Below are 57671 nucleotides of genomic sequence, written 5' to 3'. Positions count from 1 at the left end.
GCGGTGCGGGCGGTGGTGCGGTGCATGCGGTGCTGCGGGCGGGCGGTGGTGCGGGCGGTGGTGCGGTGCTGCGGGCGGGTGGTGGTGCGGTGCTGCGGGCGGGTGGTGGTGCGGGCGGGTGGTGGTGCGGGCGGGTGGTGGTGCGGGCGGTGGGGGCTGGAGGCAGGAGGTGGTGGGGGGAGGCGGGAAATGTCGGGTTCCAGGGCTCCACGGTGTGTCGCGAGTGTCCGGATGCCGCCACGGACGCCCACACGTCTGACCGGAGCGCCGGATAACCGATCTTGTGGCGTCAGTGGGTGGTGGGGGCTGTTGAGGCGCGTTTGATGAGGTGGACGTCGAGGGTTACGGCGTCGGCGGGGTGTTCGTCTTGTTCGATGGTGGCGAGTAGGCGGCGTACGGCGATGGCGGCTTTTTGGGGGATGTCTTGCGCGATGGTGGTGAGTTTCGGGGTGACGTATTCGCTCAGGTCGAGGTTGTCGAAGCCGAGGACGGAGACATCGTCCGGTACGTCGTACCCGCTGTCGGTGAGGCCCTCCATCAGGCCGATCGCCAGGATGTCCGCGGTGGCGAAGACCGCCGTGGCGTCGGGGTGATCGGTCAGCAGGTGCTGACCTAGCTCGCGACCCGTTGCGTGGGTGGTGGTCTCGACCGTGGCGAGCCGTTCGGTCCAGGTCAGTCCGACCTCGGCGAATGCGGCCCGGAATCCGTCGTACCGCTGGTGGACGACGCCGACGCTGCTGAACGACGGGCCTGCGAAGACGATCTCGCGATGCCCGAGGTCGAGCAGGTGACGTGCGGCGAGCAGTGCGCCGGTGTAGTCGTCGGACCGGACGCCGGTGGTCAGCGGGTTCGTCGAGTAGCTGTCGATCGCGAGCAGCGACACGTTGCCGACGGCGCTGGCGGTGAGCCGGTCGAGGTCCTCGTCGAGGAACCCGAGCAGGACCGCGCCGTCGAGACTCCAGGACTTCAACGCCTCGCCGACCTCGCTCGGCTCGGCGATGCCGCGCAGCAGCAGGTGGTACCCGCTCTTGCGCAGTTCACGTTCGATCTGGCCGAGGATCGCCACGTTGTGCGGGCTGATCATCAGGCTGTCCTCGTCGGCGGCCGGCACCAGCAGGCCGATCATCCGGGACGTCTTGGCCGCGAGACTGCGGGCCGACGCGCTCGGCACGTAGCCGCGCTCGGTGACGATCCGCTGGATCCGCTCGATCGTGTCCGGCGAGACCCGGGCGCGCTTGCCGTTCACGACGTTCGAGACCGTCATGATGCTGACCCCGGCCTCGTCCGCGATGTCCTTCAGCGTCACCCTCACTGCCCCGCCCCTTCCGGCCCGACCTCTTGACAGTTTGCTCCGGAGAACTCTACCTTCCAGCAAGGTGGAGCGCTAAACCTATCATAAACGAAGGGGTTCCGGATGGGGCAGTGGTGGCGGGACGCGGTGATCTACCAGATCTATCCGCGCAGCTTCGCGGACGGCGACGGTGACGGCACCGGCGATCTGGCCGGTGTCCGCTCGCGGCTGCCGTACCTGCGACGGCTCGGCGTCGACGCGCTCTGGTTCACGCCCTGGTACCTGTCGCCGCTGGCCGACGGCGGGTACGACGTGGCCGACTACCGCGTGATCGATCCGGCGTTCGGGACGCTCGCGGAGGCCGAGGCGCTGATCGCGGAGGCCGCCGCCCTGGGCCTCCGCACGATCATCGACGTCGTCCCCAACCATGTGTCCAGCGAGCACGCCTGGTTCAAGGCCGCGCTGGCCGCCGGGCCGGGCTCACCCCAGCGCGAACGGTTCTGGTTCCGCCCAGGCGACGAGCGACCGACGGACTGGGTATCCAGCTTCGGCGGCGAGACGTGGACGCGGACCAAGAACCCGGACGGTACGCCGGGGGAGTGGTACCTGCACCTGTTCACCCCCGAGCAGCCGGACCTGAACTGGAACCATCCCGACGTACGCCGGGAGCACGAGGAGATCCTGCGGTTCTGGTTCGACCGTGGTGTCGCCGGGATCCGCATCGACAGCGCGACCATGCCGGTCAAGGATCCGTCGCTGCCCGAGCTCGACAACGCCGACCAGCATCCGTACGTCGATCGCGACGAGCTGCACGACATCTACCGGGGCTGGCGAACCGTTGCCGACTCCTACGATCCGCCGCGGATGCTCGTCGGCGAGATCTGGCTCGCGGACACCGAACGTTTCGCGCGGTACCTGCGGTCGGACGAGCTGCACACCGCGTTCAACTTCGACCTGATGGGCCGGGCGTGGGACGCGCGGGAGTTCCGGGAGTCGATCCGTACGACGCTTGCGGCCCATGCGCCCGTGGACGCGCCGGCGACGTGGGTGCTGTCGAACCACGACGTGACCCGGCCGATCACGCGGTACGGCCGCGAGGACTCGTCGTTCTCGTTCGCCACCAAGCGATTCGGCGTACCCACCGATCCCGAGCTCGGCCGCCGGCGTGCGCGAGCAGCCGCGCTGCTGACCGGGGCGTTGCCTGGGTCGCTGTACATCTATCAGGGCGACGAGCTGGGGCTGCCCGAGGTCGAGAACCTTCCGCTCGCCGCGCTGCAGGACCCGATCTTCCATCGCTCCGGAGGTCTCGACCCCGGGCGCGACGGCTGCCGGGTTCCGTTGCCGTGGACAACGACTGGCTCGACCTTCGGGTTCAGCGCGCGCGGGTTCGGCCCGTGGTTGCCACAGCCGGACGACTGGGGACGGTACGCCGTCGACGCCCAGGAGCACGATCCGGCGTCGATGCTCGCCCTCTACCGCTCGATGCTCGCAGTGCGCCGCGAGCTCGATGATGCCTTCGCGTGGCACGACCTCGATACCGATGACGTACTCGCGTTCCAGCGCGCAGACGTGCTCTGCCTCGTGAACTTCGGACCTGATCCGGTGCGGCTCCCGCCGTACCGAGAGCTGCTCTTGAGCAGCGATGACCTGAACGACGACCTGCTGACGACCGACACCGCCGTCTGGCTCCGGCTCGTAGACAACCGGCTCACGGACAACTGAGGAGAACGGCCATGAAATCCTTCATCGCCGCGGCGCTGGTGGCCGCTGTCGGTCTGACCGCGTGCTCGAGCACAGACGCCGGGAAGGGGGACGCCTCGACCGGCCCGGTGACGGTCAAGGTGGCTCGGGATCCCGGTCTGGACAAGGGCGCGCTCGCCGCGTTCGACGAGCGGGTCGCCCAGTTCGAGAAGGCGAACCCGGGGATCGACATCGTGCCGCAGGAGTACAACTGGACGGCCACCACGTTCACCGCGCAACTCGCCGGCGGCACGCTGCCGGACGTGTTCACGGTGCCGTTCACCGACGGACGAGGGCTGATCGAGCGTAAGCAGATCGCCGACATCAGCGGCCTGGTCGGCGGGCTGCCGTACGCGGGCCGGTTCAACGCGAACGTCGCGAAGGCGGGGCAGGCGGAGGACGGGAAGATGTGGGCGGTGCCGATCGCGGCGTACGGCCAGGCGCTGCACTACAACCGGACGCTGTTCAAGCAGGCCGGCCTCGATCCGGACAAGCCGCCGACGACGTGGGACGAGGTCCGCGCGGACGCGAAGCAGATCGCGCAGAGGACCGGTAAGGCCGGGTACGCCGAGCTCACGACGGACAACACCGGCGGCTGGATCCTCACCACCCTCGACTACGCGTTCGGTGGACGGACCGAGAAGGTCGATGGCGACAAAGCGACAGCCGAGTTGGATACGCCGGAGCTGACCGCCGTACTGCAGCTCCTGAAGGACATGCGGTGGACCGACAACAGCATGGGGTCGAACTTCCTCTACGACTGGAACGGGATCAACCAGGCCTTCGCCTCCGGGCAGATCGGCATGTACGTGTCCGGCGGCGGCAACTACGGATCGCTGGTCACGCAGAACGCACTGAAGCCCGCCGACTACGGCGTCACCGTCCTGCCGCTGATGCAGACGGCTGAGGCCGGCGTCCTCGGTGGCGGCACGCTGGCCACGGTCAGCGCGAAGTCGAACGAGGCGGTGAAGGCCGCGGCAGTCAAATGGATCGACTTCTTCTACCTGAAGAAGTTGACCGACAAGGACGCCGCCGTACTCGACGCGAAGACGACGGCCGCCTCGAAGCAGCCGGTCGGTGCGCCGCAGTTGCCGGTGTTCGATCGGGCGACGTACGACGAGTCGCTGCAGTGGGTCGCGTCGTACGTGAACGTGCCGCAGCAGCAGCTGAAGCCGTACACGGACAAGATGTTCGAGCAGCCGTTGGTGACCGAGCCGGCGCGGTCGACGCAGGAGGTCTACAAGCTCCTCGATCCGGTCGTGCAGGCGGTACTGACCAAGAAGGACGCGGATATCGCGGACCTGTTGAAGAAGGCCGACGCCGAGGCCCAGGCACTCCTGGACCGGAACTGAGCGTGCGGATCCGTGGTGGGGGCTTGAGCACCCTCGTATTCCTCATCCCGCTCCTGCTGGTGTTCGGCGTGTTCTCCTGGATCCCGATCGGCCGCGCCGTCGTGATGAGCTTCCAGGAAACCAACCTGGTCACGCCGTCCACGTTCGTCGGACTGCAGAATTTCCGGGACGTCCTCGCCGATCCACTGCTCTGGACCGCGGTCAGGAACACGCTGTACTTCGCTTTCCTGGCACTCCTCTTCGGGTATCCGGTCCCGCTCCTCGCCGCCGTCCTGATGAGCGAAGTACGCCGCCTCAAAGGCCTCTACAGCGCACTGGCCTACCTGCCCGTCGTGATCCCGCCGGTGGTCGCCGTACTGCTCTGGAAGTTCTTCTACGACGCCGGACCGACCGGGGTCTTCAACACGATCCTGGGGTACGTCGGGATCGGCCCGGTCTCGTGGTTGCAGGACTCGACCACCGTGATGCCGTCGTTGGTGCTCGAGGCAACGTGGGCCGCGGCCGGCGGGACCGTGATCATCTATCTCGCCGCGCTCACCGGTGTCTCGACCGATCTCTACGAGGCGGCCGAGATCGACCGCGCGTCGATCTGGCGGAAAGTGTGGCACGTGACGATGCCGCAGCTGCGCGGGGTGCTGCTGATCACGTTCATCCTGCAGATCGTCGGGACCGCGCAGGTGTTCCTCGAGCCGTTCCTGTTCACCGGGGGAGGGCCGGCGAACTCGACGACGACGTTGCTGCTCCTCGTCTACAGCTACGCCTTCGCGAACAGTCTGGGCGGCGAGTACGGGATGGCGACCGCGTTGAGCATCATGCTGGCCGTCGTCCTCGGGCTGTTCTCGGCGCTGTACTTCCGGCTGACGCGCGGTTGGAGCAAGTCGTGAGCCGGGGCATCCTGTCGCCCGCGGACTGGCGCCGCCCGCGGGTCCGGTGGACGACGCTCGGGTTGCACGGCGTACTGCTCGGTCTGCTGTTCCTGGTGGGGCTCGGGCCGATGGTGTGGCTGGCGAAGGCGGCGATCACGCCGACCCAGGACACGCTGCGGTCGCCGCTGGCGCTGTGGCCGCACGGAGTGGACTGGTCGAACCTGGCGACTGCGTGGACGCGTGTGGAGGTGGACAAGTACTTCCTGAATACCGTCGTACTCGCGGCCGGATCGTGGTTCATGCAATTGCTGGTGGCAACGACCGCCGGATATGCGTTGTCCGTACTGCGGCCGCGGTACGGGAAGGCGATCACCGCCGTCGTACTCGCGACGTTGTTCGTGCCGTCCGTAGTGCTGCTCGTCCCGCTGTACCTGACGATCGTCGATCCGCCGTTGCTGAAGGCATCGTTGATCAACTCGTTCTGGGCGGTCTGGTTGCCGGCCGGCGCGAACGCGTTCAACATCCTGCTGGTGCAGCGGTTCTTCGACAACCTGCCGCGGGAGGTGTTCGAGGCGGCGCGGGTCGACGGCGCCGGGCCGTTCCGGCTGTTCTGGTCGGTGGTGCTCCCGATGTCGCGGCCGATCCTCGGCGTGGTCTCGGTGTTCGCGGTCATCGGCGCGTGGAAGGACTTCCTCTGGCCGATGCTCGTCCTCCCGGACCCGAAGCTGCAGCCGCTCTCGGTGCGGCTGCCCGCGTTGCAGAAGTTCGTCGAGCTCGACGTGTTCCTCGCCGCGCTCGCGATCTCCACGGTCATTCCCGTGCTGCTGTTCGGAGTGTTCCAGCGTTTCTTCCTCAAGACCGGCGCCCTGAACGGCGCCGTCAAAGGCTGACTCGATCGAAGGGACCCGCCCCATGTCCAGATCCAGGCTCGCGCTCACCGCGATCCTCGCCGTACTCCTCGCCGTACTCACAAATGCCCACGCCTCCGCGGCAACCAGCTACGAAGCCGAGGCCGCCGCGTTGTCCGGCGGCGCCGTCGCCGAGACCGAACACCCGGGTTACTCCGGAACGGCGTACGTCGGCGGATATACCGACGGCAACAAGGGGAACGCGGCAACGACCTTCACCGTGACCTCCGCAACCGCCGGCACCGGCACCGCGTCTCTGCGCTACGCCAACGGCACCGGCGTCACGATGACGCTCTCGCTGTACGTCGGCGGCAGCAAGCTCCGGCAGATCAATCTGCCTGCCACCTCGAACTGGGACACCTGGGCGACCGCGAGTGAAGACGTCCCGTTGGTTGCTGGAAGCAACACGATCGCCTACAAGTTCGACACCAGCGACTCGGGCAACGTGAACCTGGACAATCTGGTGGTTGGCCAGGCAGTGGGGGAGGCGCCCGCTGGAGCGCTGGAGCGTGGCTTCGTGTCCGGCGGCGCATCGGTCGGTACGTCGATCGCGGGCTTCGCCGGCGGCGGATACGTCACCGGATTCACGGCCGTCGGCAGCCGCGTGATCCGGACCGTCAACGTCGCGACCGCTGGAAACAGCAGCCTGTCCCTTCGCTACCGCAACGACTCCGGCAGCACGAAGACCCTGAGCCTCTACGTGAACGGAATCAAGTCCGGTCAGGTCCCGCTCCCCGCGAACAGTGACTGGACGACAACAGAACAGACAGCGCCTCTACGCGCGGGGCTCAACCTCATCGGCTACCAGTACGACGCGGGCGACAGCGGAAACGTGGCGCTCGACGAGCTCACCGTCGACGGCTCGACCGCCCTCGCGGACCGCGGTGCGACCGTCCCGTACACGGAGTACGAGGCCGAGAACGCCAGCACGAACGGCGTCGTACTCGGACCCGACCGTACCTACCGAACCGTCCCGTCCGAGTCCTCCGGCCGCCGCGCCGTACGACTCGACAACGCCGGCAAGTACGTCGACTTCACCCTCACCAAACCGACGAACTCGCTCGTCGTCCGCTACTCGATCCCCGACAACGCCGCGGGCACGGGCATCACCGCGCCGCTCGGTGTGTACGTCGGCGGCTCCAAGGTCAAGGACGTGACGCTGAGTTCGACGTACAGCTGGGTCTACGGCAACTACCCGTTCCCGAACGATCCGTTACTCGGCGGCGGGCACCACTTCTACGACGAGGTTCGCGCCACGCTGCCGAGCTACCCGGCGGGCACCACCCTGCGGCTGCAGAACGACACGGCAACCGCGATCACCGTCGACCTGATCGACACCGAGGTCGTCGCGCCGGCGTACTCGATGCCGGCGAACTCGATCGACGTCACGTCGTACGGCGCTGTGTCCGGATCTGGTGATGACACAGCGGCGTTCAACTCCGCGATCAGTGCCGCGAAGTCCGCGGGCAAGACGTTGTGGATCCCGGCCGGCACGTTCGACCTGACCGCACGGGTGAACGTCGACAACGTGACGATCCGCGGTGCGGGCATGTGGTACTCGACGGTCCGCGGCAACGCCGGTCGCGGCGGGTTCTTCGCCGTCGGCGGCAACGTCCAGCTCGCCGACTTCACGTTCGCGGGCGACGTCCGGTACCGCGATCCCGACGGCGTGGTCACCACCGACTCGGCGATCGAGGGCAACTTCGGGACCGGATCGCTGATCCACAACGTCTGGATCGAGCACGCGAAGACCGGGATCTGGGCCAACAGCGGCACCGACGGCCTGTACGTCGTCGGCGTACGGATCCGCGACTTGTTCGCCGACGGACTGAACCTCAACACGTTCAGCGGCGACGGGAGCCCGGTACGGAACAGCCGCGTCGACCAGAGCGTGTTCCGCAACACCGGCGACGACGCGATGGCGATGTGGTCGTTCAACAGTTCGGTGGCCAACTGCGCGTTCACCTTCAACACCGCGACGCTGCCCGCGCTCGCGAACACGGCGGCGATCTACGGCGGCGACAGCAACCGCATCGAGGACAACCTGCTGTCGGACACCGTCTACACCGCGTCCGGCGTCACGATCAGCACCTGGCACTCGGCGCAGCCCTTCAGCGGAACCACGGTCGTGCAACGCAACACGATCACGAGAGCCGGCGGCTTCAACACCGACTGGAACAGCAGCCAAGGCGGCCTCTGGGTGTACGCCGAAGCGCGCGAGATCACCGCACCGGTGCTGATCAAGGACGTGGACGTCATCGACAGCACGTACCAGGGCATCCTGATGAGCTGGCAGAAGAACGTCTCCAACATCACGTTCGATCACGTGAAGGTGCAGAACACCGGCACGTACGGCATCGATCTGCAGGTCGCCGGGAGCGGCACCTTCAACTACGTCACCGTTTCCGGGGCCGCGTCCGGCGGTCTGAACAACACGCAGGGATTCACCCTCATTCGAGGCCCGGGGAACTCCGGCTTCTAGGCGGTCGGGTCGGGGCCGAGTGCAACATCCAGGAGGTCGCCCAGTTGCTGGAGCTGGGCGGCCGACAGAGGGTGGAACGACGACTTGACGACGTCGTTCACGGCCTCCTGGCCCTCGGCTCGGAGTTGCTCGCCTTTGGCGGTGAGGCGGTGTTTCACAGCGCGGCCTGGTCCGGGGATCCGCTCGATCAGGCCGCGCTCGGCCATGCGCGTCGCGAGCGAGCCGAAGGACTGGTCGGTCTGGAACGTCAGCATCGCCAGGTCATGCAACGAGGCATCCGGCTGGCGGTGCAGGTGCCGCAGCGTGTCCCACTGCACGAGCGAGAGGCCCAGGGGTGCGAGCGCGCGGCTGAGGGCGCGGTGGTGACGGTACTGCAGGCGCTTGACGGCCAGGGCGACGTCCGCGGGCTGGTGCTTCATGGACCTCAGGTTACATCAGGTTGCTTAGATCAGGAAACTGATCTAAGGTTCCTTATATAGTCGAGCTGATGGAGAGTGATCATGAACAGTCCGATCCTGCTGCTGCACGGCGGAGGCGGCGTGCGCACGATGTCCGGTTTCGCAGACCTGCTCGCTGAGCGCACGCAGTCCCAGGTCCTGCTGCCGACCCACCCCGGCTTCGGCGGCACGCCCAGGAAGGACGGGCTGAAGAGCGTCGCCGACCTCGCCGCGTCGTACGTCGAGATGCTCGACGAGCAGGACCTCACAGACGTGACCGTGATCGGCAACTCGTTCGGTGGCTGGCTCGCTGCGGAGATCGCACTGCAGAAGAGCCCGCGCGTGAGTCGTGTGGTGATCGTCGACGGCGTCGGTATCGAGGTGGATGGCCACCCGCTGACCGACGTCAGCGGACTGTCGCCGGCCGAGATCCGGTCGTTCTCGTTCCACGACCCGAGTAAACTCCCGGCGCCCCCGAGTGCGGGCGGCCCGAGCCCCGACGTACAGGCCCTGATCTCCTACACCGGCCCCACCATGTCCGACCCCACCCTGATCGACCGACTAGGCGACATCGACATCCCGGTGCACGTCATCTGGGGCGAAAGCGACCGAATCGCAGACCCGCAGTACGGCAAGGCCTACGCGGCCGCGATCCCGCAGGCGACCTACACCGTCCTTCCCCGCACCGGCCACCTCCCACAACTCGAAACCCCCGAGGAACTCCTCGCCGCCGTATTGAGGTCGGTGCGGGCCGCTGACATCTCTGGAGGTAGTGCACCCCATCCGGTGGGTGTGAACAGGCAATAACTTGTTCACAGCCACCGCAACGCGGGCTCTCAGTCCTGGACGAAGAAGTCCATGTCCTGCCAGAGGGTGTCTACGTGGGCGATTGCGGTGCGGCTGCGTTGGGGTTCGATGGCGATCAGCGCTGCGGCGAGTCCGTACGCGAGGCTGGTGGCTGCGGTCATCGAGCGGAAGTTGGAGATGCCTTCGGCCGGGACCAGTAGGACGTGGTCGGCGTGATCGGCCGCGGGGGAGTGCCTCGTGTCAGTGATTGCGCAGGTAGTGGCTCCGACCTGGTGGGCGAAGCGTAGGGCGGCGACTGTCTGCTTGTAGTGCTGCCAGAAGCTGAACGCGACCACGCAGTCGTCGCTCGTCAGTCGGGCCAGGGCGTTCGCGAGATGGGCGCCGCCGCGGTCCTCGAGGGTGATGTCGTATCCGCGGCTGGCCGCCATCATCGTCAGGCCCTGTGCGGGCAGCGCGTGCGTGCCGGTCGCCACGACGAGCGTCCGGGGCGCCGCGTGGATCGCCTCGACGACCGCGGCGCCTTCCGTGAAGTCGAACGAGTGCAGACAGGACTGCAGGTTCTCCGCGTCCCGCGCGAAGGCGGTTGCCAGTACGCCGGCGTGCCCGGTCGTGGGTGCGCCGGCGTCGACGTCGTACCGGCGTACGACGTACACCGAGCGGAACTCCGACTGGAACTGGGGCCAGCCGGCGAACCCGAGGGACTGCGCGAACCGGACGACGGTCGCGCCGTTCACCTCGGCGCGCTCGGCCACTTCGGCGGCCGTCGCGTACGACGAGAAGCTGGGTTGGGTGGCGACCACGTGCCGCACCCGTTCGGCCTTCGGTCCGAGGCGGGTGCCGCCGATCCGGCCGTCGAGCCACTCGGCGACGGTATGAGCCTCAGGGTGGACCTCGTCAGTCATCACCCCATTGTGCCGGATGCACGAAATATTGCACCAGGCCTTGCATGCACGATTTCGTGCATCTACTGTCCTGAGTCATCCACTCCCGCCTGGAGGCCTCCGATGACCGTCGAAATCTCAGCTGCCGGCCGGACGCTGCTGGATCGTCTCGAACGACTCCCGCTGTCCCGCCCGCACTTCAAACTGCTCCTGATGGGTGGTCTCGGGATCGCCTTCGACGGGATGGACGGCTCGCTGGTCTCGTACCTGCTGCCGGCCGTCAAACCCCTGTGGCACCTCGCTCCGTGGCAGATCGGCCTGGTCGGCAGCTCGCTGCTGATCGGCATCCTGATCGGCGCGCTGAGCGCGGGGATCACCGGCGATGCGATCGGCCGCCGCAAGGTGATGATGTACGCGCTTGCGCTCTACTGCGGCGCGACGCTGATCGCCGCGTTCGCGCCGTCCTGGGAGCTCTTCTTCGGCGCCCGCATCGTCGCCGGGATCGGGGTCGGCGCGGAGGCGGCGATCATCCCCGCGTTCATCGCCGAGTTCATCCCGGCGCGGTCCCGCGGGCTGATGGTCGGCGCGGTGGCCGGGTTCTTCTCCGCCGGGTACGTCGCCTCCGCGCTGCTCGGTCGCCTGTTCGTTCCGTCGTACGACAACGGCTGGCGGATCGCGCAGGTGCTGACTGCGCTGCCCGTGCTGATGCTGTTGTGGTGGCGGCGCAGCCTGCCGGAATCGCCGCGCTGGCTGATCCAGCGGGGCCGCAACGCCGAGGCCGCCGAGGTGGTCGACGCGCTGGAGGATGCCGTCCGCGCGTCCGGCAAGGAGGTCCCTCCGGTCCCTGCTCCGTCCCATCCGACGACAGTGTCCGTACCGCGCAGCCCCCGGCCCGGTGAGGGATTGGTGCTGATGTGGCGTGACGGCCTGGCTCGTCGTACGGCGGTGTTGTGGCTGCTGTGGATCTCGATCACGTTCGCGTTCTTCGGCTTCTTCACCTGGATCCCGTCGCTGCTCGTCGAACGCCATCTGACCATCTCGAAGAGCCTCACGTACGCGTTGGTGATCACGCTGGCGCAGATCCCGGGCTACTACTCCGGCGCGTACCTGAACGAGAAGCTCGACCGGAAGTGGACGATCGCGTTCTACCTGACGGCCGGTTCGGTCTCGGCGTTCCTGATGGCCAACGCCGACACCAACGGCCAACTGCTCCTCTGCGGCGTCCTGCTCTCGTTCTTCATGAACGGCACGTACGCCGGTCTGTACGCGTACACGCCCGAGGTGTACCCGACCGCGATCCGCGCCACCGGGATGGGCACCGCGTCCGCGGTCGGTCGGCTCGGCGGGATCAGCGCTCCGATCCTGATCGGCGTCCTGTTCACCTCGATCGGATTCCTCGGAGTGTTCTCGATGATCGCGGCCGCGCTGCTGTTCGGGGCGCTGGCGATCCTGACGCTGGGCCTGTCGACCCGCGGGCGACGGCTCGAGGACCTCGACCCGGAGTCGTCGGTCGCGCACTCTTCCGTGGTCCCGCAGCAGGCGACGGCGAGCTGACATGGACACCGTCTTCGTCAACGCAACGGTTCTCGATGTCCGCGGCGGTGGACTGGTCGAGGATCAGGAGGTCGCTGTCCGCGACGGGCGGATCGCCGCGATCGGCCCCGACGTACGGCGATCCGGCCGGGTGATTGACCTGCACGGGCGGACCTTGATGCCCGGGCTGATCGACTCGCACGTCCACGTGACCCAGGGCAGCGAGAGTTTCGCGGAGCTGAAGTCGTGGCCGGCGTCGTACGCGACCATCCGCTCCGCGCACACGCTGAACGACATGCTGCTGCGCGGCTTCACGACCGTGCGGGACCTGGGCGGCGCCGAAGCGGGACTGGCCAGAGCGCTCCGCGAGGGACTGATCGAAGGACCGCGGCTGCTGTACGGCGGCCCGATCCTCGCACCGACCGGTGGCCATGTCCTCACCCGGATCTGCGACGGACCCGTCGAGTTGCGGCGCGCGATCCGGGAACAGATGGCCCAGGGCGCGCACCACGTCAAGCTCACGCTGAGCGGGGGAGTCGTGTCCTCGATGGCCCTTGACGCGTTGGCGTACTCCGAGGAGGAGATCCGCGCTACCGTCGAGGAGGCTGGTTTCGGGCACGGGTACGTCGCGGGGCACGCGTACTCGGCCGCGTCGGTGAATCGTGCGCTGCGGTACGGCGTTCGTACCATCGAGCACGGCAACCTGATCGATCAGGAGAGCGTCGACCTGTTCCTCGAGCGCGACGCGTTCCTCGTGCCGACGCTGGCGACGTTCGATGCCCTGCGACGGAGCGGGGCCGAGCACCTGACCGATGAGGGCAGGGGAAAGCTCGACAACATTCTCGAGCAGGGACTGCAGGCGTTGGAACTCGCCGATCGGGCCGGGGTGGCGATCGGGTACGGCACCGATCTGCACGGGGCGTTGCACGCGCATCAACTCGACGAGTTCACGTTGCGCGCCGAAGTACAGAAACCCGCCGACATTCTGCGATCCGCGACCCTCGTCGGCGCAGAGATCGCCGGGCTCGTCGGCGAGGTCGGTGAGGTCCGCGAAGGTGCGTGGGCCGACCTGCTCGTCGTCGACGGCAATCCGCTCGAGGACATCGCCGTACTGACCGAACCGGAACGACGGCTGCGCCTGATCATGCAGGCCGGCCGGATCATCAAGGAGACTCCCGATGTGTCGTGATCATGACGAAGTCGAACCACTGCCCAGCTCGATCAGCCGGCGGGGTGTGATCGGCGGCGCGATGGCGCTGGTCGGCGTCGGCCTGGCCGCTCTCGAGCTGCCCGCCGAGGCAGCAGGCGCACCGAGGTCGTTGGGGAGCCCACCGGTTTCGGGAGCTGTGGTGGTCGAGAACGGAACTCTCCTCGACCCACTGACCGGGCGGGTCGTCGAGGACGCTGTCGTCGTACTGGATCGCGGGAAGGTAGTGGCTGCAGGCAACCGTTCGCAGACGCGCGAAGCGGTTGCCGCGGTCAACGGTCGCGTGATCGACGCCGAAGGACGCTGGGTGCTGCCCGGTCTCGTCGACGTCCATGTGCACGAGAACGCGGTCGCCGACGCGCACGCTGCGTTGGTCCGTGGCGCGACCACGGTGCGGAGCGGTACGTCGGACTTCTACCAGGACATCGGTCTGCGCGCACTAGGTCCCTGGTCGCCAGGCGCCGTACCGCGGATGAAGGCGACCGGTACGTTCGTCACCCCGAACCTCGGCAACACGATCCTCGGCGACCCGGCGCTGGCGCCCTTGGCCGGTGGTGTGCGGACCGCCGACGAGCTGCGGTACCTGACGTCGGTGAACCTCGATCGCGGTGTCGACTGGATCAAGACCCGGGTCAACGAGCGCGCCGGCGTACCCGAGCAGGACCCGCTGGTGCAGGTGTACGACTACGACCAGGTCCGGGCGATCGTCACCACCGCCCGCAAGCGCGGCGTCGGGGTTATGTGTCACAGCTACAGCGAGCAGGCGATCGACGACGCGGTCCGGGCCGGGATCAAGACGCTCGAGCACGGCGTCTTCGTCGGCGAGCGGACCATGGAACGGATGGCCCGGCAGGGCACGTACTTCACGCCGACGATGTCCGCGATCAACGGCCTGAAGGACTCCCCGAACCCGATCCTCAAGGAGCGCGGCGAGCAGTTCTTCCCGGTCCTGCAGGCCGCCGTACGCCGGGCTTTCGAGCTGGGGGTTCACGTAGTCGCGGGCACGGACTCGTTCGGCCTGAACGTGGCCCCGATCGGCGGCGAGGTCCGCCTCCTGCACGAGGCCGGCCTGAGCGCACTGAACGCGATCCGCGCGGCGACAACCGGCGCAGCCCGACTCCTCGGCCTCGAGCAGACCGTGGGCCGACTCGCCCGCGGCTACGCGGCCGACCTGATCCTGGTGAACGAGAGCCCACTCGAGAACCCTGGCACGCTGGAAACCCCACACCTGGTGATCTCGAACGGCACGGTTGTCAGCGCGTGACGCAGTAGATGCCCCACGCGGTGCTACACGCCGCACATCCGTCGAGCACGCCGCAAATCGGGCCTTTGCACCCCGCCCGGTGGCTGTGAACAGGAAATAACCTGTTCACACCCACCGCAACACGGGCCCTCGGCCGTCCGGCTGCGGGGACTGCGGGGACTGCGGGGCTGCGGGTCAGCGGGTGACGCGGTCGACTCGGCGGCCGGTGCGGTCGAACAGGTGGATTTTGGAGGTGTCGAGGGCGAGGTGAACGCGCGTTCCGCGGGCTAACTCGGTGTCGACCGGGAGTTCTACGACCAGGTCGGCGCGGCGGTGGGTGGCGCCGTGGATCTCAGGTGGAGGCGCGGCCGGCTCGCCCAGCCGGAGGCGGGCGCGGACCCTGCTCAGGAACGACGGCGTCGGCTCGGTCGCGGGGTACGCGTGCGTCGGTGCGACCCGGCCGATCTTGTCCGGGTCGACGACCTCGATCCCGCACTGGACGAACGCGATCGACTGCTGGCCGTGGAACTCGAACGCGCGGATCGTTCCGCTCAGCTGGTTGGGCGCGTCCTCGGTGGTGATCAGGCTGAATGCGCTCGAGCGGGCGCCGACGATCACCTCGGCGCGGTCGTGGTGCCGCAGGATCAGCGACCGGCGGTCGGTGGGGTCGAGCGCGATCGACTGGCTGCCGAGGTCGAGAGCGACCCGGTGGTGCGCGGTGACGCGTACGGTCGCGGCCAGCAGGTTGATCCGCGGCGTACCGAGGAAGCCGGCCACGAACGCGGTAGCGGGATCGTTGTACACCTGCGTCGGCGTACCGACGTCCTCGATCCGGCCGTCGCGCATCACCGCGATCCGGTCGGCCAGCGTCAGCGCCTCGACCTGGTCGTGCGTGACGTAGAGCGTGGTGACGTTCAGATCCCTGGTCATCGCGCCGATCTCCTGGCGGAGCTCGGTGCGCATCGTGGCGTCGAGGTTCGACAGCGGTTCGTCGAGCAGGAACACCTGCGGACGCCGTACCAGCGCCCGGCCGATCGCGACCCGCTGGCGCTGACCGCCTGACAACGTCCGCGGCATCCGGTCGAGCACCGACTCGATGCTCAGGATCTGCGCGAGCCCCGCCGCGGTGGACCCGGCCTGGACGTTGTCCTGCCCGGCGATCTGCAGCGGGAACATGAGGTTCTCCTGCACCGTGCGGTTCGGGTACAGGGCGCCGGTCTGGAAGACCATCGCCACGCCGCGTTCGCGCGGTGCGAGCCGGGTGCCGTTGGTCCGCCCGAACCAGACCTCGCCGGCGGTCACCCGTTCGAGGCCGGCGATCATCCGCAGCAGCGTCGTCTTCCCGCACCCGGACGGCCCGAGCAGCACCATGAACTCGCCGTCGCCGATCTCCAGCGACAACTCGTCCACGGCCAGGTGTTCGCCCTCGAACACCTTGGACACCGCCTCGAGCCGGATCGCCGTCATGTACGCCTTATACGGGAAGTTCCGGTTCACCGGCAAGCACTGGACACCGTGCGAACTGATTGCGGGCCGTACGATCCAAATCTCAACTGTTGCTGCGGGCAATCAATCTACCCGTCGAGCAGCTGGACGGCCTGGGTGATCGACGTGGTGACTGGTGCGCCCGTGGTTTGCAGGGCTTCCAGGGTCATGGCGCCGGTGGTGACGAGGACGCAGCGGGCGCCGGCCGCATGAGCCGCCTCGGCATCGTCGACGACGTCTCCGATCAGTACGACGTCGGCCGGGTCCAGCTGCTGCGCCTGCAGGTGGCGGATCAGGCTGTCGGCCTTCGACCCGCCGCCTACCTCGCCGGGCAGCCCGTCGACCCGGGTGAAGTACTGCGTGAGGCCATAGTGCTCGACCGTGGGCGTGAGCCGCGAGTGGAACCACATCGACAGCAACGACTGAGTCCGTCCGCCGTCCGCACAGGCCCGCAGTACGTCGTGCGCGCCGTCAGCGAGCGCACAGGTGGCCAGGAGCGCGTCGTACCGGTCGTGGTAGAGCTTGTCGACCTGCTCCCACTCCTCCTCGTCGAGCGTGCGCTGCAGGATCTGCTCGTACGAGAGCCGCATTGGCCGCGCGTACGCCGCCTGCCACTCGCCCCAGCTCAGCTGCGCGCGCCCGAACTCCGCGCAAACCTCGTTGACGGCAGCCAGTACGGCGTGATTGTCATTGAGCAGCGTCCCGTTCCAGTCCCACACCACATGTTTCACCCGGCAACTCTAACGATCGGCAGGTAGCGCAGTGACCGAATTCCGGCAGGCGGCCGAGGTCGCGGACGGCTTTCACGCCGAGGTGATCGCACCTCTGGTCGGGGAGGTCGCCTACGCGGCCGGGCTGCTCGGATGGGGCTCGGACGTGCTCGGGTACGACACCGCGCGCTCGACGGACCACGGGTGGGGGCCGCGGCTCGTCGTACTGGTCGACGCGGACGAGGTCGAGCGGGTGCGCAAGGCCGTTGATGACGGGCTGCCGGACGAGTACGCCGGATACCCGGTCCGCTTCGGCTGGGACAGCTACGAGCCGAGGCACCACGTGACGGTCGCGACCGTGGGGGACTGGTTGCGGGGGCAGCTCGGGTTCGACGCGGCGCAGGGGGTCGGGATCGACGACTGGCTGGTCACGCCGCAGCAACAGTTCCTTGGCGTGGTCGCGGGCCGGGTGTACGCCGACGACGGTCGGCTGGCACGCGTGCGTGAAGCCCTGACCTGGTACCCGGACCAGATCTGGCGGTGGACACTCGCCTGCCAGTGGTCCCGGATCGCCCAGGAGGAGGCGTTCGTCCAGCGCACGCATGAGGTGGGTGACGAGCTCGGGTCACGGGTCGTGGCTGCTCGATTGGTGCGGGACCTCATGCGGCTGACGTTGCTGCAGGCACGGACCTATGCGCCGTACAGCAAGTGGCTCGGTACGGCGTTCGCTCGCCTCGGTCACCCGGATGGGCTCGACGTGGCGCTGGCCGGTGCGCTGGCAGCCGAGTCGTACGCCGATCGCGAGCAGGCGCTCGTCACGGCGTACGAGCTGGTCGCCCGTCGCCACAACGCGCTCGGGATCACCGACGAGCTCGACTCGGCGCCGCGCCCGTACTTCGTCCGGCCCGCACAGGTGCTCCAGGCAGACCGCTTCGCCGAGGCGTGTCTCGCGACCGTGTCTGACCCACAGCTGAAGAGCTACGGGCTGATCGGGTCGATCGACCAGTTCGTGGACAACACCGACGTGCTCACCAATCCGTCCGCGTTCCGGAAGCTGATTGCTGTCTATCGTTGACCGATGACCCTCGGCAGGCACGTCATCAGCTCCGTCACGACCACCGAGATCCGCTACGAGTACCTGCGGACGATCGGCCGCAACGCGTTCCTCGGGAGCCACGGGAACGGCGGCAGCACCACGGCGTACGTCGTGGAGACCGACCGCGGCGCGACCGGCTGGGGGCTTCCGTTGTACGACGCGGATCCCGCACTGCTGCTGGGGCGTTCGCTGGCCGAGCTGATCGATCCGGAGCGAGGTGTGATCGACCCAGCGGCGGAGTTCCTCGACTACCCGCTGCACGATCTGGCGGCGCGGATCCTCGACGTGCCGGTGTACGCGATGCTCGGCGGCGCCGGGTCGCCGCGGGTGCGCTGCTACAGCGGCGGCATCTACTTCGACGACCTCGACGGCGGGACGGACGCGATCCGGGCGAATCTCGCGCAGGACCACGCGTTCGGGTTCCGCGACTTCAAACTGAAGATCGGCCGCGGCCACCGGTGGATGGACACCCGCGCCGGACTGCAGCGCGATATGGAGGTGACCCGGCTGGCCCGGGAGCTGTACCCGGACGCCGGGATCCTTGTCGACGGCAACGACGGCTTCACCGTCAACGGTCTTTTCGAGTACCTGGACGGCGTCGCGGACTGCGATCTCTACTGGATCGAGGAACCGTTCGCCGAACGCCGCCCGGACCTCGAGGCCCTGCACGAACACCTGCGCACGCTCCCGACCCAGCCGAAGGTGGCCGACGGCGAATACAACCCGAACGAGGACCACGTCCTGGAGCTCGCCCGCGAAGGACTCGTCGACGTTGCCCTGATGGATGTCACCGGCCACGGCCTCACCGCCTGGCGCCGCACCATGCCCCTCCTGAACGCCGAAGCCTCACCCCACGCCTGGGGCCAACCCCTCAAGACCCTGTACGCCGCCCACCTGGCAGCCGGCCTCGGCAACACCCCCATCATCGAAGGCGTCCCCGGCCCCGGCTACTACACCCTCGACGACGGCCACGTCGCACTCTCCGAAGATCCCGGCTTCGGCCTCGCCCACCCTCGCTGAGCCAGGCCCACTGGCTGACCCGTGCCGCGATCACGCATCGATAGCAGGTTGTGCGGCCGCTCCGACGAGCCGCCCCAAACCGGTTTGGGGCGTCTCTTGGCGTTCGACCGGGGAGGGCCACTGCCCGATTCGGGTAGGTAGGACTCCCCAAACCGGATTGGGGGCGGAATCACGTCACCCTGATCAGCTGCGGCCGGTTTTGGACAGCGTTATCGGCGGGGCGCGCGTGGGCGTAGGTTTGTCGGTCATGGCCATGTTCGACCTTTCCCTCGACAAGCTCCGCGAGTACCGGCCCGAGGTGGCCGCGCCCGCCGACTTGGTCGACTTCTGGCGCCGCTCGATCGAGAAGGCGCGTACCGACGACCTGTCCGCCACGTTCACCCCGATCGACAACAAGCTCGCGGTGATCGACACCTACGACGTCACGTACGCCGGCTTCGGCGGCTCGCCCGTGAAGGGCTGGCTGCACGTTCCGGCCGGCGCGAGCGGCCCGCTACCGACCGTGGTGCAGTACCACGGGTACTCCGGCGGCCGGGGCTTCCCGCACGCGACCACACTCTGGGCCCAGGCCGGTTACGCCCACTTCGTGATGGACACCCGCGGTCAGGGCTACAGCTCCGGCGGCCCCGACGGTACGCCGGACGACACGCCGTACGCCGGCCTGAACCACACGCCCGGCTTCATGACGCTCGGGATCACCGACCCGGAGACGTACTACTACCGCCGCGTGTACATCGACGCTGTGCGGGCTATCGAGGCGGCGCTGACGTCGCCGTTCGTGGACCCGGACAAGGTGATTGTCAGCGGCGCCAGCCAGGGCGGCGGCATCTCGATCGCCGCGGCCGGTCTCGCGCCGATCGCGGGCATCGAGTTGCTGGGCTGCGCTCCCGACGTACCGTTCCTGTGTCACTTCCAGCGGGCGCTGCAGATCACCGACAAGGACCCGTACGGCGAGATCACGCGCTACCTGAAGGGGTTCCGGCAGGACGTCGACGCGGCGCTGAACACGCTCAGCTACTTCGACGGCGTGAACCTCGGCCGGCTGGCCACGGCGCCGGCGCTGTTCTCGGTCGCGCTGATGGACGCGACCTGCCCGCCGTCGACGGTGTTCGCCGCGTTCAACCACTACGGGAGCGACCAGAAGGACATCGAGGTCTACCACTACAACAATCACGAAGGCGGCCAGACGTACCAGCAGCTGGCCCAGCTCGACTGGTTCGCGCGGATCTTCGAGACTGCCAAGGAGACGACGCAGAAATAGTCATCGATCGACCGATGAGTTTTCGGTTGGTACGGCGTTACACGGTCATGGATGTCGGTCAGACTGGACCGACGGTGACCGCGGGAGGCCGCACATGGACTGGAAGCTCGAGCTCGTGATCGTGCCGGTGACGGACGTGGACCGGGCGAAGAAGTTCTACACCGACCAGCTCGGGTTCGCCGAGGACGTCGACCATCGGGTCGGGGACTCGTTCCGGGTCGTCCAGCTCACCCCGCCCGGGTCGGCGTGCTCGATCACGATCGGTACCGGAGTGACCTCGGCGACACCGGGCACCTACCAGGGCACGCACCTGGTGGTGACCGACATCGAGGCGGCGCGGGCCGAGCTGGTCGAGCGTGGCGTGGAGGTCAGCGAACCGTTCCACTTCGGTGCCCAGGGCAAACAGGACGGCCTGCACCCGGAGCGCTCCGACTACGGCACCTTCCTCGGCTTCGAGGACCCGGACGGCAACGGCTGGACCGTCCAGGAGGTAGGACACCGGCCGTGACAGTGCTCATGCCACGACTCCGTCGCGGCGGGTCATGGGGCTGTAACTCCCGGCCTTCCCTCGTCGCTCCGGTCGCTTCGCTCCCTGCGCTCCTCAGTCCAGGCCGGGAGGCCCCGTGACCGGTCTCGAGGAGGCGGCGTTCGCGGGTGATGAGGCCGCGTTCGCCGCTCTGGCCGGGGAGTACCGGCGGGAGTTGCATGTGCACTGCTACCGGATGCTCGGGTCGTACGACGAGGCGGAGGACGCGGTGCAGGACACGTTCCTGCGCGCGTGGCGGGCTCGCGACACGTACGACGGGCGCACGTACTTCCGGGCGTGGCTCTACAAGATCGCGACGAACATCTGCCTCGACGTCGTACGGCGGCCGACCGCGAGGGACCTGGTGTGGTTGCAGCCGTACCCGGACCGTTTGCTCGACGAGATCGCGCCGCCGCACGATCGGCCCGACGTGGTCGCCGTAGACCGGGAGACGATCGAGCTGACGTTCCTGATCGCGCTGCAGTCGTTGCCTGCCCGGCAGCGGGCAACTCTGATCGCCCGCGACGTACTCGGCTGGTCGGCTGCGGAGACTGCCGGGCTGCTGGAGACCAGTGTGGCCGCGGCGAACAGTGCACTCCAGCGGGCCCGGGTGACGATGCAGCAACGCCTCCCGGTACGTCGGACCGACTGGAGCGCGCCGCAGCCGACAGCTGAGGAGCGAGAGGTGCTGGCGCGGTTCATCGACGCGCACCAGCGGTGTGACGCGGCTGCGGCGATCGCGATCGCGGCCGAGGACCTGCGGATCTCGATGCCGCCCGACCGGTTGTCGTTCGACGGCCTCACCGCATGCCTTCCGCTCTTCGAACGTGGGCTCGGACCGAACCGCGACGGCGAGTGGCGGCTCGTGCCGACATCGGCGAACCGGTTGCCCGCGGCAGCGTCGTACCTCAGGCGGCCGGGGGACTCGATCTGGCGGGCGTTCAAACTCGACGTGCTGTGGGTCGACGACGGAAAGATCGTCGAGATCATGACCTTCGGCTACTCCCGCTTCCCCGCCTTCGCACTCCCTGACCGGTTGACCCCCTAGCGGCCGCTACTGTGGGATCCATGCTGGGACTACCTACGGGGATCCAGGCCTGCTTGTTCGACCTGGACGGTGTACTCACCGACACCGCTGCTGTCCACGCCGCCGCGTGGAAAGAAATGTTCGACGAGTTCCTGCGCGACTACGCGACGCAGCACGGGATCGCCTTCCAGGCGTTCGACGCGCGGGCGGAGTACGACGCGTACGTCGACGGCAAGCCGCGGGCCAACGGCGTCCGGGACTTCCTCACCGCGCGCGGCATCACGCTGCCGGAAGGGACCGCCGACGATCCACCGTCCGCGATGACCGTGAACGGCCTCGGCAACCGGAAGAACGAGGCCGTGCAGCGGCGGATCCGGACCGAGGGCGTGCACGTGTTCGAGGGCTCCCGGCGGTACCTGCAGGCCGCCGAGAAGGCAGGTCTCCGGCGGGCCGTGGTGTCGTCGAGCGCGAACACCCGCGAGGTGCTGGACGTCACCGGACTCGCCCAGTACGTCGAGCAGATCGTCGACGGCGTAACGATCCGGACCGAGGGTCTGAAGGGAAAGCCGGCGCCGGACACGTTCCTGGCCGCGGCCAAGGGCTTCGGGCTGGAGCCGTCCGCGGCGGCAGTCTTCGAAGACGCACTCGCCGGCGTGTCCGCCGGCCGTGCGGGCCACTTCGGGCAGGTGATCGGAGTGGACCGCGTCGGCCAGGCGGCCGAACTGAAGTCGCACGGCGCCGACGTGGTGGTCCGCGACCTCGCCGAGCTGTTGCCGACACAGGTGGAGAACCAATGATCGACCGAGGCCACCACCCGATCGAGCCGTGGCGGCTCCGCGAGACACGACTCGCGCTCGACAAGCTGGCCCAGGCGGAGTCCCTGTTCGCGCTGTCGAACGGTCACATCGGCCTGCGCGGCAACCTCGACGAGGGCGAGCCGTACGCGATTCCCGGCACCTACCTGAACTCGTTCTACGAGCAGCGCCCACTGCCGTACGCCGAGGCCGGCTACGGCTACCCGGAGTCCGGGCAGACCCTCGTCGACGTCACCAACGGCAAGCTGATCCGGCTGCTCGTCGACGACTCGCCGTTCGACGTCCGCTACGGCTACCTGTCCAAACACGAACGCTCGTTGGACTTCCGGACCGGCATCCTCGAACGCGACGTGGACTGGACATCACCCGGCGGCAAGCGGATCAAGGTCCGCAGCCGTCGCCTGGTGTCCCTCACCCAGCGCGCGGTGGCCGCGATCGAGTACGTCGTGGAGCCCGTCGACCAACCGGCCCGCTTCGTGATCCAGTCCGAGCTGGTCGCCAACGAGGCGCAGCCGAAGCTGTCGGATGATCCGCGCGTGGCCGCCGTACTCGACAACCCGTTGAAGCCGGTCAGCCACGACGGTGGTGAGCATGGGACCGTCCTCATCCACCGGACCACGCGGAGCCAGCAGTTGATGGCCGCGGCGATGGCGCACGAGGTGGACACCACGGCCCGCTACGCAATGGACCAGGACGTCCGCGAGGACTGGGCGCGGACCACGGTGATCTGCCAGCTGCAGCCGGGCGAGAGCCTGCGCGTGGTGAAGTACCTGACCTACGGCTGGTCCAGCCTGCGGTCGGAGACTGCCATCCGGGACCAGGTCGCGGCCGCGCTTGCGAGTGCCCGCTTCTCCGGCTGGGACGGGTTGACCAAGCAGCAGGTCGAGTTCCTGGACGACTTCTGGGACGGCGCCGACGTCGAGGTGCAGGGGCACCCGGAGCTGCAGCAGGCGGTGCGGTTCGCGCTCTTCCACGTCCTGCAGGCCGGTGCGCGCGCCGAGCGGCGCGCGATCCCGTCGAAGGGGCTGACCGGAGCCGGGTACGACGGGCACACGTTCTGGGACACCGAGGGCTTTGTGCTGCCGGTGCTGACCTACACCATGCCGGATGCGGCCGGTGACGCGCTGCGCTGGCGACATTCGACGCTGCAACTGGCCAAGCAACGGGCCGAGGAGCTGGGGTTCAAAGGCGCCGCTTTCCCGTGGCGGACGATCCGCGGCCAGGAATGCTCCGGCTACTGGCCTGCTGGTACGGCGGCGTTCCACATCAACGCCGACATCGCCGAGGCCGTCATGCGGTACTACCGGGCCACCGGCGACGAGGACTTCCTGGACGAGGTCGGGCTGGAGCTGCTGATCGAGACCGCCCGGCTGTGGATCTCGCTGGGCCACCACGACCGCGAAGGCCGATGGCACCTGCCCGGTGTGACCGGCCCGGACGAGTACAGCGCCGTTGCCGACGACAACGTTTTCACGAACCTGATGGCGGCGCGCAACCTGCGATCCGCGGCCGAGGTCGCGGCGAAGCTGCCGGCGAAGGCGCGGGAGTTCGGTGTCGACAGCGACGAGGAGGCCGCGTGGCGGGACGCGGCCGCTGCCGTCTACGTGCCGTACGACGAGGCGCTCGGCGTACACCCGCAGTCCGAGGGTTTCACCGGGTACGCCGTGTGGGACTTCGAGGGCTACAGGGACAGGTACCCGCTGCTGTTGCACGCGCCGTACTTCCAGCTCTACCGCACCCAGGTCGTGAAACAGGCCGACCTGATGCTGGCAACGTACTGGTGTGGTGATGCCTTCACCGCCGAGGAGAAGGCCCGGAACTTCGACTACTACGAGCGGCTGACAGTGCGGGACTCGTCGTTGTCGGCGTGCGTGCAGGCCGTGATGGCGGCCGAGGTCGGGCATCTGGATCTGGCCTACGACTACGCGTACGAGGCCGCGCTGATCGACATGCGCAACCTGCACCACAACACCGGCGACGGGCTGCACATGGCGTCGCTCGGTGGCGCGTGGAGCGCGCTGGTGGCCGGGTTCGGCGGGTTGCGCGAGCGGGACGGCAGCCTGTCGTTCGATCCGGCGCTGCCGATCGGCCTGGCCGGGCTGAGCTTCGCGATTCGGTGGCGCGGCGTCCGGCTGAAGGTGGAGATCGATCCGGTGTCGGTGAAGTACACGGTGCACGACGGGCCGGACGCGTCGATGACGATCCGGCACGCCGGCGAGGAGCTCACGGTCACTGCGAAGCAGCCGGTGATCCGGACACTGGAGAAGCGCCGGCCGTTGCTGCCCCGGCCGCCACAGCCGCCGGGCCGAGAGCCGCGGCCGGCGATGGCGATCAACGAGGACGGTTAGCGGGTCACTTCTTGTTGCGTGCGGCCAGCGACTCGGCGGTGCCGACGAGCATCACCGACGAGATCACCGCGACGATGAAGCCGAGCACGTTCAGCTCGAAGATGCCGCCGGTGCCGAGGATGCTCGCGATGGTCCCGCCGATCACCGAGCCCGCCAGTCCGAGCAGCAGCGTGGCGAGCAGGCCGAGCTTCTGCTTGCCGGGCGTGAAGAGCCGGGCCAGCGCTCCGATGACGAGTCCGGCGATGATGAAGCCGATCATGGCTGATGTCCTCCGAGGGTCGAACGGTATGACTCCAGTCTGCCGTCGCGACCTGGCCCGCGGCAGTGGAGTTCTCCCTGACCGGACCCGGAGCCGACCCTGGGTGAGCTCAGCCGGTCATTGCACGGTGACGGTGAACAGTTGGCTGTTGGCGAGCAGGTGGGGAGCGCCGCCGAGCCGCCCGATGACGGTGGCCTCGAGCTGCTCGGTCGCGCGCGCGTTGCCCAGCAGCAGCGCCTTGTAGCCGGACCGGCAGGTGGCGCGGGGGCTCAGGATCTCGGCGTACAACTCGATGTCCACCCACCTCGGGTGCTTCTTGAACACCGTCAGGGTGCTCTTCGCGCACCGGACAAGCACCGGACGGGTGTGCTCCGAGCTGACGGTGAGCAGCAGTTGGTCGGCGAGTGCCTTCGCGACGAAGTACTCCGCGCTGGACACGCGGTCCTGGAGGTAGCGGACGCCAGCCCTCTCCTTGGCGTCGTCGCTGAGCGCGCAGACCGCCCACTTCGGCGGCAGATTGATCACTTGACCCAACGGCACGTACGGCGGGATGCCCAGGATCTTCGCGCCGCTGTTGTTGACGGCGATCAGCGCGGCCCGCGACGCCTGGTCCTGCGGGTTGGCGTACGGCGCGGCCACCAGGCGGCTGGTGAAGTTCGAGTCCGGGATGACGACGACCGACAGGCTGCCGGTGTTCTTCAGGAGTAACGACGTACCGCTCGGGTCGGTGCTGAGGGTCAGTTGGACGCCGTCGGTCTCGGCCTCCGTCGCGAGCGGAACGGTCGACCGGGCGCAGTCGGTTGCTGGTTTGAGAGACGTCTGCGTGCGCGGTGCGACCGTCGTCGGCGGCACCGTGGGCGGCGGGCTGGACCCTTCGGCGACAGAACAGCCCGCGACGACCATCGTCGCCAGCATCACAGCACAGGGCATAAGCGCCCGACCACGTACTGTCACCACGACCCCCTGAACTCCGAGCGCCAGGTCCCCACCCGCTCGGCTACAACCCCAGACTCACTCCAAGGATACGTCCACGCCATGCCCTAGCCTCAGATCGTGACCGTTATTCAGCTGTCGAAACGGGATGCCAGGCGGCTGGCTGTGCGGGCGCAGTTGCTGACCAGCGAGCGACCGGCGGACCTGTTCGAGGTCGTCCGCGGGCTGAACGTGGTGCAGCTCGACCAGACGGCGTACGTCGCGCCGAATGCCGACCTGGTGGCGTGGAGCCGGCTCGGTTCGTCGTACGACCCGACCGAGCTGGCCGACGCGCTCGCCTCGCTGGAGCTCCTGGAGCTGCGCGGGTTCGTGCGCCTGCCGGAGACGCTCGCGCTGTTCCGGGCCGAGATGGCGGCGTGGCCGAGCGATGGGGAGCCGCTCGACTGGCAGGAGTACCGGCGGGACTGGGTGCGGGCCAACGAGGGCTGTCGCGTCGACATCCTCGAGCGGTTGCGGCAGGACGGTCCGCTGGTGATGCGCGAGCTGCCGGACACCTGCGTGAAGCCGTGGAGGTCGAGCGGCTGGACCAACAACCGGAACGTGTCGCAGCTGCTCGAGTTCATGATGCAGCGCGGCGAGGTGGCGATCGCGGGCCGCGACGGCCGGGACCGTCTGTGGGACCTCGCGTCCCGGATCTACCCGGACGATCCGGCGGTGCCGGTCGCGAAGGCGGCCCGGATGCGGGACGAGCAGCGGCTGCGCTCGATGGGTCTGCTGCGGGCGAAGGGACCGGCCTGTCCGGGCGAGCCGCTCGACGCCGGCGAGGCGGGGGAGCAGGCCGTCGTGGACGGCGTCCGCGGCCAGTGGCGGATCGATCCGGAGCTGCTCGACCGGCCGTTCAAAGGACGTACGGCGCTCGTGTCGCCGCTGGACCGCTTGGTGTACGACCGGAAGCGGCTGCTGGAGATCTTCGACTTCGACTACCAGCTGGAGATGTACAAACCGGTCGCGAAGCGAAAATGGGGGTACTTCGCACTCCCGATCCTGCACAACGACCGCCTGGTCGGAAAACTCGACGCGATGTCGGACCGCAAGGCCGGCATCTTCCGCGTGCACGCGATCCACGAAGACGAACCCTTCTCCAAAACCCTCACGACCGCCGTCCACCGCGAGCTCCGCGACCTCGCGAACTGGCTCCAACTGGAACTCGTCCTGAGCTCTTGACCGGCGGCTCTGTTCACGTAAACATCCAGGGATGAGATCAACCGCGCGCAGTCTCCTCGCCCTCCTGTTGTGCTTCGTCGCGCTCTGCGCCGCGGTCCCCGGCGCCGCCGCGAGTCCGCCGCGCACGAACGATTTCCGGGGCGTCAACTGGGCCGATCCGCGCGACAACTACGCCGACGACGAGGTTGTCCCGTCGGGACTGAGTACGGCGGACGACTACGCGACGACGTACCGCAAGGCACTCGGGATCGTGGGCGAGTTCCGCAAGGAACTGAAGGCGAACACGATCCGGCTCCCGATCAACCCGTCGAGTGTGGGCACCGACTGGTGGCGCTCGTACCGCGCGGCGATCGACGCGTCGGCGGCCAGTGGCTTCAAGGTGATCCTCAGCTACTGGGAGGCCGACAACGCGAAGGACGGGCGGGTCGACGATCCGGCGGCGTACGCGGCGATGTGGGACACCGTGGTGCAGGCGTACCGGCGGAACCCGCACGTGTACTTCGAGCCGATGAACGAACCGTTCGGGTACACGCTGACCGAGTGGGTGTCGCTGACCTCGTCGTGGATCGCGCGGCACAGCGATGTTCCGCGCGGGCGCATCGTGATCTCCGGGACGGGCTACAACGACAACGTGACCGGGGTCGGTGCGGCGCCGGAGCTGAACGGCACGTTGCTGTCATTGCACTTCTACGGCTTCTGGGCGTCCGACACGAACGAGGCCGCCTGGCTGGCGAACCTGCGGCCGCGGATCGGATCGTACGGCTGGCGGACGATCATCGACGAGGCCGGCTCACCGATGACGATCGGCCTGAACTACGGCAACCACGAGGGAAACGTCTACACGTCGTACCTGGCCGCGCTCACCCAGGTCGCCCGCGAGCAGCGGATGGGCATCGTCTACTGGCCGGGTCTGCGCACCGGCGACTCGTACTCGCTGACGACGCAGGTCGGCCCGAGCGATCTCCAGGTCAACAGCATCAGCGGACGCGAGCAGTTGTGGTGGGGTTGGGGCCTCCTGCGAGACGAGCCGACGAACACTGAGCCGCCCGCCCCGCCGGGTCAGCCCCTGCGCGGAGTCGCCAGCAATCGGTGCGTCGACGTACCGGGATTCTCGACCAGCCCGGGTACGGCGCTCGACTTGTGGGACTGCAACAACGGCGGGAACCAGTCGTGGAACCTCACCGCTGCGAACCAGCTGACGGTCTACGCCGACAAGTGCATGACCGCCGGCGCCTCGGCCGTGACCATCGAGACCTGCACCGGCGCCGTCGACCAGGCATGGCAGCTCAACGCAGACCAGACCGTCAGCTCGACCGCTGGGTGCCTGACGGCCAACGGAACGGGGAACGGCGCGGCTGTTGTCGTTGCTGCTTGCGACGGCTCGTCTGATCAGAAGTGGACCCGCTCCTGATCCGGTGGGTGCGTTCGATGGATTGCCCCCAGGTGGTGCCGGCCAGCATGAGCGCGGCGCCGAGGACGGCGGGGACGGTGAGGTGTTCGTTGCCGAGGATGATGCCGATGGCAACGGCCCAGATGGGCTCGGTGCCGAGCAAGAGGCTGGCTCGGCTGGCGGAGGTGCGTTGGACCGCCCAGGTCTGGGCGAGGAAGGCGAAAACGCTGCAGAACAAGGCGAGATAGACCATCTGCAGCCAGGTGCCGACACCGGCGTGCGTCGGCAGATGCGGTACGGCGGGCACCACGAACAACGCCGTACCGACGAGGGTCTGGACGGTCGTCAACTGCAACGGGCGTAGGCCGACGGAGAGGCGTCCGACGAGGGTGACGTGACCCGCGCGGACGACGGCGGCGGCGAGCATGAGCAGGTCGCCGGTGCCGGGGGAGTGCAGACCGTCGGCGGACATCAGCAGTCCGACGGCGACCATGCAGATCGCGGCCGCGAGGTAGAACCGCGGCGGCAGTCCGCGACGGTCGAGCAGCGGCGTGAGGACGAGCGTGAGGCTGATGATCAGTCCGGCGTTCGCGGCGCTGGTGTGCGTGACGCCGTACGTCTCGAGCACCAGGACCGACGCCTGTGTCAGGCCGAGGATCAAGCCGGCCTGCAACTCTTTCCGGCTGATGCCGCGAACCAACGGGACGAGGGCGAGTGCGGAGATGCCGTAGCGGAGGAAGAGCACGGTCAGCACTGGCGCGCTGCCGGTCGCGGTCTTGGCCGCGAGGTAGCTCGAACCCCAGACGACGGCGACCAGGAGCAGGACGAGATCGGTACGGCGGGATCCGGGCACGGGTTCAACGGTGCGGGGTCGTGACGTTGAAGCCAAGTACCAATGTCTTCAGCGACGCTGTAGGACAGCTAAAGTGTCTGAATGGACGAACGGCAGCTGCGAGTGCTTCGGGAAGTCGGTGAGCTGGGGAGTGTGACCGCCGCCGCGGAGGCGTTGCTCGTGACGCCGTCGGCGATCTCACAGCAGCTGCGGCTGCTGCAGCGGTCGATGCCGGTGCCACTGACCGAACGCGACGGCCGCCGGGTCGTGCTGACCGCGGCCGGGCGAGCGTTGGCCGGGGCGGCTGCTGACGTGGAGTCAGCGCTGGCGCGGGCGCGGCAGGTGATCGACGAGTTTGCCGAGCAGCCGGATGCAGTCGTGTCGGTCGCCGCGTTCCACAGTGCGGCCGCGGCGTTCTTCCCGTCGCTGTTGCGGGCGGGCCACGGGCCGCGGGTCAGCCTGCATGACGAAGACGTGCCGCAGGACGAGTTCCCGCCGTTGACCCGGGAGTACGACGTGGTGCTGGCGCATCGGCTGGATCATGCTGCCGCCTGGCCGCGGACCGTCGCGGTCACGCCGTTGCTGCATGAGCCGTTGGACGTCGCCGTACCTGTTGGTCATCGGCTGGCGGCGAAGCGCTCGCTGTCGCCGCGGGACGTGGCGGTCGAGCCGTGGATCACGGTGCACGACGGGTTTCCGTTGATGGCGACGATCGAGGCGATCGGCGCGGCGGCCAACCATCGGCTCGAACTGGTCCACCGCGTGAACGAGTTCACCGTGGTCGCCGAGTTGGTTGCCGCCGGCGCCGGGTTGGCGCTGATCCCGCGATGGACGGCCCGTTCGCATCCAGGCATCGTGCTCCTGCCGATGCGCGGCGTGCACGCGCGGCGGCACATCGATGCGCTGCACCGACCGGAGCGAACGGCCCGGCGCGCGGTGCGCGCAACCCTCACCAACCTCCAGGCCACGGCGGCGACGATCCGCAAGACGAGCACTTGATGGCCTCGCGCGAGTTCGCTGTCACCCCGCCCGGGGCAGTGGTTGTGGTCCGGAGAGGGAGACGGGCGTTGGTCGTGGTGGTGTCGCGGGGAGCGCGAACCACCGTTCGCCTGAAGGTGACCGGAGTCGGGCGTACGGCGTTCGGCCGCAGGCTCGGCGCGCACCTGCGCACCGGCCCGCTGCAAGCCGGCGGGCGATGCCGGCGCCGATGCCGACAGTGCGGGCGGCGCCGGTGACGAGAGCGCTAGGAGCCCTCCTAGGCCGTGTTGCCGAGCAGGGGTGGTGGGTCGGGGTCGGCCCAGGCGGGGCGGCTGACGACCGGGTGGCCATTGTTCATAGCGACCGTGAGCCGTCCGCGGTGCACGTTGGTGTGGTCGCGTTTGCAGAGGAGGGCGAGGTTCTGCAGGGACGTCGGTCCGCCGTCGGCCCAATGGACGATGTGGTGGGCCTCGGACATGCCGGGCGGTGCGCTGCAGGCGATGCAGCCTTTGTCGCGGGCGTTGAGGGCGTGGCGGATGGCGCGGGTGACGAAGCGGTGTTCGGCGCCTACATCGAGGGGTTCGGAGTTCGAGCCGAGGACCAGGGGGATGATTCCGGCGTCGCAGGCGAGCCGTCGTACGACCGCGGCAGAGAGGGGGTCGCCATGGACCAGGTCGCCGCGACCGGAGGTGTCGGTGGCGCCCTTGAGGTCTTCCAGGTCGATGGTGACGGTGATGTGCGGCTTGATCTCGCCGTGGCTGGGTGCCGCGGATCCGGTGCCGGCCGCGGTGGTGAGAACGGCGGTGAGGGCGTCGGCCTGACGCTTGCTGCGCGGACGCGGGTCGCGTTCGCCGTCGGGGGTCTTGTGCGGTTTGGCGCCGGCGAAGATCAGAGTCTGGAAGAGTTCGGCGTTCTCGTCGGCAAGGTAGCCACCGAAGGTGACGCCGCGATCGGCCGGCTTGATCCACAGTGCCTCGCGGGACGACGCTTCGTCCTCGTCGCCACGAGGTTCCGGGCCGTCGGTGTCGAGCCGTTCGCGCATCTCCTTGCCGAGAGTGCGCAAGTCGGCGGGCGGGAGCAGGCCGGCTGCCTCGACCATTGCCTCCTCGGCGACACGGACGTCCTCGACCGGCACACCGGCCGACGTCGGCACCTTCTCGAGTGCGGAGACGATCGCGTCTGCCTGTCGCAGGTTCATCGTTGTCCGGTCGCTCTCGGAACCGGGCGGTCGACCGGTGCCGAGGGCCGCGTTCACGGCCGGGTACTTGTGCAGGGCACGAGCCAGGCGGAGGTCTCGGCGTACGTCGGCGGCGTCCAGGCGGTAGCGGACCGCGAGTAGTTGCACCGTGTCGCGAGCACCGACCTCCTGGGCATAGCCGTCGGCGTCGAGCCCGGCTGACAGGTGGAGGCAGCGCACCTGGAGGCGCGCGATCTCGGCGTGCGCCTCATCGAGAGCCGACAGCTTCTCGCTGCCGCTCATCGACCAAACGGGTCGCTCGTCCAGGATCGCCATACCCAAGACCCTAGACACCCTCACGGACAGTTTTCGACCCGCAAAGCCCTTATCTACAAGGGATCCCGCTATTGGCAACTTCCTGTCAACTTATCCACAGGCGAACCGCGCATGCTCAGCGCCCTCCTAGCTGCTGGCGTGCACGATGTGGGCGTCTGGGCCGGGGAAGAACAGCGACTCGGTGTCGGTGTCGGTCCAGTGCACGAGGTACGGCGGAGCGCCGTTCGGGTCGTGGACCTCGACGATCTGCCCCTCGCGCCGGTGCGCCGACAGGTGGCTGCTCTCCACGACGACATGGTCTCCTGCTGCAGCTTTCACCACACCCACCTCCTCCACCCCAGCTTGGTACCACCACGCGACGGGCACCACCCCTCACCGGGTTTCGGTCAGTTCGGGAGGGTGACGGTGGCTGTGGTGCCGCCGGTGGTCGAGGGGGTCAGGGTGATGGTGCCGTTGTGGGCGCTGGTGATTTCGCGTGCGATCGACAGGCCTAGGCCGGAGCCGCCGCTGGCGCGGGAGCGGCTGGTGTCCAGGCGGACGAAGCGTTCGAAGACGCGTTGGCGGTCCTGTTCGGGGATTCCGTCGCCGTCGTCCGACACCGTGATGATCGCGGATCCGTTCTGCTCGGCCGTGGACAGGTGGACCGTGGTGTGTGCGGCGCGGGCGGCGTTGTCGACGAGGTTCCGCAGTACCTGACTCAAGCGGGCCGGATCGCCGACGATCCGCACCGGATGTACGTCGCCTGTCACGGTCAGTTCAGGCGCCGAACTCCGCAGCCGCTGGATCTCGGCCGCGACGAGGTCGTCGAGATCCACGTCGATCTGCCGCATCCGGATCCCGGTGTCGTCTGCTTTCGCCAGGAGCAGGAGGTTCTCGACCAGCTGACGCATCCGCTCGGTCTCGGTCCCCATGACCTGATGCAGCTCTTTCCACGCCTGCCCGGTCGTGTCCGCCTCGATGACCTCCAGCGCCGCCGTCAGCGTGGCCAGCGGCGACCGCAGTTCGTGGCTCGCGTCCGCGACGAACGCCCGCTGTGTCGCCTGCCCGGTCTCCAGCCGGTCGAGCATCTCGTTCATCGTGACCGCGAGCCGCGCGATCTCGTCCCGGGTCTGCGGCACCGGCACCCGCTCGGTCAGGTCCCGGGTCCCGATGCGCTGCACCCGGCCGCGGATCCGTTCCACCGGACGCAGCGCTTGCCCGACCATCAGCCATCCGGCAACGCCGACCACGATCAGCAACGCCGGAAATCCGATGGCCACGTACTTCGCCACGGTCGCGACCGTCTGCCGCTGGGTCTCCACGGACGACGCGACCACCACTGTGAACGTGCGACCGCCGTACGCCGCTCCCCGCGCGACGATCAGGTACGAGTGGTCGTCGTCGATCAACGGCATCCCGCCGACCTGGGCCCGGAGCAGCGCGTCAGCGGGTGGACGGAGATCGGTCAGTGGGGTGGTGTCGACCCGGGTCGAGGATGCCGCGACGACCCCGCCGGACGGGTCGAGCACCTGGATCAGCTGGCCCGTGCGCGTGGTCTCGGCGAGGTCCTGGGTGAGTCCCGCCGTACCCTTCGCGCTGACCTGCCGAGCCACGTCGCCGACGCGACCTTCAGCGGCGTCGGAGACCTCGGTGATCAGGGCGCGCTGCAGGAGCAGCAGCAGCGCGGCCGCGCCGATCATCATCGCGACGGCGACCACGATCACCGCCGCTGCGGTCGAGCGGCTCCGCACACTGGCCTGCCGCAGACCGCCGGCGGTCCGGTGCCACCCGTCGACGCGACGTCGTACCACCGTGCTCACATACCTAGTCTCGCTCAGCCGCCTTCGGGGTTGAGTCGGTAGCCCATCCCGCGGATGGTTTCGATGGCATGCCGGGCGAACGGGGTGTCGATCTTCTTCCGCAGGTACCGGACGTAGACCTCGACGACGTTCGGGTCGCCGTCGAAGGCCGGATCCCAGACCCCGGCCAGGATCTCGGCCTTGCTGACGGTGTCCCCGCGGTGCCGCATCAGGAACTCCAGGAGCCCGTACTCGCGGGGCGTGAGGGTGATCTCCCGCCCGTTGCGCTCCACCCGCCGCCGGGCCACGTCGAGCGTCAGGTCGCCGGCCGTCAGCACCACCGGGCGCTCCGGCCCGCCGCGCCGGATCAGCGCCCGCAGCCGGGCGACCAGGACCAGGAAGCTGAACGGCTTGGTCAGGTAGTCGTCCGCGCCGAGATCGAACGCGTCGGTCTGGTCGTACTCGCCGTCCTTCGCGGTCAGCATCAGCACCGGCGTCCAGATCCCGCGCGCCCGGAGCAGCTCGAGCACCCGGTACCCGTTCAGTTTCGGCAGCATGATGTCCAGCACGATCACGTCGTAGCTGTGCTCGGTCGCGGCCCACACCGCGTTCTCGCCGTCGTGGACCAGCTCCACCACGAACCCGGCGTCGGTCAGCCCACGGTGCACCGTGTCGGCCAGCCGCAGTTCGTCCTCGACCATCAGCACTCGCATTCTCACAGTCTCACTGCAAACCGCTGAGAATCCGCTGAGAGGACGCAACTTGACGCCGTGAAGTTGGGGTCCCTACGGTTGTCGAAGCGCTTCGACAATCCCGCCGAGAGAGGCCGTCCACGATGAAGTTCACCGATGGGTACTGGCAGTTGCGGGCGGGGCTCACCCGGTTACGGCCGGCCGAGGTCGAGAGCGTGCAGGCGGGGGACCGGGACCTGACCGTGTTCGCGCCGGTCAAGCGGATCGAGCGGCGCGGTGACACGCTCAACCAGCCGATGTTCACGGTGACGTTCTCCTCGCCCGCCCGCGGTGTGATCGGCGTCCGGATCGCGCACCATCTCGGCGCGTTGCCCGCGCGGCCGTCGTACCGGCTGAACACCGACGACGAGCATCCGGTGAAGGTCGACGTCGGCGCGACCGAGGCGCGGCTGACCTCCGGCGAGCTGAGCGTGGTCCTCGCGCTCGACGGGCCGTGGGACGTGCGTTTCGAGCAGGACGGGAAGCCCCTGACGAACTCGGGGGAGTGCAGCGTCGGCCTGATCACCGATGCCGACGGCAAGCATTACGTGCACGAGCAGCTGGCGCTGGGGGTCGGCGAGACGATCTACGGGCTCGGTGAGCGGTTCGGCGCGTTCGTCAAGAACGGTCAGGTCGTCGACAGCTGGAACGCCGACGGCGGTACGTCGAGCGAGCAGGCGTACAAGAATGTCCCGTTCTTTCTGAGCAGCAAGGGGTACGGCGTACTCGTCGACAGCCCCGCCCGCGTGTCCTTCGAGGTCGGCTCGGAGGTCACGTCCCGCAACCAGTTCAGCGTCGAAGGAGAAGAGCTCGGGTACTACGTCTTCGCCGGTCCGGCGCCCAAGGACGTACTGCGCCGCTACACCGCGCTCACCGGACGACCCGCCCGCGTGCCCGCCTGGTCGATGGGGCTGTGGCTGTCGACCTCGTTCACCACGGACTACACCGAGGAGACCACGAGCGCGTTCGTCGACGGGATGGCGTCGCGGGACCTGCCACTGAGCGTGTTCCATTTCGACTGTTTCTGGATGCGGCAGTTCCACTGGTGCGACTTCGTCTGGGACCCGATCGCGTTCCCCGATCCGGCCGGGATGGTGCGCCGCCTCAAGGATCGCGGTCTGCGGGTCAGCCTGTGGATCAACCCGTACATCGCGCAGCGCTCGGTGCTGTTCGAGGAGGGCCGCCGGCTCGGGTACCTGCTGAAGCGTCCGGACGGATCGGTCTGGCAGTGGGACCTGTGGCAGGCCGGGATGGCGATCGTCGACTTCACCAACCCGGACGCGACCGAGTGGTTCCGTTCGAAGCTGCAGGCCCTGATCGACATCGGCGTCGACTGCTTCAAGACCGACTTCGGCGAACGCATCCCGACCGACGTCGTCTGGTACGACGGCTCCGACCCGGAGCGGATGCACAACTACTACGCGCAGCTCTACAACGCGGCCGTATTCGGGCTGCTGGAGGAGAACCGGGGCGCAGGTGACGTGGTGTTGTTCGCGCGCTCGGCCACCGTCGGCGGGCAGCAGTTCCCGGTGCACTGGGGCGGCGACTGCGAGTCGACGTTCGAGGCGATGGCGGAATCGCTGCGCGGCGGGCTGTCGCTGGCCTCGTCGGGATTCGGCTACTGGAGTCACGACATCGGCGGGTTCGAGGGCACGCCGGATCCCGCGATCTTCAAGCGGTGGGTCGCGTTCGGGCTGCTCTCGTCGCATTCCCGGCTGCACGGCTCGTCGTCGTACCGGGTGCCGTGGGCGTTCGACGAGGAGGCGGTCGACGTACTGCGGAAGTTCACCAAGCTAAAGCTGTCGTTGATGCCGTACCTGGTCGCGGCCGCCGAAGAGGCGCATCGCGACGGGGTGCCGATGATGCGGCCGCAGGTGCTGGAGTTCCCGGACGATCCCGCGGTCGCCTATCTGGACCGCCAGTACCTGCTGGGACCGGATCTGCTCGTCGCGCCGGTGATGAGCTTCGACGGCGAGGTCTCGTTCTACCTGCCACGGGGGCGCTGGACGTCGCTGCTGACCGGTGAGGTGCTGACCGGCCCGGCGTGGGTGCAGCAGACGCACGGGTTCGACTCCCTGCCGCTTTACGTGCGGGAAGGCGCGGTGATCCCGATCGGTGCCGTCGACGACCGGCCCGAGTACGACTGGGCAGACGGCGTGGAACTGCGCTGGTTCGAGCCGTCCGACGGACAGGTCACGACAGTCGCGCTCGGAGATGTCGTGTTCGAGCTGACGCACCGGGCCGGCGAGGTCGAGTCCCGCGTGGTCGAGGGCACCTGCGAGCGCTACACCGTCAAGCTCTCCAGCACCACGTCTGCTGCCGAGAACACGATGTAGAGAGTGTGTGTCAGCTCGACAGGACGTATATGTCCACTGCCCAGTGGCTGGGCTGGATTCCCCGCGTGCGCGGGGGTGCGGTCGCCGCCAGTGGACGTATACGTCCTGTCGAGCTGCACGTTCCCCGCGATCGAGGTGAGGGTGTCCGTGGGCGGCACCTGCAGCGTGCTGACCAGTTCACCGTGGATCGGGTCGTCCAGGCGGAGGTCGATGGTGGCGGGTTCTGTGCCGTGGTTGGCGGCCTGGACCTGGTACGTCGTCGGTTCGAGCAGGATGTCGTCGAAGGCCAACCAGGCTTGGGGTTCCAGCGAGCGGACCGCGTCGCCGCGGTCGCGTGATGCGGTCGTCATCGCGATGGCGCAGTACTCGTCGAAGCTGGTGGCGGCGAGGTGGGTGAGCGTTCGAGGCGGGATCCGCTCGCCCTGCACGTCGAGGGTCGCAGTCAGTCGGAGATCGGTGCTGGACCGGCCGATCATGATGCTGTGCCGCGCGGTCTCGACGCAGCGCCGGTCCCGCGTCACGTCCCAGAAACCGAGATCCGCGGCCGCGACGGTCAGCTCGACCGCCACGGTCTCACCCGGCTCCAGCCCCACTCGCTGGAAGCCGCGCAGCTGGCGCAGCGGTTGCTTGACCCGCGAGCGCTGCTGCCGCGTGTACAGCTGAGCGATCTCCGTCCCCGGTCGATCACCGGTGTTCGCGACGGTGAACGTGACGCGGACCTCGCCGTCCGCCGCCGTGGACGGTGCGCTCAGCTGCAGGTCGCCGTACTCGAAGGTGGTGTAGCTGAGGCCGTGGCCGAAGGGGTAGAGCGGCGTGCCCCGGTAGTACAGGTACGTCGCGTCCGTCGCGATGATGTCGTAGTCGAGCAGACCGGGCAGGTCCGCGGCGGAGTGGTACCAGGTCTGCGTCAGCCGGCCCGCCGGGTCGTGGTCGCCGAAGAGTACGTCGGCCAGCGCGCGACCGTACTCCTGCCCGCCGTGCGCGGACCACAGGATCGCCGGGAGGTGCTGCTGCGCCCAGCTGATCGCGTACGGGTAGCTGCTGCTCAGGACCAGCACGGTCCGCGGGTTCGCAGCGTGCACCTGCCGGATCAGACGGTCCTGCGCGGGCGGCAGGTCCAGGGTCTCCCGGTCCTCGGTCTCGCGACCGTTCACCAGCGGGTGGTTGCCCGCGACAACGATCGTGACGTCGGCACGGGCGGCCAGCTCGGCGGCGGTCGCGGCGCCGTCGACCACCACGTCGAGCTCGAACGCGGTCCCCTCTTCGGCCAACCCGACAGCGCCGACCGGGCCGACCGCGCCGTGCTCGCTGGGTGGGTCGACTAGGAGGTAGTGGCCGGTGTGGAGGTGCTGGACGAGCACGGTGTTCGCCGACTGCACGAGTCTGAAGGTCTGCTTGACCTCCCAGCCGTTCGGGCCGGGCTGGTCCGCGACCAGTTCGCCGTCGTCGGTGACGGTCAGATGCCGGCCGTTCCGCACCGAACGCAACGCCCAGGCGTCACCGCCCCAGTCGAAGAGATCGAACTCGCCGACCTCGGTGCTGGTCCGCAGGACCGCGTCCGCGCCGACGCAGAGGTACGACGACGAGCCCGCGATCCGGAGCGTGATCCGGTCGACGCCCTCGCAGTACTCGACTTGGCCGAGTCGCTCCTTGATGCCGTCCAGCGCAGTGACCTGGTAGGGCAGGGTCCCGGCGTACCAATCCTCCGAGAGCGTGCCGGCGAGCGGGCCGACCACCGCGACGCGCGTCGATGCGTTGAGCGGCAGGACCTGGCCTTCGTGCTTGAGCAGCACGATCGCCTGGCGGGCCGCGTCCTGGGCGAGTCGGCGGTGGGTCGGGCAGTTGACCAGCTCGGGTTCGAGCGCCCGGTACGGGTCGAGTTCGGGCGGGTCGAATTCACCCAGCCGGAACCGGATCGCGAGCGCTCGCCGTACGGCGGTGTCGACATCCGCAGCCGTGATCAGCCCGCGGTCCAGCGCCGCCGTCAACGCCTCGATGGTCGCGGTCGCGTCGACGTCGTCCTGCGTGAAACTGTCCACGCCCGCCTTGAGCGCGGCGGCGTACCCGGTCGGTCCGTCGGGCAGGTACTGCTGCAGGCCGAACAGGTTGGCCGGTGCGTAGGCGTCGCTGACCACGAGTAGTTCGTCGCTCGTCCACGTGCGGAGGAGGTCGTTGATCAGCGGGCTGAGGTGGGCGGGCCGTCCGTTCACCAGGTTGTACGACGGCATCACCGCGACCGCTGCGCCTGCTTCGATCGGCGCGCGGAACGCCGGCAGTTCGTAGTCGTGCAGGACCCGCGGCGGCAGATTGCTCGAGGTCGTGCAGCGGTCGGTCTCGTTGTTGTAGGCAAGGAAATGCTTCAGCGTCGGAGCGGTCTTCAGGTACGTCGGGTCGTCGCCGGCCAGACCGTGTCCGTACGCGGTCGCGATCACCCCGGTCAGCCAGGGATCCTCGGCGTACCCCTCCTCGTTGCGGCCCCAGCGCGGGTCGCGCAACGGGTTCACGACCGGCGCCCAGACGTTCAGGCCGACGCCCGCCGGGTCCTTCCGGTGGAACACGCGAACCTCGTCGCCTACGGCCGCACCGACCGCGCGCACCAGGTCGGGACTCCAGCTCGTGGCCAGGCCGATCGCCTGCGGGAACACGGTGGCCGGACCGTGCCAGGCGACACCGTGCAGCGCCTCGGTGCCGGTGCGGAACGCCTCCACGCCGAGCCGGGCGACGGGCGGCTGGTACTGGTGCAGGAACGCGACCTTCTCGTCCAGGGTGAGCCGGGCGACCAGGTCGTCGATCCGCTCGCCGGTCGGCCCGGCTGGGTCGCGAAACAGGTCGCGAATTGGGTCGCGAATTGGGTCGCGCGATGGGGCGCGGAACGGGGGAGGAGCTGGAGTACTCATCGGCGGTCGACTCCACGGGCTGGGTGCCGAGGTGCTGCGATCAACCGGGCGGAAGGTCATCGAAGCGCTTCGACAATCGGGCGTGAACAGAGGGTTGCATCCCGGGCGCTGACGGTCAAGACCTCGCTGGGAGGCGACCTCGGGTGAGCGGGGTGAGGGCGTGGGCGGTGGCGCCCAGGGGTGTGGCGGTGTGCGGGAAGGTGGACGCGGCGACGGTGCAGCCGCCGGCGTCGGGGGCGATCGTGGCCTCCCGGAGCGCCTTGTCGATCGCCGGGACGAGGTGGTCGGCGAGCAGTGCGTAGGCGCCGCCGAGCAGTACGACCTCGGGATTGAGGATGTTGACCAGCGCCGCGATCCCGTGGCCGAGGTGGGTGCCGGCCTCGGTGAGCACCTTGGTGACGGCGGCGTCCTGTGCGTCGGCGCGCCGGATCAGCGTCTCGAGCTGGTGCTGCGGATCGTCGTCGATGCTGCCGTCGACCTGCTCCAGGATCGCCGGCAGGCTGGCGAGCGCCTCGAGACATCCGCGGCGTCCGCAGCCACACAGCGGTCCGTCCGGGACCAGGCGCAGGTGCCCGATCTCGCCGACGTACCCGAGATGTCCCGCGAGCGGCCGGCCGTCGGCGATGATGCCCGCGCCGACCCCCGTGTCGCCGGTGAGCTGGATGAGGTTCGCCGTACCGGCGTGGGGGCCGTACAGATGCTCGGCCAGCACGCCCAGCGACGCGTCGTTGTCGACCGTCACCGGGATGTCGGGCCGTCCGAGCGCGGCCGCGAGCTCGGCCCGCAGCGGTACGTCGCGCCAGCCGAGTCCGGCGGCGAGTACGACGGCACCGTCGCGATTGACCAGACCGGGTACGCCGACCGTGATGCCGAGGACCTGGCGGCCGGAGGTCTGCACTGTCGTGATCGCGCGGCGGGCCAGCGCGACTACGGCGGCGATGGTCTTCGCCGGGCCGGCGTCGACGCCCGGTCCGGCGCGGTGCCAGCGCAGGATCTGCTCACCGGCCGCGTCGCAGGCGAGCGCGGTCAGGCCGCGCGCGCCGACCTCGAGCCCGATCGTCGCGTACGCCGAACCGTCGAGCACGAGCAGCGTCGCCGGGCGGCCGACGTGGTTCTGGGTCTGCTGCGTCTCGCGGACCAGGCGGCGCTCGAGCAGGTCGCCGACGATGCTCGTCACGGTCGCCTTGTTCAGCCCGGTCCCGGCCGCGATCGCGGCCCGCGAGCACGGGGCCTCCCGGCGCAGGTAGCCCAGCACCGCCGCCAGGTTGGTGGCGCGGATGTCGGTGTGGTCCGCGGTCTGTGTGCTCAAGGTCCATCCCGTCGAAAGCTGTGCCGTCGAGTTTGTTCTGGGTCAGTTCTACACCTTGTCGCGCTGTCGGGTCTGCGTTAATTTGTTTGGCTACTAGCCCAACTAAGTCTAGGGGATGCGACGTGACCGGACCAGTGATCGGCGGCACCAGCCGCCGCACCTTCATCTCCCTGCTCGGCGTCGGCGCGGCGGCGGCCGCGGGTGGGGGGACGCTGACCGGATGTTCGAACGGCGGTTCGGGGTCCAGTACGACGGGCCGCGCCGAGACCGAGGACAAGCTGTCCGGCCTGCTGCCGAAGTACGTCCCGTACGAGTCGGTCAAGCCGGACCTGCCGGGCGAGAACGGCGCCTCGCCCGGCTTCTCGCACTACCCGGCCGAGCTGAAGCGGGCGGTGCCGGACAAGATGGTGCCGAGCGGCAAGGAAGTGTCGGCGATGACGCCGCTGTGGAGCCCGGCCCCGCCCGGACTCGGCAACAACTCGTACTACGACGCGAACAACGAGCGGATCGGCGCGCCGATCAGGTTCAACATCCTGAACGGCAACGACTACGGCGACAAGCTCGGCCCGATCCTTGCGGCCGGCAACGTTCCGGAGCTGCTCTGCATCCCGGGCTGGAACATCTCCAGCCTGACCCGGTTCGGCCAGGCCGCGGACAAGCTGTTCGAGGACCTCACGCCGCACCTGGCCGGCGACAAGGTGTCGGCGTACCCGATGCTGGCCAACCTGCCGACCCGCGCCTGGGCGTACGGCGTCTGGAACTCGCAACTGAAGGCGGTGCCGTTCCCGTCGGACGGGTTCCCGTGGGCGCTGTTCTACCGCAAGGACCTGTTCGACCAGTTCGGGGCGCAGCCGCCGAAGAACGCCGACGAGGTGCTGGCGCTGGGCAAGCAACTGACCGACGCGAAGGCGGGCCGCTGGGCGTTCGGATCGGTCGCCGACGAGATGGCCCGGATGTTCGGCGTACCGGGCGGGTGGATCAAGGACGCCGGCGGAAAGCTGGTGAACAAGATCGAGACGCCGGAGTTCGAGGAGTCGGTGGCGTTCGTCCGCCGGCTGTTCCAGTCGGGGTACGTGCATCCCGAGGTGGTCGCGAACGCCGGCGCGGACGAGAACGCGCTGTTCGAGGGCGGCAAGTTCCTCGTCCGGCAGAACGGGCTGGGCGGCTGGCACGAGGCGCTGCAGCGACAGCAGACCGTCAATCCGAAGTTCGATCCGCAACCGGTGATGCCGTTCGCTCACGACGGCGGTACGCCGATCACGTGGGGCGGCGACCCGGCCGGAATCTTCACCTTCGTGAAGAAGGGGCTCGGCGAGGAGCGGGTGAAGGAGCTGCTCGGCGTCCTGAACTACACGTCGGCGCCGTTCGGGACCGAGGAGTATCAGCTCTACACCTACGGGGTCGAGGGCAAGCACTACACCAAGCAGCCGTCCGGCGCACCGAAGCTCACCGCGCTCGGACAGAAGGAGGTCTCGCAGACGTACGTGTTCCTGGGCGGCCGTCCGACGGCGATCACCGAGAGCGAGTACCCGGGGTATGTCGAGTCGATGAGTGCCTGGCAGAACGCGGCGGCCAAGGTGCGGGAGAAGAACCTGTTCGACGGGATCCGGGTCGAGCAGCCGGCCAAGATGGCGGCGCTGAACCAGCCGTTCGACGATGCCCTCCAGGACATCTACCGCGGTCGCAAGCCGGTCAGCGAGCTGAAGACCGCCGTCAAGCAATGGCAGGACAACGGCGGCAACGAAGGCCGCGACTTCTACGCGAAGGTCCTCAGTGACAACGGTCGGTAGGCGCCCGTCGAGAGGCGACTTTGTGCACCGGGTCCGTACGTCCGGCCGCCGGGCGTACGGATCCCGTGCACAAAGTCGGGCCGGCGGGATGACGTTCCGGCATCGGTTCCGGCGGGACTGGCCGTTGCTGGTGATGGTGCTGCCGGTGGTGGTTCTGCTGGGCGTGTTCCACTACTTCCCGACGCTCGGGAACGTGATCGCCTTCCAGGACTACTCGCCGTACGCCGGGATTCGCGGGAGCGACTTCATCGGGTTCGGGAACTTCCAGCGGATGTTCGGCGAACCCGCCTTCTGGAGGGCGGTCGCGAACACCGTCTCGATCACGGCGGTCCAGCTCGCGTTCTTCTTCCCGATCCCGATCGCTCTGGCGCTGCTGCTGAACAGCGTCCTGTCGTCCAAGCTCCGCAACCTCATCCAGGGCGTCGTCTACCTGCCGCACTTCTTCTCCTGGGTCCTGGTCGTGTCCCTGTTCCAGCAGATGATCGGCGGCGCCGGCCTGCTGGCCCAGACCCTGCGCGACCACGGCCACCAGGCGATCGACCTGATGACGAAACCGGACACCTTCATCCTGCTCGTCACCGCGCAGGCCGTCTGGAAGGACGCCGGCTGGGGCATGATCGTGTTCCTCGCCGCGCTGTCGACCATCAACCCGGCGCTCTACGAGGCCGCCGCGGCCGACGGCGCGAACCGCTGGCGCCGGCTCTGGCACATCACGCTGCCCGGTCTGCGTCCGGTGATCATCCTGCTGTTGATCCTGCGGCTCGGCGACGCGCTGACGGTCGGTTTCGAGCAGTTCATCCTGCAACGCAGCGCCGTCGGCGGCGGCGCTGCCGAGGTACTCGATACCTACGTCTACTACCAGGGCCTGCTCGTCGGCGACTTCGGCTACGGTGCCGCCGCCGGCCTCTTCAAGGGCGTCGTCGGCCTCGTCCTCGTCCTGGTGGCCAACCGATTCGCGCACCTGGTGGGCGAGCAGGGGGTGTATTCGAAGTCATGAGCGCACGAGCTGTCTGGGAGGAAGAGCCGACCGCGGTCGGGCGGTTCGGGAAGCCGGTGGTGCTGGCGTTGATCGCGCTGGCGGTCGCGTTCCCGTTGTACGTCGTGGTGGTGACGAGCCTGTCCACGACCGAGGCGGTGACCCGGGCCGGCGGGCTGGTCGTCGTACCGCGGGAGCTGACCGTGGCGGCGTACGTGCAGTTGCTGTCCGGTGGCGTGGTGACTCGCGCGCTCCTGATCAGCGTCGTGATCACGGTGGTCGGTACGGCGTTCAGCCTCGGGATCACCGTGCTCGCGGCGTACGGGTTGTCGCGGCCGGGATCGTTGTTCCACCGGCCGCTGCTGTTCGTCGTCCTGCTGACGTTCCTGTTCGGGCCGGGCATCATCCCGAGCTATCTCGTGGTCAACGCGCTCGGGCTGATCGATCACTACGCGTCGCTGATCCTGCCGGCGGCGATCTCGGCGTTCAACCTGATCGTGATGCGGTCGTTCTTCATGGGCATCCCGAGCGAGCTGATCGACAGCGCACGCATCGACGGCGCCGGCGAGTTCGCCGTACTGCGCCGGATCGTGCTGCCGTTGTCGAAGGCCGTGGTCGCGGTCGTCGGGCTGTTCTACGCGGTCGGTTACTGGAACGCGTTCTTCAACGCCCTGCTCTACATCAACGACAACGCCAAGTGGCCGCTGCAGATGGTGCTGCGAACCTACATCGTGCAGCAGCAGGCGCTCCCGACCGGCGCCGGCGGTGTGGCGTCCGGCGTCGGCCTGGGCCTGTCACCGGCGCCCGGTCTGGCGATCAAGATGGCGATCGTGGTGATCGCGATCGTGCCGGTCCTGCTGGTCTACCCGTTCATCCAGCGGCACTTCCAGAAGGGCGTCATCATCGGCGCAGTGAAAGGCTAGGTGCATGAGTTTCTGGTACGGCGGCGACTACAACCCCGAGCAGTGGGATCCAGCGGTGTGGAAGGAGGATGTCGACCTGATGCGTCAGGCCGGCGTCAACCTGGTCACCGTCGGCGTCTTCTCGTGGTCGAGCCTCGAACCGGCGCCGGGACGGTACGAGTTCGGTTGGCTCGACCGGGTGCTGGACCTGCTTCACGAGGGCGGGGTGAGCGTGGATCTGGCCACTCCGACCGCGTCGCCGCCACCGTGGTTCAGCCGGCTGCACCCGGAGGCGTTACCGGTGACCGCTGACGGCGTACGGCTCACTCACGGCAGCCGCGACACGTACTGCGTCTGCGCACCGGCGTACCGGGATGCGGCGCGCGGGATCGCGCAGGCGCTGGCCGAGCGGTACCACGAGCACCCGGCGCTTGCGATGTGGCATGTGCACAACGAGTACGGGACGACGTGCTACTGCTCGCTCGCGGCGGGACGCTTCCGCGAGTGGCTGCGGGAGCGGTACGGGTCGCTCGACCGGTTGAACGAGGCGTGGACGACGGCGTTCTGGAGTCAGGGGTACGCCGAGTGGGCGGACATCGAGCCGCCGCGTAAGACGCAGTACCTGGTGAATCCGACGCAGTACCTGGACTATCGCCGGTTCTGGTCCGACGAGTTGCTCGCTGCGTATCTCGAGCAGAAGACCGTGCTGCGCTCGTTCTCCGACGCGCCGGTGACGACGAACTTCGTGTTCGGTGGTTGGGTGCCGGTGAACCACGCGCGGTGGGCGGCCGAGGTCGATATCGTTGCCATCGACCACTATCCGGATCAGGCCGGGATCGGTGCGGAGGAGCAGACCGCGTTCGGCGCGGATCTGGCGCGGGCGTGGGCGGGCGGGAAGCCGTGGCTCTTGATGGAGCAGGCTGCCGGTGGGGTGAACGACGGTCGGCGCCTGCACACGAAGGAGCCGGGGCGGATGGCGCGGCACAGTTTGTCGCATGTTGCACGTGGTTCTCGGGGTGCGCTGTTCTTCCAGTGGCGGGCGTCGCGGGGTGGGGCGGAGATGTACCACTCTGGGATGGTGCCGCATGCCGGCGCGGACAGCCGGATGTTCCGGGAGGTTGTGGAGCTCGGCGCGGTGCTGCCGCGGTTGGCTGAGGTTGCCGAGAGCAACGTTGTTGCCGAGGTCGCGATCGTGTGGGACGTCGAGTGCTGGTGGGCGATGCAGGGGACGCATCTGCCGTCGTCGTCTCTGGACTATCTCGGTGCTGTCCGGTCTGCGCATCGGCACTTCTGGCACGCGGGGGTGACGGTGGACTTCGCGGCGCCGGAGGCCTCGTTGTCGTCGTACCGGGTTGTGGTGGTGCCTTCGCTCTATCTCGTTTCTGATGCGGTGGCCGCGAACCTTGCTCGGTACGTCGAGGGTGGCGGGCAGTTGGTGGTCGGATACTTCAGCGGGATCGTGGATCCGGACGTGCGGGTTCGACTCGGCGGGTATCCGGGGGCGTTCGCGGAGCTGCTCGGGGTGCGGGTCGAGGAGTTCCACCCGGTGCAGGACGAGGTCGCGCTGGCTTCCGGCGGGCGCGGAGGGATCTGGAGCGAGGACGTCCACGCGGTGTCGGCCGAGGTCGTCGACCGGTACGCCGGGGGTGTGCTCGACGGCAAGCCCGCAATCACCCTCCGCCGCGGCGCCGGCACCGCCTGGTACGTCTCCACCGAACTCGACGACGAGACCGCAGCAGCCTTCGTGTCACGCCTCCTCAACGCCGAAGAACCGCCCGCGGGCCGAGGTGGGGACGGGGTGCTGGAGACCGTGCATCGGCGGGATGGCGAGACCACCTGGATCTTCTTCATCAACCACGGTGACGCCGACGTCGGCGTACCAGCGGTTGGTACAGAGTTGGTGACCGGTAGGTCGGTGGATGGAGAGCTCGTGGTGCCCGCCGGAGCTTATGCGGTGGTGCGGTCGGTGTGAGATGTGCTGCTGCCGCGCGCCGTGAGTGCGGGCGGCAGCAGCGTCAGTTCGGGGACGACGCCACCCTCGAGCTTGCTGATCAGCGACTCGACTGCCTGCTCGCCGATCCGTTCGGCGGGGATGGTGACCGACGACAGTTGCGGGACCTGGCGTTCGGCGACGTCGTCGGCGCAGATCGCGACCAGTGACATGTCCTCGGGCACCCGGCGGCCGAGCCGGCGCAGTACGTCGAGGAGCGGGCCGATGATCGGCTCGTTCTGGACCACCAGCCCGGTGATGTCCGGATGCTCGTTCAGCAACTGCTCGACCGTGTGCAGGATCGCATCGAACGTGTGCTCGCAGGGCGTCTCGACCCCGAGCACCCCACGCCGCGCGGCCGCCTCGGCGAACCCGGTGAGAGTGCGCTGCGCGAACCCGGTCTGCCGCTCGTACACGGCCGACGGCGTACCGAGAAGAGCGAGCGATCGATGCCCGAGGTCGGCGAGGTGATCGACGCACTGCGCGCCCGCGGCAACGAAATCGAGGTCGACACAGGTCAACCCGTCGGAATCCTCCGGGTACCCGATCAGCACCGACGGCATCGGCAGCTCCCGCAACATCGGGACCCGCTCGTCGTGCAGTTCGACGTCCATCACCACGAGCGCGTCGACCAACGAGCTCTGCGCGACCCGCTCCAGGCCCTCGGGGCCCTCGTCAGCGGTCAGCAGCAGTACGTCGTGATCGAACCGGCGGGCCGTGGTGACGATCGAGGCCGCGAACTGCATCATCACCGGCACGTGCATGCCGGTGCGCAGCGGGATCACCAGGGCCAGCACGTTGGACCGCTGACTGGCCAGCGCGCGGGCGCTCGCGTTCGGCCGGTAGCCGAGGGCGCGGACGCTGCGCTGCACCCGATCGCGGGTGTCGGACGAGATCGTCCGCTTCCCGCTCAGCACGTAGGACACCGTGCTGGTCGCCACCCCGGCATGCCGGGCGACGTCCGCGATCGTGACCATGGTGCTTCCCCTCTTCTGTCGGCACCCCAGTTCTACCCCAGTCGAAGCGCTTCGACACGCCCAACGCCCCGGTTCCATTCCCGGCGGGGCGGGTTACTCGTGGTCCAGCCGGCGTGGTGCCGGTGGTCAGACCTTGGACGGCTCCTCCCGTGCGGCCTCAACGTGTGATCCGCGACGTGGGCGGCTCAGCGTGATGCCGCCGAGGACGAGCGCCAGCCCGAGGAACTGCCGCAGGGTGAGCACCTCGCGCGACACCAGGACTCCGAGCAGTACGCCGGTCACCGGGTTGAGGAGGCCGATCAGCCCGACGGTGGCGGCGGGGAGCCTGCTGAGGCCCGCGAACCAAGCCGTGAATGCGAGTGCGGTCGCGACGAGTCCGACGTACGCGAAACCTGCGACGGCGGGTCCGTCGAGTCGTGGCGGGGCGCCTTCGACGACGATGGCGAACGGGATCAGGACGATACCGCCAGCGATCAGCTGCCACGAGGTGGTCGCGAGCGGACCCTCGCCGGCCCGGCCCCATTTCTTGGCCAGGACGTAGCCGCACGAGGACATCGTCAGCGCGGCGGCCGACGCTGCCACGCCGCGCAGGTCGACCGCGGTCGATCCGGCGCCGAGGAGCAGTACGACGCCGGCGATCCCGGCGGTCGCGCCGATCAGGACCTGAGCGGTCGGGCGTTCGGCGAGCAGGCCCCAGGCGAAGAGCGCCATGATGAACGGCGCCGCGGACATGATCGTCGACGCGAGGCTGACCGGGAGCAGTTGGGACGCGAGGTAGATCAGTGCGAAGAACGCGCCCATGTTGCAGATCCCGAGCAGCAGCGATCGCCACCACCAGACGCCGCGGGGGAGGCGGCGGGCGAGCGCGAGCAGGAGAAGCCCCGCGGGCAGCGCGCGGAACACCGCGCCGTACAAGGGATGTCCGGCCGGCAGGTACTCGTGGGTGACGAAGTAGTTCGTGCCCCAGGCGATCGGCGCGATCGCGGTGACGAGGCTCCAACGGACGGTATCTTCCATGGAAGAGACTATATCTTCCCGGGAAGATATAGTGGAGCCCGTGGACCACGTAGCGAGAATCCAGGCGGAGTGGAAGGTCGAGCGACCGGACGTCGACACCGCTCCGCAGGGCGTGATCGGGCGGCTGCACCGGATCGCGAACCAGCTCACCGGTGAGTTGACGCTGCTGTACGCGCAGTACGGGCTGACCGAGGGGGAGTTCGACGTCCTCGCGGCGCTGCGGCGTGCGGGAGCGCCGTACGAGAGGGCTCCAGGGGAGATCGCACTGCACACGATGGTGACCACGGGTGCGGTGACCAAGCGGGTCGACCGGCTCGAGGAGGCCGGCCTGGTCCATCGCCGCCGCAGCGACGCCGACGGCCGCGGCCGGGTGGTCCGCCTGACCCCAGCCGGCCGCAGGCTGATCGACAAGGCGTTCACCGCGCACATGGCCAACGAGCAACGCCTCCTCGAGGCCCTCACACCGGACGAGACCACTCAGCTGGAGAAGCTTCTCACCACCTGGCTGAGCCGCCTCGAACCACCTCACTGACACGCGCGCGGAGGCAGGTGCGCGGCGCGGTAGGGCCGGGTGGGTAACCTCTGGTGGTCGCCAGGGGTCCGATAGGAGATGATGCCCACCGTGACCGGACCACAACGCGAGCTCGCGCAGACGCCGTCGGAGGCTGATCCGGCCGTCGCCGGCCTGACCGTCGGGCTCGGTGGACCGTCGGGGAGGTTCGCCCGGCTCAGCTCGTCGTGGTGGACGCCGCTGCGGATCGCGCTTGCCGTGTGCACGATCACCTTCGGTCTCGGCGTACTGCAGAAGGCGCCGTGTATGGAGGCCGGCTGGGACCGGCAGAGCTGGCGGCCGTTCAAGGCGCTCTGCTACTCCGACATCGGGTTCCTGTACCAGGAGCGCGGTTTCGCGGAGGGCAACCGGCCGTTCCTCGACACCGGCAACTACCCGGTGCTGGAGTACCCGGTGCTGACCGGCGGCTTCATGGAGGTCGCGGCGCAGCTCACCTGGGTGATCACCGGCGACCCGAAGAAGGACCTGACGGTCGAGCAGAAGCGCGACACGGCCGGAGTGTTCTTCCTGGTCAACACCGTGCTGCTGTTCCTTTGCGCGTTGCTGATCGTCGGCCTCACGGTCGCGACCGCGCGCGGAGTCGCTACCCGCCCGGGCGCGGCGCGTGGGCAGCCGCTGGACGCTCTGTACGTCGCCGCGGCGCCGGCGCTCGCACTGACGTCGACGATCAACTGGGACCTGTTCGCGGTCGCGTTGACCGCCGGGGCGATGTTCGCGTGGTCGCGCGGGAAACCCATCTGGTTCGGCGTACTGCTCGGGCTCGGAACGGCGGCGAAGTTCTATCCGTTCCTGCTGCTCGGTCCGTTGCTGATCGTCTGCATCCGGGGACGGAAGCTGTGGCCGTGGGTCCAGGCGACGGTGGCGGCTGCGGTTGCGTGGGGTCTGGTGAACGCGCCGATCTATCTGTTGGCGAAGAACGAGTGGTTGTCGTTCTGGCAGTTCAACGACGAGCGGGAGAGCGACTACGGCTCGATCTGGTACGTCCTCAAGCTCGCCAAGCACGAGGTCGCGGACGTCAACCAGTTGAACATCGTGATCTTCGCCGGGTTGTGCCTGTCGATCGCGATCCTCGGGCTGATGGCGCCCCGGCCGCCCAGATTCGCGCAGCTCGCGTTCCTGGTGGTGGCGGCGTTCCTGCTGATCAACAAGGTCTACTCACCGCAGTACGTGCTGTGGCTGCTGCCGCTGGTGGCGCTGGCCCGGCCGCGGCTGCGTGACTGGCTGATCTGGCAGGCCTGCGAATGTTTCTACTGGATGCTGGTATGGATGCATCTGGCGCAGTTCCTGGCGCCAGGCGACCCGCAGGTCCCGGACCGGATCTACTGGCTCTCGGTGATCCTGCGGATGGCTGGCACGCTGTGGCTGATGCTGGTGGTCGCGCGCGACATCCTGCTCCCGGAGAACGACCCGGTACGTCACGGTGACCTCGTCGACGATCCCAGCGACGGCGTCAGATCCCGGGCCCGCGCCGACCTCGCAACCGCCTAGAGCTTCAGCGCCATCACCGCCATACAGCAGGGCGCTGAAAGTCTAGTAGGTTGATCATATTTCGAGACAAAGGCTGCGGGCGGTCGCGGGCGATCTACCGTCGGTGTCATGAGGCCGACGCTGACCGTGATGGTGGATCCCGCCGACCGCTGGATGAGCCGGGCCGCGTGTATCGGCCAGGCGCCGGTGTACGACGAGGACGCGTCCCAGTGGGAGCAGCGCAAGGCCCGTGAGCTGTGCCTGACCTCGTGCCCGGTGCTCGCCGAGTGCCGGGAGTGGGCGCGGCGGACGAAGTTCACCGGGACGGCCGCCGGCGAGACCCTGCTGTACGGGCGTCGCCGGGGCCATCCGGAGTCTGCTGCCAGTTAGACGCTGTTTAGATGCGCGAGGCGACCGCTTCCGCGAGCTTGGAGGCTGCTTCCGGGGACTGCGGCAGGAACAGGTACGGCTCGATGAGCTCGATCTCCATCAGCAGGAACCGGTCGTTGACCACGACTCCGTCGACCCGGGCGTACGTGGGCATCGGACCGGAGGCAGCCAGGGCGGCCAGTGCGCTTTCGAGTACGGCGGCAGGCGGGTCCGTCGGCTCCGTCTGGCCGCCGTACGACTCCTGGACGCGGTAGTCGCCGGCTGCGGGACGCTTGACTACCGCGTGGCTGAACTCGCCGTTGAAGAACAGCAGCGACCATTCGCCTGCGGACTGGATCTCCGGCACGAACGGCTGCACGACGTACACCACGTCCGGCAGTTCGCTGAGTGCCTGCTCGAGCTCGGGGGAGCCCGCGACGCCGCGGACCGTGTGCAGGGCGTTGCCGCCAACGGTCGGCTTGACGACGACCTGCTGACCGGACAGCCCGGCCACCACCTCGCGCAGTAACGCGCCCGCCGCGACCTGGGACGGGACGATCGCGACACCGCGCTCGCGCAGTTCGAGCAGGTACTGCTTGTCGCTGTTCCAGCGGACCTGGTCCGTGGAGTTCAGGACCGGTACGCCGGCCTTGTCGAGCTGGGCGAGCCACTCGGTGAATTCGGCGTACAGCCCGAAGTAGTCCCAGACGGTCCGCAGCAGGACCGCGTCGTACGCGGACCAGGCGACCGACGGGTCGGTCCAGACCTCGACCACCGGGTCGAGGCCTACGGCGCGGAGCGCGTCGAGGAGCGGGCGTTCGTCAGGGTGCAACTCAGCGTAGTCGGCCGAGGTTGCGAGAGCGATGCGTTTCGTCACGCTCGCCAGTGTTGGCGGGGAGAGGTGGTGCGGTCAAACCTGATCCCGCAACGAGTTGGTGACGGATCGTGAGGGCGGCGACAACGATGACAGCCGCGGTCAGGTGGATCAGGCCCTGGCGGGTGTCGTGGCCGAAGCTCGCGTAGGCGAGGTACGACGCGAGCGGTACGGCGATCCACTCGGGGCGGCTCGCCAGCGCCGCGAGGGCGATCAGCGGGAGGCCGTACCACGGGTACGTCGGGGTGGCGATCAGGAGCGCCGCGCCGTACAGCCAGCAGCAGGTGAGCGCGATCGGGTCGCGCCGGGCGCGGTGGAAGGCGAGTACGGCGAGGGCGAGCGCGAGGACCGCGGCGACGACCTGGCGGGCCTCAGGAGGCAGCAGGAGCGCGAGAATCGCGGATCGGGAGCTGCCGTCCTCGAAGCCTTCCTGGTTGAGATAACCGGGCAGGAAGCCGAGCACCAAGGTGCCGACGGCAAGGACGTGGGGGATGTAGGTGGCGGTGAAGGTGCTCAGGGCAACTAGCGGTCGGCGGCGGCGGAACGCGGGGAGGAGCAGTAGGGGCAGGAGCTTGACGCTGCCGGCCGCGCCGAGGAGGACGGCGGCGAGTTTCGGTCTGCGGGCGGTGGTGACGACGGCGGCCGTGATGAGGAGCGCCGCGAGGACGTCGACGTGGGCGGCGTTGCTCGCCTCGAGAGCGACAATCGGTGACCAACCCCACAGCGCGGCCCAGCGCGGGTTCTGTACGGCGAGTAGCCAGGTGAGTGCGATCGCGATCAATGCGGCTGCTATCTGCAGGCCGAGGGTGCCGGCCGACCAGGGGGTGAACAGGGCGACCACGGTGAAGTAGGCCTCGGCGACAGGTGGATAGATGGTTGGTACGCCGGGGCGGTTGATCCTCGTCCTGGCATCGTCGACCGGGAGTGTTGCTGGGTCGTCGGGGATGCCGGTTACGCCGGAGCGCTGATCTGGCGACAATCCCGGGAACAGTACGGGGTCCCGCAGCGGTGCCAGCGCGTCGTCGAGTGGCACATAGGCGTACGGCGAGTGGCCGGACAACTGCACGCGTCCGTCCCACACGTACCGGTAGGCGTCCGTGCTGGTGATCGGCGCCTGTGTGAGCCCCGGCACCTGACACAACCCCGCCACAACCACGACAACCCCAACACCCAACCCGCGCCCGAATCGCCACACCACGAGCCCGACCACAACGGTCCCCACGAGTAGCACCACATCCGCCCACCACTGCCACGCCGCCGCCCCAACCACCACCGCCGCCAAAGCCACCACAGCACCCCCAACCCAGAGCTGCTGACGACTTTGTGCACCGGATCCGTATGTGGAGCGCGAAGTCGCGCGGATCCGGTGCACAAAGTCGCCGATCCGGCCGGCGCTGCGAGGGGAGGGGCGGCGGTTCGGGCCGGCGCTGCGCGGGAGGCGGAGGTTCGGGCCGGAGTCGCGCGGGAGGCGAGGGGAGGGGTGGCGGATCCGGCCGGCGCTGCGCGGGAGGCTCCGGTTCGGGGTGGGGGGCGGGTCGGCCTGGTTCTTGTCGCGGGTCATGCGGTTCGGCGGAGGGTTAGGAAGGCTCGGTGGGGGGTGCGCCAGTCTTCGGTGGGGTGGAGGTGGGTGGTGCGGGCGTGGCGGATCAGGGCGCGGGTTCCTACTCTTGCCCAGGGCAACGGGGTGGAGCGGCGGCCGGTGGAGCTGCGGAGGACGATCGGGGTGATGTCGTCGAGATCGTCGTCGGGGTCGACCTCGACCAGCACGAGACCGTCGGGGCGGACCAACTCGGCGCAGCGGCGCAGCAGATCGGCAGGATCACCACCGATCCCGATGTTCCCGTCCATCAGCAGCACACTGCCCCACCGCCCCTCGCCCGGCAGCCGATCCTGCACCGGACGATGCAGCGCGGACGCCCCACGCGACGTGGTGAGCGAGACGGCCCGCGGCGACACATCGACTCCGAGCGCAGGAATTCCGCGCTCAGCAAGCGCGGTGACGATCCGTCCCGGCCCGCATCCGATGTCCAGCACCGGCCCCTCGCATCGACTCAGCGCGAGCCGGTCCACGTCGTCCGCCGGCGCGGTCCAGCGATCCACCTCGGACAGCGACGGCACGGTCCGTCCATCGATGCCGGTGGCTACAACTCGCGCCGTACCGCCGAGCGCCTGCTCGAACAGCAGCCCCGGATGCGCCGCGTGCTGCAGCCGCCGGTACAGCCGTGAAACCCGCAACGCCGGGAACTCGTCAGCGAGGTACGCCGCATCCCGCGGCGTGTCCATGTCCCGCAGCGTCGGCAGGATCCGCACGCGCAACCCCAACGACAGCAGGCGACGCAGCTGATCGCGCCCGGTGTGATCGGTCGACATCGGTACGCCGAGCAGCGCGCGCCGATCCGGCGTACGGAGCCCGAGGCACCAGTACCCGCCGTCCTCGGTCAGCCCGAGCACCGCGTCGTACCCGGACCACTCGAATCCGAGCAGCTCCGGCCGCAGTTGCGGCGTGTCCATCCCGACGAGGAGCATCGGCGTACCGTCGTACACGTCGTCGAATGCCGCCGCGAGCCGCTCGTCGAGCCCGCCGCCGCGCTGCGCCACCACCTCGAACCCGGGCGGCAACCAAGGCCCCGGCTCGCCCTCGAGCACGACCACCCGCCGCGTGGCGGGCGCGAACTGGACCGCGCTGAGCGTGTCGACGAGCGACGCCCGCGCCAGCGCTGCCGCCTCCCGTGCCGTGAACTCGCTCTGCAGCCGAGTCTTCACCCGTCCCGGCACCGGCTCCTTCGCGATCACGATCAACGCGTTCACCGAGCGAGCACCTTCGACATGTCCAGTACGGCGCGCGCGGCGCCGAGCGGCGTACCGGTGACCTTCGAGCGCCCCGAGCGCGGGAGGTAATCGACGTCGACCTCCGCGATCCGCCACCCTGCGTCGGCGGCGCGGACCACCGTCTCCAACGGGTATCCGGACCGCCGATCCGTCAGCCCGAGTCCGAGCAGCGCGGTACGCCGGGCCGCGCGCATCGGACCGAGATCGTGCAAGGCAACGCCCGTACGGCGCCTGATCCGCCGGGACAGCTCCGCGTTGGCCAGGCGGAGATGCCACGGCCAGACCTCCCGCGACACCGGACGCCGACGGCCGACGATCAGATCCGCGCGGCCGGCAAGGACCGGCGCAGTGACCCGGACCAGTTGCCGCGGATCGAGCGAGGCGTCCGCGTCCATCACCGCCACGACGTCCGCGTCGGCCGCCTCCAGGCCGGCATGACAAGCAGCGCCGTACCCCTTGATCTCGCAGTGCACGACGGTCGCGCCGAGTCGTGCGGCGACGGCGGCCGAGTCGTCGGTAGAGCCGTTGTCGACGACGATGGCGCGGACGCCGGGCGGGAGCCGTTCGAGGATCCAGGGCAGGGCGGCCGCCTCGTTCAGGCACGGCAGGACGAGATCGACGGACATTCTTCGACGGTAAGGACGAACTCGCGTTGCAAGGGCCCGAACACGACTACGGGTCGCTTACGGCGTACTGCGCTCCGGTGCTGGTGCGGCTCCGGGACGGGCGGAGGATCTACGCTCTGAGCGTGGCTACTCGTGTTCTTGTGGTGGACGACGACCCGACCGTGTCGAACGTCGTTTCGGCGTACCTGACCAAGGCCGGGTACGACGCCCGCGTGGTCGCGGACGGCGCCTCGGCGGTCGAGGTGTGGCAGCAGTGGAAGCCGTCGGTCGTCGTACTGGACGTGATGCTGCCCGGGCTGTCCGGACTCGAGGTGCTGCGCCGGATGCGCGCGGCCGACGACGGCGCCGCGGTGATCATGCTGTCCGCGCGCGGCGAGGAGGAGGACCGGCTGGTCGGGCTCGAGGTCGGTGCGGACGACTACGTGGTCAAGCCGTTCAGCCCGCGGGAACTGACGCTGCGGGTGCAGGCGATGGTACGACGGGAGGAGCGCCTGGCCGGGCTCGATCTGACGCCGACCAAGTTGAGCGCGGGGCCGGTGATGGTCGACACGGCGGCGCGGCGCGCGTACCTCGGCGAGAACGAACTGTCGCTGACGCACCGGGAGTTCGACCTGCTGGCGTACCTGGTGTCGCATGCGGGCAAGGCGTACACGAAGGCCGAGCTGCTGCGCCGCGTGTGGGGCTGGGACTTCGGCGACTCGTCGACGGTCACCGTGCACGTACGGCGGTTGCGGGAGAAGATCGAGGCGGATCCGTCCGACCCGAAACTCGTGCTGACCGTTCCGCGGACCGGGTACCTGTTCGCCGGTGACGCCTGATGAACAAAGACATGGCGACGATCCTGGCGCTCACCACGCTGTGGACGCTCGTGGTGGCGGCGGTCGGCGCAGTCGTGTTGTGGCGGTTCCGGCGGCGGTCGTTGCGGATCACGATGATCGTGGCCGCGCTGGCGCCGATGGCGGGCGCGCTGGCGGCCGTGCTGCAGAGCGTGCGGGCGATGTTCATCTCCGAGCACGACTCGTGGGTGGTGCTGTGGACGTTGGCGTTCGCGGCGCTGCTCGGGCTGGCGATGTCGGTGCTGCTCGGCCACTGGATCAGCGTGGGATCGCGGGACGTCGGACGGCGGTTGCGTCATCTCGGTACGTCGTACGAGCCGACAGAAGCTGCTGCCGGCGCGGTCCCCGCGGAGCTGGCCGAGCTGACGAACGAGCTGGAGATGACGCGCAAGCGGCTCGCCGCATCACATGCGCGGGAGCGGGCGTTGGAGACGAGCCGGCGGGAGCTGGTGGCGTTCATGTCGCATGACCTGCGGACGCCGCTGGCCGGGTTGCGGGCGGTGTCGGAGGGGCTCGAGGACGGCGTGATCGACGACGTACCGGGGGCGTTGCGGCAGATGCGTTCGACGGTCGATCGGATGACCGGGCTGGTGGACGACCTGTTCGAGTTGTCGCGGTTGTCGACGGCGCCGCCGCCGCGTCGACGGTCGGCGGTGAGTCTGCGGGAGCTGGCCGAGGACGTCGCGGGGGAGAACAACGAGCATGCGCGGGCGGAAGGCGTCCAGCTGGCAGTTTCGACACCTGGTGACGACGATCGGCTCGCCGTACAAGGGGATCCGGACGAGTTGACGCGCGCGGTCACCAACCTCGTCGGGAACGCGATCCGCCACACGTCGGCGGGCGGGACGGTGACGCTGACGGTCGATCGCGAGCTCGACGGGCGGGTCCGGCTCGCGGTGACCGACGGGTGCGGTGGGATTCCGGCGGACGATCTGGAACGCGTCTTCGATGTCGGCTGGCGGGGCGACGAGCAGCGCACGCCCGACGCGGGTGGCGGCGGTCTGGGGCTGGCGATCGCGCGTGGTGTGGTCGAGTCCCACGACGGGAAGATTGCCGTCAGCAACGTCGACGGCGGCTGCGCGTTCGAGATCGACCTCCCCCCGGTGCCGGCCCACACCCACAGCTAGGGCGGACGCCCGCCACTCACCAACGGGTGGATCTAGCGCTCAGGCGCGGAGTCCTGAGCGGCTGGTCCGGGGGTTACTGAGTGGCGGAGGTCCGGCTGCAGACCC

49 protein-coding genes are annotated in these 57671 nt (G+C 68.8%); 29 read left to right on the top strand and 20 right to left on the bottom strand.

Annotated elements, in window-relative coordinates; all coding sequences use genetic code 11:
- Nucleotides 1-289: 289 nt before the first annotated feature.
- Nucleotides 290-1312: a LacI family DNA-binding transcriptional regulator gene (locus ACWF0M_RS11980; RefSeq protein WP_452235637.1), complete on the bottom strand. Its 1023-nt coding sequence runs from the start codon at nucleotides 1310-1312 to the stop codon at nucleotides 290-292.
- A gap of 102 nt (nucleotides 1313-1414) precedes the next feature.
- Between ACWF0M_RS11980 and ACWF0M_RS11975 the strand changes: the two genes are divergently transcribed.
- From ACWF0M_RS11975 to ACWF0M_RS11955, 5 genes are read left to right on the top strand one after another with little or no spacing between them, the layout of a single operon-like run.
- Complete coding sequence (locus tag ACWF0M_RS11975; RefSeq protein ID WP_452235636.1) at nucleotides 1415-3013, top strand: glycoside hydrolase family 13 protein; 1599 nt, start codon at nucleotides 1415-1417, stop codon at nucleotides 3011-3013.
- Nucleotides 3014-3024: 11 nt separating this feature from the next.
- Nucleotides 3025-4383 (top strand): ABC transporter substrate-binding protein, encoded by a 1359-nt coding sequence (locus ACWF0M_RS11970; protein ID WP_452235635.1) that lies wholly within the window; start codon nucleotides 3025-3027, stop codon nucleotides 4381-4383.
- A 23-nt stretch (nucleotides 4384-4406) separates the two neighbouring features.
- The gene (locus ACWF0M_RS11965) at nucleotides 4407-5267 is read left to right on the top strand and encodes a carbohydrate ABC transporter permease (RefSeq protein WP_452235634.1); all 861 of its coding nucleotides are present in this window, start codon (nucleotides 4407-4409) and stop codon (nucleotides 5265-5267) included.
- Complete coding sequence (locus tag ACWF0M_RS11960; protein WP_452235633.1) at nucleotides 5264-6139, top strand: carbohydrate ABC transporter permease; 876 nt, start codon at nucleotides 5264-5266, stop codon at nucleotides 6137-6139. The genes ACWF0M_RS11965 and ACWF0M_RS11960 overlap by 4 nt, the downstream gene beginning before the upstream one ends.
- A gap of 22 nt (nucleotides 6140-6161) precedes the next feature.
- Nucleotides 6162-8639 carry a CBM35 domain-containing protein gene (locus ACWF0M_RS11955; protein ID WP_452235632.1) on the top strand — a complete coding sequence of 826 codons (2478 nt, stop codon included), beginning with the start codon at nucleotides 6162-6164 and terminating at the stop codon, nucleotides 8637-8639.
- Here the strand turns inward: ACWF0M_RS11955 and ACWF0M_RS11950 are convergent.
- Nucleotides 8636-9058, bottom strand: coding sequence for a MarR family winged helix-turn-helix transcriptional regulator (locus ACWF0M_RS11950; RefSeq protein WP_452235631.1), 423 nt, complete (start codon nucleotides 9056-9058; stop codon nucleotides 8636-8638). The two genes, ACWF0M_RS11955 and ACWF0M_RS11950, sit on opposite strands and share 4 nt — an antisense overlap.
- Nucleotides 9059-9139: 81 nt before the next feature.
- On the opposite strand from ACWF0M_RS11950, the gene ACWF0M_RS11945 reads away from it, so the two are divergent.
- Complete coding sequence (locus tag ACWF0M_RS11945; protein WP_452235630.1) at nucleotides 9140-9883, top strand: alpha/beta fold hydrolase; 744 nt, start codon at nucleotides 9140-9142, stop codon at nucleotides 9881-9883.
- A 29-nt stretch (nucleotides 9884-9912) separates the two neighbouring features.
- Here the strand turns inward: ACWF0M_RS11945 and ACWF0M_RS11940 are convergent, their stop codons facing one another.
- Nucleotides 9913-10785, bottom strand: coding sequence for a MurR/RpiR family transcriptional regulator (locus tag ACWF0M_RS11940; protein WP_452235629.1), 873 nt, complete (start codon nucleotides 10783-10785; stop codon nucleotides 9913-9915).
- A gap of 102 nt (nucleotides 10786-10887) precedes the next feature.
- On the opposite strand from ACWF0M_RS11940, the gene ACWF0M_RS11935 reads away from it, so the two are divergent.
- Genes ACWF0M_RS11935 through ACWF0M_RS11925 form a run of 3 tightly spaced genes read left to right on the top strand, consistent with a single transcriptional unit; the run spans nucleotide 10888 to nucleotide 14768 of the window.
- Complete coding sequence (locus ACWF0M_RS11935; RefSeq protein ID WP_452235628.1) at nucleotides 10888-12318, top strand: MFS transporter; 1431 nt, start codon at nucleotides 10888-10890, stop codon at nucleotides 12316-12318.
- 1 nt (nucleotide 12319) lies between these two features.
- Nucleotides 12320-13486 carry an amidohydrolase family protein gene (locus tag ACWF0M_RS11930; RefSeq protein WP_452235627.1) on the top strand — a complete coding sequence of 389 codons (1167 nt, stop codon included), beginning with the start codon at nucleotides 12320-12322 and terminating at the stop codon, nucleotides 13484-13486.
- The gene (locus ACWF0M_RS11925) at nucleotides 13476-14768 is read left to right on the top strand and encodes an amidohydrolase family protein (RefSeq protein WP_452235626.1); all 1293 of its coding nucleotides are present in this window, start codon (nucleotides 13476-13478) and stop codon (nucleotides 14766-14768) included. The genes ACWF0M_RS11930 and ACWF0M_RS11925 overlap by 11 nt, the downstream gene beginning before the upstream one ends.
- A 174-nt stretch (nucleotides 14769-14942) precedes the next feature.
- Here ACWF0M_RS11925 and ACWF0M_RS11920 read toward each other — a convergent pair whose 3' ends face one another.
- Together ACWF0M_RS11920 and ACWF0M_RS11915 are read right to left on the bottom strand one after the other, a co-directional pair.
- Nucleotides 14943-16244 (bottom strand): ABC transporter ATP-binding protein, encoded by a 1302-nt coding sequence (locus ACWF0M_RS11920; RefSeq protein WP_452235625.1) that lies wholly within the window; start codon nucleotides 16242-16244, stop codon nucleotides 14943-14945.
- A 77-nt stretch (nucleotides 16245-16321) separates the two neighbouring features.
- Entirely contained in the window at nucleotides 16322-16963 is a 642-nt protein-coding gene (locus ACWF0M_RS11915; RefSeq protein ID WP_452235624.1) for an HAD family hydrolase, read from the bottom strand.
- Nucleotides 16964-16994: 31 nt separating this feature from the next.
- Here ACWF0M_RS11915 and ACWF0M_RS11910 point away from each other — a divergent pair, with 31 nt between their 5' ends.
- From ACWF0M_RS11910 to ACWF0M_RS11880, 7 genes are all read left to right on the top strand, one after another.
- Nucleotides 16995-18017: a DUF4037 domain-containing protein gene (locus ACWF0M_RS11910; protein WP_452235623.1), complete on the top strand. Its 1023-nt coding sequence runs from the start codon at nucleotides 16995-16997 to the stop codon at nucleotides 18015-18017.
- 3 nt (nucleotides 18018-18020) lie between these two features.
- Complete coding sequence (locus ACWF0M_RS11905; RefSeq protein ID WP_452235622.1) at nucleotides 18021-19058, top strand: enolase C-terminal domain-like protein; 1038 nt, start codon at nucleotides 18021-18023, stop codon at nucleotides 19056-19058.
- A 247-nt stretch (nucleotides 19059-19305) separates the two neighbouring features.
- Nucleotides 19306-20319, top strand: coding sequence for an acetylxylan esterase (locus ACWF0M_RS11900; RefSeq protein WP_452235621.1), 1014 nt, complete (start codon nucleotides 19306-19308; stop codon nucleotides 20317-20319).
- Nucleotides 20320-20413: 94 nt separating this feature from the next.
- Nucleotides 20414-20827, top strand: coding sequence for a glyoxalase superfamily protein (locus tag ACWF0M_RS11895; protein WP_452235620.1), 414 nt, complete (start codon nucleotides 20414-20416; stop codon nucleotides 20825-20827).
- A 115-nt stretch (nucleotides 20828-20942) separates the two neighbouring features.
- A complete protein-coding gene (locus tag ACWF0M_RS11890) occupies nucleotides 20943-21893 on the top strand; it encodes a sigma-70 family RNA polymerase sigma factor (protein WP_452235619.1) in 951 nt (316 codons plus the stop codon).
- A gap of 20 nt (nucleotides 21894-21913) precedes the next feature.
- The gene (locus tag ACWF0M_RS11885) at nucleotides 21914-22669 is read left to right on the top strand and encodes a beta-phosphoglucomutase family hydrolase (protein WP_452235618.1); all 756 of its coding nucleotides are present in this window, start codon (nucleotides 21914-21916) and stop codon (nucleotides 22667-22669) included.
- Complete coding sequence (locus tag ACWF0M_RS11880) at nucleotides 22666-25035, top strand: glycoside hydrolase family 65 protein (RefSeq protein WP_452235617.1); 2370 nt, start codon at nucleotides 22666-22668, stop codon at nucleotides 25033-25035. Before ACWF0M_RS11885 ends, ACWF0M_RS11880 begins: the two co-directional genes overlap by 4 nt.
- Before the next feature lie 4 nt (nucleotides 25036-25039).
- Here ACWF0M_RS11880 and ACWF0M_RS11875 read toward each other — a convergent pair whose 3' ends face one another.
- Nucleotides 25040-25294 (bottom strand): GlsB/YeaQ/YmgE family stress response membrane protein, encoded by a 255-nt coding sequence (locus ACWF0M_RS11875; protein ID WP_452235616.1) that lies wholly within the window; start codon nucleotides 25292-25294, stop codon nucleotides 25040-25042.
- A gap of 117 nt (nucleotides 25295-25411) precedes the next feature.
- Nucleotides 25412-26212 carry a hypothetical protein gene (locus tag ACWF0M_RS11870; protein WP_452235615.1) on the bottom strand — a complete coding sequence of 267 codons (801 nt, stop codon included), beginning with the start codon at nucleotides 26210-26212 and terminating at the stop codon, nucleotides 25412-25414.
- Between the two features lie 135 nt (nucleotides 26213-26347).
- On the opposite strand from ACWF0M_RS11870, the gene ACWF0M_RS11865 reads away from it, so the two are divergent.
- Both ACWF0M_RS11865 and ACWF0M_RS11860 read left to right on the top strand, forming a co-directional pair.
- Nucleotides 26348-27451 carry a DNA glycosylase AlkZ-like family protein gene (locus ACWF0M_RS11865; protein ID WP_452235614.1) on the top strand — a complete coding sequence of 368 codons (1104 nt, stop codon included), beginning with the start codon at nucleotides 26348-26350 and terminating at the stop codon, nucleotides 27449-27451.
- A 31-nt stretch (nucleotides 27452-27482) separates the two neighbouring features.
- A complete protein-coding gene (locus ACWF0M_RS11860) occupies nucleotides 27483-28862 on the top strand; it encodes a ricin-type beta-trefoil lectin domain protein (RefSeq protein ID WP_452235613.1) in 1380 nt (459 codons plus the stop codon).
- Here the strand turns inward: ACWF0M_RS11860 and ACWF0M_RS11855 are convergent.
- Complete coding sequence (locus ACWF0M_RS11855; protein ID WP_452235612.1) at nucleotides 28756-29694, bottom strand: DMT family transporter; 939 nt, start codon at nucleotides 29692-29694, stop codon at nucleotides 28756-28758. The genes ACWF0M_RS11860 and ACWF0M_RS11855 overlap by 107 nt on opposite strands.
- An 81-nt stretch (nucleotides 29695-29775) precedes the next feature.
- Between ACWF0M_RS11855 and ACWF0M_RS11850 the strand changes: the two genes are divergently transcribed.
- Nucleotides 29776-30672: a LysR family transcriptional regulator gene (locus tag ACWF0M_RS11850; protein WP_452235611.1), complete on the top strand. Its 897-nt coding sequence runs from the start codon at nucleotides 29776-29778 to the stop codon at nucleotides 30670-30672.
- Between the two features lie 256 nt (nucleotides 30673-30928).
- On the opposite strand, the gene ACWF0M_RS11845 is transcribed toward ACWF0M_RS11850, so the two are convergent.
- The 4 genes from ACWF0M_RS11845 to ACWF0M_RS11830 form a co-directional block, all read right to left on the bottom strand.
- On the bottom strand, nucleotides 30929-32164 hold the full coding sequence (locus tag ACWF0M_RS11845; RefSeq protein WP_452235610.1) for a DUF222 domain-containing protein: 1236 nt from the start codon (nucleotides 32162-32164) through the stop codon (nucleotides 30929-30931).
- Between the two features lie 126 nt (nucleotides 32165-32290).
- Nucleotides 32291-32485 carry a DUF1918 domain-containing protein gene (locus ACWF0M_RS11840; protein WP_452235609.1) on the bottom strand — a complete coding sequence of 65 codons (195 nt, stop codon included), beginning with the start codon at nucleotides 32483-32485 and terminating at the stop codon, nucleotides 32291-32293.
- Between the two features lie 65 nt (nucleotides 32486-32550).
- The gene (locus ACWF0M_RS11835; protein WP_452235608.1) at nucleotides 32551-33963 is read right to left on the bottom strand and encodes an ATP-binding protein; all 1413 of its coding nucleotides are present in this window, start codon (nucleotides 33961-33963) and stop codon (nucleotides 32551-32553) included.
- A 14-nt stretch (nucleotides 33964-33977) separates the two neighbouring features.
- Complete coding sequence (locus ACWF0M_RS11830; RefSeq protein WP_452235607.1) at nucleotides 33978-34655, bottom strand: response regulator transcription factor; 678 nt, start codon at nucleotides 34653-34655, stop codon at nucleotides 33978-33980.
- Nucleotides 34656-34777: 122 nt separating this feature from the next.
- Here ACWF0M_RS11830 and yicI point away from each other — a divergent pair, with 122 nt between their 5' ends.
- Nucleotides 34778-37009 carry an alpha-xylosidase gene (gene yicI / locus ACWF0M_RS11825; RefSeq protein WP_452235606.1) on the top strand — a complete coding sequence of 744 codons (2232 nt, stop codon included), beginning with the start codon at nucleotides 34778-34780 and terminating at the stop codon, nucleotides 37007-37009.
- Here the strand turns inward: yicI and ACWF0M_RS11820 are convergent.
- Nucleotides 36958-39906 carry a glycoside hydrolase family 3 C-terminal domain-containing protein gene (locus tag ACWF0M_RS11820; protein ID WP_452235605.1) on the bottom strand — a complete coding sequence of 983 codons (2949 nt, stop codon included), beginning with the start codon at nucleotides 39904-39906 and terminating at the stop codon, nucleotides 36958-36960. The two genes, yicI and ACWF0M_RS11820, sit on opposite strands and share 52 nt — an antisense overlap.
- A gap of 115 nt (nucleotides 39907-40021) precedes the next feature.
- On the bottom strand, nucleotides 40022-41215 hold the full coding sequence (locus ACWF0M_RS11815) for an ROK family protein (RefSeq protein WP_452235604.1): 1194 nt from the start codon (nucleotides 41213-41215) through the stop codon (nucleotides 40022-40024).
- A gap of 122 nt (nucleotides 41216-41337) precedes the next feature.
- Between ACWF0M_RS11815 and ACWF0M_RS11810 the strand changes: the two genes are divergently transcribed.
- The 4 genes from ACWF0M_RS11810 (at nucleotide 41338) to ACWF0M_RS11795 (ending at nucleotide 46855) form a co-directional block, all read left to right on the top strand.
- A complete protein-coding gene (locus tag ACWF0M_RS11810; RefSeq protein ID WP_452235603.1) occupies nucleotides 41338-43005 on the top strand; it encodes an extracellular solute-binding protein in 1668 nt (555 codons plus the stop codon).
- An 88-nt stretch (nucleotides 43006-43093) separates the two neighbouring features.
- Nucleotides 43094-44002, top strand: a complete 909-nt coding sequence (locus tag ACWF0M_RS11805) for an ABC transporter permease (protein ID WP_452235602.1) — start codon at nucleotides 43094-43096, stop codon at nucleotides 44000-44002.
- A complete protein-coding gene (locus tag ACWF0M_RS11800; RefSeq protein WP_452235601.1) occupies nucleotides 43999-44904 on the top strand; it encodes a carbohydrate ABC transporter permease in 906 nt (301 codons plus the stop codon). The genes ACWF0M_RS11805 and ACWF0M_RS11800 overlap by 4 nt, the downstream gene beginning before the upstream one ends.
- 4 nt (nucleotides 44905-44908) lie before the next feature.
- Nucleotides 44909-46855, top strand: a complete 1947-nt coding sequence (locus tag ACWF0M_RS11795) for a beta-galactosidase (RefSeq protein ID WP_452235600.1) — start codon at nucleotides 44909-44911, stop codon at nucleotides 46853-46855.
- Here the strand turns inward: ACWF0M_RS11795 and ACWF0M_RS11790 are convergent.
- Nucleotides 46831-47850, bottom strand: coding sequence for a LacI family DNA-binding transcriptional regulator (locus tag ACWF0M_RS11790; protein WP_452235599.1), 1020 nt, complete (start codon nucleotides 47848-47850; stop codon nucleotides 46831-46833). The genes ACWF0M_RS11795 and ACWF0M_RS11790 overlap by 25 nt on opposite strands.
- A gap of 126 nt (nucleotides 47851-47976) precedes the next feature.
- Entirely contained in the window at nucleotides 47977-48867 is an 891-nt protein-coding gene (locus tag ACWF0M_RS11785) for an EamA family transporter (protein ID WP_452235598.1), read from the bottom strand.
- A gap of 40 nt (nucleotides 48868-48907) precedes the next feature.
- Between ACWF0M_RS11785 and ACWF0M_RS11780 the strand changes: the two genes are divergently transcribed.
- From ACWF0M_RS11780 to ACWF0M_RS11770, 3 genes are all read left to right on the top strand, one after another.
- Nucleotides 48908-49399 (top strand): MarR family winged helix-turn-helix transcriptional regulator, encoded by a 492-nt coding sequence (locus tag ACWF0M_RS11780; RefSeq protein ID WP_452235597.1) that lies wholly within the window; start codon nucleotides 48908-48910, stop codon nucleotides 49397-49399.
- 81 nt (nucleotides 49400-49480) lie between these two features.
- The gene (locus ACWF0M_RS11775) at nucleotides 49481-50926 is read left to right on the top strand and encodes a glycosyltransferase family 87 protein (RefSeq protein WP_452235837.1); all 1446 of its coding nucleotides are present in this window, start codon (nucleotides 49481-49483) and stop codon (nucleotides 50924-50926) included.
- A 108-nt stretch (nucleotides 50927-51034) separates the two neighbouring features.
- Complete coding sequence (locus ACWF0M_RS11770) at nucleotides 51035-51295, top strand: WhiB family transcriptional regulator (RefSeq protein ID WP_452235596.1); 261 nt, start codon at nucleotides 51035-51037, stop codon at nucleotides 51293-51295.
- Between the two features lie 7 nt (nucleotides 51296-51302).
- On the opposite strand, the gene ACWF0M_RS11765 is transcribed toward ACWF0M_RS11770, so the two are convergent.
- The 4 genes from ACWF0M_RS11765 to ACWF0M_RS11750 all read right to left on the bottom strand — a co-directional run bounded on the left by ACWF0M_RS11765 (nucleotide 51303) and on the right by ACWF0M_RS11750 (nucleotide 55603).
- Nucleotides 51303-52151: an ATP-grasp domain-containing protein gene (locus ACWF0M_RS11765; protein WP_452235595.1), complete on the bottom strand. Its 849-nt coding sequence runs from the start codon at nucleotides 52149-52151 to the stop codon at nucleotides 51303-51305.
- Nucleotides 52108-53280, bottom strand: a complete 1173-nt coding sequence (locus tag ACWF0M_RS11760; protein ID WP_452235594.1) for a glycosyltransferase 87 family protein — start codon at nucleotides 53278-53280, stop codon at nucleotides 52108-52110. The genes ACWF0M_RS11765 and ACWF0M_RS11760 overlap by 44 nt, the downstream gene beginning before the upstream one ends.
- A 425-nt stretch (nucleotides 53281-53705) precedes the next feature.
- The gene (locus ACWF0M_RS11755) at nucleotides 53706-54956 is read right to left on the bottom strand and encodes a DUF2064 domain-containing protein (RefSeq protein WP_452235593.1); all 1251 of its coding nucleotides are present in this window, start codon (nucleotides 54954-54956) and stop codon (nucleotides 53706-53708) included.
- Nucleotides 54953-55603 (bottom strand): glycosyltransferase family 2 protein, encoded by a 651-nt coding sequence (locus ACWF0M_RS11750; protein WP_452235592.1) that lies wholly within the window; start codon nucleotides 55601-55603, stop codon nucleotides 54953-54955. Before ACWF0M_RS11750 ends, ACWF0M_RS11755 begins: the two co-directional genes overlap by 4 nt.
- A gap of 122 nt (nucleotides 55604-55725) precedes the next feature.
- On the opposite strand from ACWF0M_RS11750, the gene ACWF0M_RS11745 reads away from it, so the two are divergent.
- Nucleotides 55726-56421 carry a response regulator transcription factor gene (locus ACWF0M_RS11745; protein WP_452235591.1) on the top strand — a complete coding sequence of 232 codons (696 nt, stop codon included), beginning with the start codon at nucleotides 55726-55728 and terminating at the stop codon, nucleotides 56419-56421.
- The gene (locus ACWF0M_RS11740) at nucleotides 56421-57566 is read left to right on the top strand and encodes a sensor histidine kinase (protein ID WP_452235590.1); all 1146 of its coding nucleotides are present in this window, start codon (nucleotides 56421-56423) and stop codon (nucleotides 57564-57566) included. Before ACWF0M_RS11745 ends, ACWF0M_RS11740 begins: the two co-directional genes overlap by 1 nt.
- Nucleotides 57567-57671: the final 105 nt, after the last annotated feature.

The organism is Kribbella sp. NPDC055110, assembly GCF_053607525.1.
Note: the sequence above shows the minus strand (reverse complement) of the source record. Positions and strands in the feature narration are given on the sequence as shown.

Bases quoted from the DNA above. Each gene is read 5' to 3' on its own strand.
- ACWF0M_RS11975 (WP_452235636.1), top strand. From the start codon at position 1,415: ATGGGGCAGTGGTGGCGGGACGCGGTGATCTACCAGATCTATCCGCGC.
- ACWF0M_RS11970 (WP_452235635.1), top strand. From the start codon at position 3,025: ATGAAATCCTTCATCGCCGCGGCGCTGGTGGCCGCTGTCGGTCTGACC.
- ACWF0M_RS11955 (WP_452235632.1), top strand. From the start codon at position 6,162: ATGTCCAGATCCAGGCTCGCGCTCACCGCGATCCTCGCCGTACTCCTC.
- ACWF0M_RS11950 (WP_452235631.1), bottom strand. From the start codon at position 9,058: ATGAAGCACCAGCCCGCGGACGTCGCCCTGGCCGTCAAGCGCCTGCAG.
- ACWF0M_RS11945 (WP_452235630.1), top strand. From the start codon at position 9,140: ATGAACAGTCCGATCCTGCTGCTGCACGGCGGAGGCGGCGTGCGCACG.
- ACWF0M_RS11940 (WP_452235629.1), bottom strand. From the start codon at position 10,785: ATGACTGACGAGGTCCACCCTGAGGCTCATACCGTCGCCGAGTGGCTC.
- ACWF0M_RS11935 (WP_452235628.1), top strand. From the start codon at position 10,888: ATGACCGTCGAAATCTCAGCTGCCGGCCGGACGCTGCTGGATCGTCTC.
- ACWF0M_RS11930 (WP_452235627.1), top strand. From the start codon at position 12,320: ATGGACACCGTCTTCGTCAACGCAACGGTTCTCGATGTCCGCGGCGGT.
- ACWF0M_RS11925 (WP_452235626.1), top strand. From the start codon at position 13,476: ATGTGTCGTGATCATGACGAAGTCGAACCACTGCCCAGCTCGATCAGC.
- ACWF0M_RS11905 (WP_452235622.1), top strand. From the start codon at position 18,021: ATGACCCTCGGCAGGCACGTCATCAGCTCCGTCACGACCACCGAGATC.
- ACWF0M_RS11900 (WP_452235621.1), top strand. From the start codon at position 19,306: ATGGCCATGTTCGACCTTTCCCTCGACAAGCTCCGCGAGTACCGGCCC.
- ACWF0M_RS11895 (WP_452235620.1), top strand. From the start codon at position 20,414: ATGGACTGGAAGCTCGAGCTCGTGATCGTGCCGGTGACGGACGTGGAC.
- ACWF0M_RS11885 (WP_452235618.1), top strand. From the start codon at position 21,914: ATGCTGGGACTACCTACGGGGATCCAGGCCTGCTTGTTCGACCTGGAC.
- ACWF0M_RS11880 (WP_452235617.1), top strand. From the start codon at position 22,666: ATGATCGACCGAGGCCACCACCCGATCGAGCCGTGGCGGCTCCGCGAG.
- ACWF0M_RS11875 (WP_452235616.1), bottom strand. From the start codon at position 25,294: ATGATCGGCTTCATCATCGCCGGACTCGTCATCGGAGCGCTGGCCCGG.
- ACWF0M_RS11860 (WP_452235613.1), top strand. From the start codon at position 27,483: ATGAGATCAACCGCGCGCAGTCTCCTCGCCCTCCTGTTGTGCTTCGTC.
- ACWF0M_RS11850 (WP_452235611.1), top strand. From the start codon at position 29,776: ATGGACGAACGGCAGCTGCGAGTGCTTCGGGAAGTCGGTGAGCTGGGG.
- ACWF0M_RS11845 (WP_452235610.1), bottom strand. From the start codon at position 32,164: ATGGCGATCCTGGACGAGCGACCCGTTTGGTCGATGAGCGGCAGCGAG.
- ACWF0M_RS11830 (WP_452235607.1), bottom strand. From the start codon at position 34,655: ATGCGAGTGCTGATGGTCGAGGACGAACTGCGGCTGGCCGACACGGTG.
- yicI (WP_452235606.1), top strand. From the start codon at position 34,778: ATGAAGTTCACCGATGGGTACTGGCAGTTGCGGGCGGGGCTCACCCGG.
- ACWF0M_RS11820 (WP_452235605.1), bottom strand. From the start codon at position 39,906: ATGAGTACTCCAGCTCCTCCCCCGTTCCGCGCCCCATCGCGCGACCCA.
- ACWF0M_RS11805 (WP_452235602.1), top strand. From the start codon at position 43,094: ATGACGTTCCGGCATCGGTTCCGGCGGGACTGGCCGTTGCTGGTGATG.
- ACWF0M_RS11800 (WP_452235601.1), top strand. From the start codon at position 43,999: ATGAGCGCACGAGCTGTCTGGGAGGAAGAGCCGACCGCGGTCGGGCGG.
- ACWF0M_RS11795 (WP_452235600.1), top strand. From the start codon at position 44,909: ATGAGTTTCTGGTACGGCGGCGACTACAACCCCGAGCAGTGGGATCCA.
- ACWF0M_RS11790 (WP_452235599.1), bottom strand. From the start codon at position 47,850: ATGGTCACGATCGCGGACGTCGCCCGGCATGCCGGGGTGGCGACCAGC.
- ACWF0M_RS11785 (WP_452235598.1), bottom strand. From the start codon at position 48,867: ATGGAAGATACCGTCCGTTGGAGCCTCGTCACCGCGATCGCGCCGATC.
- ACWF0M_RS11775 (WP_452235837.1), top strand. From the start codon at position 49,481: ATGCCCACCGTGACCGGACCACAACGCGAGCTCGCGCAGACGCCGTCG.
- ACWF0M_RS11770 (WP_452235596.1), top strand. From the start codon at position 51,035: ATGAGGCCGACGCTGACCGTGATGGTGGATCCCGCCGACCGCTGGATG.
- ACWF0M_RS11750 (WP_452235592.1), bottom strand. From the start codon at position 55,603: ATGTCCGTCGATCTCGTCCTGCCGTGCCTGAACGAGGCGGCCGCCCTG.
- ACWF0M_RS11740 (WP_452235590.1), top strand. From the start codon at position 56,421: ATGAACAAAGACATGGCGACGATCCTGGCGCTCACCACGCTGTGGACG.